The sequence below is a fragment of the Pseudomonas sp. GW821-FHT05H12 genome, assembly GCF_059419385.1.
The window spans coordinates 1-55,950 of record NZ_JBWKRS010000028.1 but is presented as its reverse complement, the minus strand read 5'-3'; the positions used below and the strand labels follow the sequence as shown (position 1 = coordinate 55,950).

Annotated in this window: 54 protein-coding genes and 1 tRNA gene (1 of these 55 only partly in view); 32 read left to right on the top strand and 23 right to left on the bottom strand. The window is 61.4% G+C overall.

The features are described from left to right. The 3 genes from araG to AC07SU_RS22290 form a co-directional block, all read left to right on the top strand. Positions 1-1,316 carry the 3' portion of an L-arabinose ABC transporter ATP-binding protein AraG gene (araG, locus tag AC07SU_RS22300; protein WP_176998018.1) on the top strand. It extends 184 nt beyond the left edge of the window, so 1,316 of the gene's 1,500 nt are visible here — the last part of the coding sequence; its start codon lies off the left edge, out of view; the stop codon is at positions 1,314-1,316. A 19-nt stretch (positions 1,317-1,335) separates the two neighbouring features. After that, positions 1,336-2,301, top strand: a complete 966-nt coding sequence (gene araH, locus AC07SU_RS22295; RefSeq protein WP_176997903.1) for an L-arabinose ABC transporter permease AraH — start codon at positions 1,336-1,338, stop codon at positions 2,299-2,301. A 181-nt stretch (positions 2,302-2,482) separates the two neighbouring features. Beyond that, positions 2,483-3,286 carry an IclR family transcriptional regulator gene (locus AC07SU_RS22290; RefSeq protein WP_176997902.1) on the top strand — a complete coding sequence of 268 codons (804 nt, stop codon included), beginning with the start codon at positions 2,483-2,485 and terminating at the stop codon, positions 3,284-3,286. Here AC07SU_RS22290 and AC07SU_RS22285 read toward each other — a convergent pair whose 3' ends face one another. Continuing rightward, positions 3,287-4,339, bottom strand: a complete 1,053-nt coding sequence (locus AC07SU_RS22285; protein ID WP_176997901.1) for an NAD(P)-dependent alcohol dehydrogenase — start codon at positions 4,337-4,339, stop codon at positions 3,287-3,289. It lies immediately after the preceding gene. 182 nt (positions 4,340-4,521) lie between these two features. On the opposite strand from AC07SU_RS22285, the gene AC07SU_RS22280 reads away from it, so the two are divergent. Further along, a complete protein-coding gene (locus AC07SU_RS22280) occupies positions 4,522-5,415 on the top strand; it encodes an AraC family transcriptional regulator (RefSeq protein WP_176997900.1) in 894 nt (297 codons plus the stop codon). 170 nt (positions 5,416-5,585) lie between these two features. Here the strand turns inward: AC07SU_RS22280 and AC07SU_RS22275 are convergent, their stop codons facing one another. Continuing rightward, the gene (locus AC07SU_RS22275; RefSeq protein ID WP_176997899.1) at positions 5,586-7,250 is read right to left on the bottom strand and encodes an electron transfer flavoprotein-ubiquinone oxidoreductase; all 1,665 of its coding nucleotides are present in this window, start codon (positions 7,248-7,250) and stop codon (positions 5,586-5,588) included. Between the two features lie 507 nt (positions 7,251-7,757). On the opposite strand from AC07SU_RS22275, the gene AC07SU_RS22270 reads away from it, so the two are divergent. From AC07SU_RS22270 to AC07SU_RS22205, 14 genes are all read left to right on the top strand, one after another. After that, the gene (locus tag AC07SU_RS22270) at positions 7,758-8,507 is read left to right on the top strand and encodes an electron transfer flavoprotein subunit beta/FixA family protein (RefSeq protein ID WP_176997898.1); all 750 of its coding nucleotides are present in this window, start codon (positions 7,758-7,760) and stop codon (positions 8,505-8,507) included. Between the two features lie 2 nt (positions 8,508-8,509). Beyond that, positions 8,510-9,439, top strand: a complete 930-nt coding sequence (locus AC07SU_RS22265; protein WP_141063507.1) for an electron transfer flavoprotein subunit alpha/FixB family protein — start codon at positions 8,510-8,512, stop codon at positions 9,437-9,439. Positions 9,440-9,610: 171 nt separating this feature from the next. Next, complete coding sequence (locus AC07SU_RS22260; RefSeq protein WP_494998251.1) at positions 9,611-10,426, top strand: substrate-binding periplasmic protein; 816 nt, start codon at positions 9,611-9,613, stop codon at positions 10,424-10,426. 9 nt (positions 10,427-10,435) lie between these two features. Beyond that, positions 10,436-10,798 carry a DUF4398 domain-containing protein gene (locus tag AC07SU_RS22255; protein ID WP_176997895.1) on the top strand — a complete coding sequence of 121 codons (363 nt, stop codon included), beginning with the start codon at positions 10,436-10,438 and terminating at the stop codon, positions 10,796-10,798. After that, entirely contained in the window at positions 10,795-11,610 is an 816-nt protein-coding gene (locus AC07SU_RS22250) for an OmpA family protein (protein ID WP_494998250.1), read from the top strand. Before AC07SU_RS22255 ends, AC07SU_RS22250 begins: the two co-directional genes overlap by 4 nt. Positions 11,611-11,860: 250 nt before the next feature. Further along, positions 11,861-13,300, top strand: coding sequence for an aminotransferase-like domain-containing protein (locus AC07SU_RS22245; protein ID WP_017138335.1), 1,440 nt, complete (start codon positions 11,861-11,863; stop codon positions 13,298-13,300). A gap of 104 nt (positions 13,301-13,404) precedes the next feature. Further along, positions 13,405-13,896 (top strand): translation initiation factor 2, encoded by a 492-nt coding sequence (locus AC07SU_RS22240; RefSeq protein ID WP_494998249.1) that lies wholly within the window; start codon positions 13,405-13,407, stop codon positions 13,894-13,896. A 162-nt stretch (positions 13,897-14,058) separates the two neighbouring features. Next, a complete protein-coding gene (locus AC07SU_RS22235; RefSeq protein ID WP_176997892.1) occupies positions 14,059-14,313 on the top strand; it encodes a YkgJ family cysteine cluster protein in 255 nt (84 codons plus the stop codon). A gap of 41 nt (positions 14,314-14,354) precedes the next feature. Continuing rightward, positions 14,355-14,960: an START domain-containing protein gene (locus tag AC07SU_RS22230; RefSeq protein WP_494998248.1), complete on the top strand. Its 606-nt coding sequence runs from the start codon at positions 14,355-14,357 to the stop codon at positions 14,958-14,960. A 103-nt stretch (positions 14,961-15,063) separates the two neighbouring features. Next, a complete protein-coding gene (locus AC07SU_RS22225) occupies positions 15,064-15,300 on the top strand; it encodes a hypothetical protein (RefSeq protein WP_176997890.1) in 237 nt (78 codons plus the stop codon). Between the two features lie 214 nt (positions 15,301-15,514). Next, positions 15,515-15,856: a ribonuclease E inhibitor RraB gene (locus AC07SU_RS22220; protein WP_003193463.1), complete on the top strand. Its 342-nt coding sequence runs from the start codon at positions 15,515-15,517 to the stop codon at positions 15,854-15,856. 447 nt (positions 15,857-16,303) lie between these two features. Further along, positions 16,304-17,713 carry a circularly permuted type 2 ATP-grasp protein gene (locus tag AC07SU_RS22215; RefSeq protein ID WP_176997889.1) on the top strand — a complete coding sequence of 470 codons (1,410 nt, stop codon included), beginning with the start codon at positions 16,304-16,306 and terminating at the stop codon, positions 17,711-17,713. 4 nt (positions 17,714-17,717) lie between these two features. Beyond that, positions 17,718-18,668: an alpha-E domain-containing protein gene (locus tag AC07SU_RS22210; protein ID WP_494998247.1), complete on the top strand. Its 951-nt coding sequence runs from the start codon at positions 17,718-17,720 to the stop codon at positions 18,666-18,668. After that, positions 18,665-19,468, top strand: a complete 804-nt coding sequence (locus tag AC07SU_RS22205) for a transglutaminase family protein (RefSeq protein ID WP_494998246.1) — start codon at positions 18,665-18,667, stop codon at positions 19,466-19,468. Before AC07SU_RS22210 ends, AC07SU_RS22205 begins: the two co-directional genes overlap by 4 nt. Before the next feature lie 151 nt (positions 19,469-19,619). Here AC07SU_RS22205 and AC07SU_RS22200 read toward each other — a convergent pair whose 3' ends face one another. Further along, a complete protein-coding gene (locus AC07SU_RS22200) occupies positions 19,620-20,426 on the bottom strand; it encodes a c-type cytochrome (RefSeq protein WP_494998245.1) in 807 nt (268 codons plus the stop codon). 648 nt (positions 20,427-21,074) lie between these two features. On the opposite strand from AC07SU_RS22200, the gene AC07SU_RS22195 reads away from it, so the two are divergent. The 3 genes from AC07SU_RS22195 (at position 21,075) to AC07SU_RS22185 (ending at position 25,384) form a co-directional block, all read left to right on the top strand. Further along, positions 21,075-22,280, top strand: a complete 1,206-nt coding sequence (locus tag AC07SU_RS22195) for an acetyl-CoA C-acetyltransferase (RefSeq protein WP_494998244.1) — start codon at positions 21,075-21,077, stop codon at positions 22,278-22,280. A gap of 16 nt (positions 22,281-22,296) precedes the next feature. After that, positions 22,297-24,444, top strand: a complete 2,148-nt coding sequence (locus tag AC07SU_RS22190) for a 3-hydroxyacyl-CoA dehydrogenase NAD-binding domain-containing protein (RefSeq protein WP_494998243.1) — start codon at positions 22,297-22,299, stop codon at positions 24,442-24,444. Between the two features lie 214 nt (positions 24,445-24,658). Next, entirely contained in the window at positions 24,659-25,384 is a 726-nt protein-coding gene (locus AC07SU_RS22185) for an amidotransferase (RefSeq protein WP_176997883.1), read from the top strand. Between the two features lie 30 nt (positions 25,385-25,414). On the opposite strand, the gene AC07SU_RS22180 is transcribed toward AC07SU_RS22185, so the two are convergent. The 3 genes from AC07SU_RS22180 to AC07SU_RS22170 all read right to left on the bottom strand — a co-directional run bounded on the left by AC07SU_RS22180 (position 25,415) and on the right by AC07SU_RS22170 (position 28,158). Continuing rightward, positions 25,415-26,386 carry a magnesium and cobalt transport protein CorA gene (locus tag AC07SU_RS22180; RefSeq protein WP_176997882.1) on the bottom strand — a complete coding sequence of 324 codons (972 nt, stop codon included), beginning with the start codon at positions 26,384-26,386 and terminating at the stop codon, positions 25,415-25,417. 121 nt (positions 26,387-26,507) lie between these two features. Continuing rightward, positions 26,508-27,251, bottom strand: a complete 744-nt coding sequence (locus AC07SU_RS22175; protein ID WP_494998242.1) for a 1-acylglycerol-3-phosphate O-acyltransferase — start codon at positions 27,249-27,251, stop codon at positions 26,508-26,510. A gap of 214 nt (positions 27,252-27,465) precedes the next feature. Beyond that, positions 27,466-28,158 (bottom strand): crotonase/enoyl-CoA hydratase family protein, encoded by a 693-nt coding sequence (locus AC07SU_RS22170; RefSeq protein WP_494998241.1) that lies wholly within the window; start codon positions 28,156-28,158, stop codon positions 27,466-27,468. A gap of 321 nt (positions 28,159-28,479) precedes the next feature. Here AC07SU_RS22170 and AC07SU_RS22165 point away from each other — a divergent pair. Next, positions 28,480-28,569, top strand: a tRNA-Ser gene (locus AC07SU_RS22165). A gap of 108 nt (positions 28,570-28,677) precedes the next feature. On the opposite strand, the gene AC07SU_RS22160 is transcribed toward AC07SU_RS22165, so the two are convergent. The 7 genes from AC07SU_RS22160 to AC07SU_RS22130 form a co-directional block, all read right to left on the bottom strand. Continuing rightward, positions 28,678-29,055 (bottom strand): c-type cytochrome, encoded by a 378-nt coding sequence (locus tag AC07SU_RS22160; RefSeq protein WP_494998267.1) that lies wholly within the window; start codon positions 29,053-29,055, stop codon positions 28,678-28,680. Between the two features lie 49 nt (positions 29,056-29,104). After that, on the bottom strand, positions 29,105-30,145 hold the full coding sequence (locus tag AC07SU_RS22155; RefSeq protein ID WP_494998240.1) for a DMT family transporter: 1,041 nt from the start codon (positions 30,143-30,145) through the stop codon (positions 29,105-29,107). A 69-nt stretch (positions 30,146-30,214) separates the two neighbouring features. Beyond that, positions 30,215-30,550: a hypothetical protein gene (locus AC07SU_RS22150; RefSeq protein WP_016973626.1), complete on the bottom strand. Its 336-nt coding sequence runs from the start codon at positions 30,548-30,550 to the stop codon at positions 30,215-30,217. Positions 30,551-30,651: 101 nt separating this feature from the next. After that, the gene (locus tag AC07SU_RS22145; protein WP_494998239.1) at positions 30,652-31,005 is read right to left on the bottom strand and encodes a gamma-glutamylcyclotransferase family protein; all 354 of its coding nucleotides are present in this window, start codon (positions 31,003-31,005) and stop codon (positions 30,652-30,654) included. Positions 31,006-31,014: 9 nt separating this feature from the next. Further along, complete coding sequence (locus AC07SU_RS22140) at positions 31,015-31,674, bottom strand: M24 family metallopeptidase (RefSeq protein WP_494998238.1); 660 nt, start codon at positions 31,672-31,674, stop codon at positions 31,015-31,017. A 356-nt stretch (positions 31,675-32,030) separates the two neighbouring features. Then, positions 32,031-32,609 (bottom strand): DUF4337 domain-containing protein, encoded by a 579-nt coding sequence (locus tag AC07SU_RS22135; protein ID WP_176996371.1) that lies wholly within the window; start codon positions 32,607-32,609, stop codon positions 32,031-32,033. A 54-nt stretch (positions 32,610-32,663) separates the two neighbouring features. Continuing rightward, the gene (locus AC07SU_RS22130) at positions 32,664-33,548 is read right to left on the bottom strand and encodes a LysR family transcriptional regulator (RefSeq protein ID WP_494998237.1); all 885 of its coding nucleotides are present in this window, start codon (positions 33,546-33,548) and stop codon (positions 32,664-32,666) included. A 97-nt stretch (positions 33,549-33,645) separates the two neighbouring features. Here AC07SU_RS22130 and AC07SU_RS22125 point away from each other — a divergent pair, with 97 nt between their 5' ends. Then, a complete protein-coding gene (locus AC07SU_RS22125; RefSeq protein WP_494998236.1) occupies positions 33,646-34,614 on the top strand; it encodes an SDR family oxidoreductase in 969 nt (322 codons plus the stop codon). Here AC07SU_RS22125 and AC07SU_RS22120 read toward each other — a convergent pair. Together AC07SU_RS22120 and AC07SU_RS22115 are read right to left on the bottom strand one after the other, a co-directional pair. Further along, positions 34,601-34,957 (bottom strand): DUF2784 domain-containing protein, encoded by a 357-nt coding sequence (locus AC07SU_RS22120; RefSeq protein WP_494998235.1) that lies wholly within the window; start codon positions 34,955-34,957, stop codon positions 34,601-34,603. The genes AC07SU_RS22125 and AC07SU_RS22120 overlap by 14 nt on opposite strands. 31 nt (positions 34,958-34,988) lie before the next feature. Further along, positions 34,989-35,885 (bottom strand): LysR family transcriptional regulator, encoded by an 897-nt coding sequence (locus AC07SU_RS22115; RefSeq protein WP_494998234.1) that lies wholly within the window; start codon positions 35,883-35,885, stop codon positions 34,989-34,991. A gap of 98 nt (positions 35,886-35,983) precedes the next feature. Between AC07SU_RS22115 and AC07SU_RS22110 the strand changes: the two genes are divergently transcribed. Together AC07SU_RS22110 and AC07SU_RS22105 are read left to right on the top strand one after the other, a co-directional pair. Further along, positions 35,984-36,832, top strand: a complete 849-nt coding sequence (locus AC07SU_RS22110; protein ID WP_176996366.1) for an oxidoreductase — start codon at positions 35,984-35,986, stop codon at positions 36,830-36,832. A gap of 105 nt (positions 36,833-36,937) precedes the next feature. Then, positions 36,938-37,624, top strand: coding sequence for an HAD-IA family hydrolase (locus AC07SU_RS22105; protein ID WP_176996365.1), 687 nt, complete (start codon positions 36,938-36,940; stop codon positions 37,622-37,624). Positions 37,625-37,820: 196 nt separating this feature from the next. Here the strand turns inward: AC07SU_RS22105 and AC07SU_RS22100 are convergent, their stop codons facing one another. After that, positions 37,821-38,567, bottom strand: coding sequence for a 3-oxoacyl-ACP reductase family protein (locus AC07SU_RS22100; protein ID WP_494998233.1), 747 nt, complete (start codon positions 38,565-38,567; stop codon positions 37,821-37,823). Between the two features lie 125 nt (positions 38,568-38,692). On the opposite strand from AC07SU_RS22100, the gene AC07SU_RS22095 reads away from it, so the two are divergent. Continuing rightward, positions 38,693-39,616 carry a LysR family transcriptional regulator gene (locus AC07SU_RS22095; protein WP_494998232.1) on the top strand — a complete coding sequence of 308 codons (924 nt, stop codon included), beginning with the start codon at positions 38,693-38,695 and terminating at the stop codon, positions 39,614-39,616. Between the two features lie 105 nt (positions 39,617-39,721). Here the strand turns inward: AC07SU_RS22095 and AC07SU_RS22090 are convergent, their stop codons facing one another. The 3 genes from AC07SU_RS22090 to AC07SU_RS22080 form a co-directional block, all read right to left on the bottom strand. After that, on the bottom strand, positions 39,722-40,450 hold the full coding sequence (locus tag AC07SU_RS22090; protein ID WP_135309449.1) for an aspartate/glutamate racemase family protein: 729 nt from the start codon (positions 40,448-40,450) through the stop codon (positions 39,722-39,724). A gap of 13 nt (positions 40,451-40,463) precedes the next feature. Then, complete coding sequence (locus AC07SU_RS22085; RefSeq protein ID WP_494998231.1) at positions 40,464-41,990, bottom strand: NCS1 family nucleobase:cation symporter-1; 1,527 nt, start codon at positions 41,988-41,990, stop codon at positions 40,464-40,466. A 498-nt stretch (positions 41,991-42,488) separates the two neighbouring features. Then, complete coding sequence (locus AC07SU_RS22080; RefSeq protein WP_176996361.1) at positions 42,489-43,223, bottom strand: phosphoadenylyl-sulfate reductase; 735 nt, start codon at positions 43,221-43,223, stop codon at positions 42,489-42,491. A 151-nt stretch (positions 43,224-43,374) separates the two neighbouring features. Here AC07SU_RS22080 and thrH point away from each other — a divergent pair, with 151 nt between their 5' ends. Then, positions 43,375-43,992 (top strand): bifunctional phosphoserine phosphatase/homoserine phosphotransferase ThrH, encoded by a 618-nt coding sequence (gene thrH / locus AC07SU_RS22075; protein WP_065929901.1) that lies wholly within the window; start codon positions 43,375-43,377, stop codon positions 43,990-43,992. Positions 43,993-44,104: 112 nt separating this feature from the next. Here the strand turns inward: thrH and pabB are convergent, their stop codons facing one another. From pabB to rloA, 4 genes are all read right to left on the bottom strand, one after another. Next, positions 44,105-45,448, bottom strand: a complete 1,344-nt coding sequence (pabB, locus tag AC07SU_RS22070) for an aminodeoxychorismate synthase component I (RefSeq protein WP_494998230.1) — start codon at positions 45,446-45,448, stop codon at positions 44,105-44,107. A gap of 220 nt (positions 45,449-45,668) precedes the next feature. After that, positions 45,669-46,655 carry an alpha-L-glutamate ligase-like protein gene (locus AC07SU_RS22065; RefSeq protein WP_494998229.1) on the bottom strand — a complete coding sequence of 329 codons (987 nt, stop codon included), beginning with the start codon at positions 46,653-46,655 and terminating at the stop codon, positions 45,669-45,671. Continuing rightward, positions 46,655-48,187: an osmotic stress tolerance membrane protein RloB gene (gene rloB, locus AC07SU_RS22060; RefSeq protein ID WP_494998228.1), complete on the bottom strand. Its 1,533-nt coding sequence runs from the start codon at positions 48,185-48,187 to the stop codon at positions 46,655-46,657. The genes AC07SU_RS22065 and rloB overlap by 1 nt, the downstream gene beginning before the upstream one ends. Positions 48,188-48,192: 5 nt before the next feature. Then, a complete protein-coding gene (gene rloA / locus AC07SU_RS22055; protein WP_176996355.1) occupies positions 48,193-48,729 on the bottom strand; it encodes a retropepsin-like aspartic peptidase RloA in 537 nt (178 codons plus the stop codon). 269 nt (positions 48,730-48,998) lie between these two features. Between rloA and AC07SU_RS22050 the strand changes: the two genes are divergently transcribed. From AC07SU_RS22050 to prpF, 5 genes are all read left to right on the top strand, one after another. Beyond that, the gene (locus tag AC07SU_RS22050) at positions 48,999-49,709 is read left to right on the top strand and encodes a GntR family transcriptional regulator (RefSeq protein WP_176996354.1); all 711 of its coding nucleotides are present in this window, start codon (positions 48,999-49,001) and stop codon (positions 49,707-49,709) included. Beyond that, entirely contained in the window at positions 49,706-50,599 is an 894-nt protein-coding gene (gene prpB / locus AC07SU_RS22045; protein WP_176996353.1) for a methylisocitrate lyase, read from the top strand. The genes AC07SU_RS22050 and prpB overlap by 4 nt, the downstream gene beginning before the upstream one ends. A 150-nt stretch (positions 50,600-50,749) precedes the next feature. Continuing rightward, positions 50,750-51,877, top strand: a complete 1,128-nt coding sequence (prpC, locus tag AC07SU_RS22040; protein ID WP_494998227.1) for a bifunctional 2-methylcitrate synthase/citrate synthase — start codon at positions 50,750-50,752, stop codon at positions 51,875-51,877. 183 nt (positions 51,878-52,060) lie between these two features. Then, entirely contained in the window at positions 52,061-54,655 is a 2,595-nt protein-coding gene (gene acnD, locus AC07SU_RS22035; RefSeq protein ID WP_176996351.1) for a Fe/S-dependent 2-methylisocitrate dehydratase AcnD, read from the top strand. A gap of 9 nt (positions 54,656-54,664) precedes the next feature. Beyond that, on the top strand, positions 54,665-55,855 hold the full coding sequence (gene prpF / locus AC07SU_RS22030; protein WP_494998226.1) for a 2-methylaconitate cis-trans isomerase PrpF: 1,191 nt from the start codon (positions 54,665-54,667) through the stop codon (positions 55,853-55,855). The last annotated feature ends 95 nt before the right edge of the window (positions 55,856-55,950 follow it).

The window sequence follows — 55,950 nt, the reverse complement described above, 5'->3', positions numbered from 1 at the left end:
TGCAGATCGGCGAGCAGACCATGGCCTTCAAGAACGCCGCCGACAGCATTGCCAGCGGCGTGGCGGTGATCCATCAGGAACTGCACCTGGTGCCGGAAATGACCGTCGCCGAAAACCTGTTCCTGGGGCACTTGCCGACGCGCTTCGGCGTGGTCAATCGCAGCCAATTGCGCAAGCAAGCGTTGGCCTGTCTCAAGGGGCTGGCCGATGAAATCGACCCAGAGGAAAAGCTCGGGCGGTTGTCCCTGGGCCAGCGCCAACTGGTGGAAATCGCCAAGGCGCTGTCCCGCGGCGCCCATGTGATTGCCTTTGATGAACCCACCAGCAGCCTGTCGGCGCGGGAGATCGACCGCTTGATGGCGATCATCACGCGCCTGCGGGACGAGGGCAAAGTGGTGCTCTACGTATCGCACCGCATGGAGGAAGTGTTCCGCATCTGCAATGCGGTCACCGTGTTCAAGGACGGCCGTTACGTGCGCACCTTTGATGACATGAGCACACTGAGCCATGACCAGTTGGTGACCTGCATGGTCGGTCGCGATATCCAGGATATCTACGACTACCGGCCTCGCGAGACGGGCGAGGTGGCGCTTCAGGTCGAGGGTTTGCTTGGGCCGGGCCTGCGTGAACCGGTGAGCCTGAAGGTACACAAGGGCGAGATTCTTGGCCTGTTCGGATTGGTCGGGGCAGGGCGCACGGAGCTGTTTCGGCTACTCAGTGGCTTGACCCGCAGCAGCGCTGGCAGCCTGGCGCTGTGTGGGCAAACACTGCAGTTGAACTCCCCTCGCGATGCGATTGCCGCCGGTGTGCTGCTGTGCCCGGAGGACCGCAAGAAGGAAGGCATTATTCCGCTGTCCAGCGTGGCGGAAAACATCAACATCAGCGCGCGCGGTGCGCACTCGGCGTTTGGCTGGCTGCTGCGCGAAGGCTGGGAGAGGGGCAACGCCGAGCAGCAGATCAAGGCGATGAAGGTCAAGACGCCGAACCCGCAGCAGAAAATCATGTACCTCTCAGGGGGCAACCAGCAGAAGGCGATTCTCGGCCGCTGGCTGTCGATGCCGATGAAAGTGCTGCTGCTGGACGAACCCACGCGGGGCATCGACATCGGCGCCAAGTCGGAGATCTACCAGATCATCCATAACCTGGCGGCCAGCGGCATTGCGGTGATCGTGGTGTCCAGCGACCTGATGGAAGTGATGGGTATCTCCGACCGCATCCTGGTGATGAGCGAAGGGGCGTTGACCGGCGAATTGACCCGCGAACAGGCGGACGAAGCACGCCTGTTGCAACTGGCTCTCCCGCGTTCGCGGGCTTGAAGAATTCGAGGGTGTAGGTATGTCACAGGTAAAAACTGCAAAGGGCTTCTGGCCGGGTTTCAACCAGCGCAAATTCCTCGACGATTGGGTGATGCTGCTCGCGGCGTTGACCATCTTTGTGCTCAGCGCGCTGTTCATCGACAACTTCCTCTCGCCGCTGAACATGCGTGGCCTGGGCCTGGCGATTTCCACCGTGGGCATTGCGGCGTGCACCATGCTGTTCTGCCTGGCGTCGGGGCATTTCGACTTGTCGGTGGGCTCGGTGATCGCCTGTGCCGGTGTGGTAGCGGGGATCGTGATCCGTGACACCGACAGCGTGGTGCTCGGTGTGTCGGCGGCGTTGGCCATGGGCCTGGTGGTGGGGCTGATCAACGGCATCGTGATCGCCAAGCTGCGCATCAATGCGTTGATCGCCACGCTGGCTACCATGCAGATCGTGCGCGGCCTGGCCTACATCTTCTCTAACGGCAAGGCCGTCGGCGTAATGGACGAAGGCTTCTTCGTGTTCGGCAACGGCCAGTTGATGGGCGTGCCGGTGCCGATCATCATCACCGTGCTGTGCTTTGTGTTCTTTGGCTGGCTGCTCAACTACACCACCTACGGGCGCAACACCATGGCCATTGGCGGCAACCAGGAAGCGGCGTTGCTGGCGGGTGTGAACGTTGATCGCACCAAGATCATCATCTTTGCCGTGCACGGTTTGATCGGCGCGTTGGCCGGGGTGATCCTTGCCTCGCGCATGACCTCGGGTCAGCCGATGATCGGCCAAGGGTTTGAGTTGACGGTGATTTCGGCCTGCGTATTGGGCGGGGTATCGCTGAGCGGCGGCATTGGCATGATCCGCCATGTGATTGCCGGGGTGCTGATTCTGGCGATCATCGAGAATGCGATGAACCTCAAGAACATCGACACCTTCTACCAGTACGTGATCCGAGGCTCCATCCTGCTATTGGCCGTCATCATCGACCGCATGAAACAACGCTGAAGCCCGAACCTGTGGAGATCAAAATGTGGGAGCTGGCTTGCCTGCGATAGGATCACCTCGGTACAGCTGATCCACCGAGGTGTCTGCATCGCAGGCAAGCCAGCTCCCACAGTGGATCTCCACTGTTTTGAGGGACGGTATTTGCCATAATGCCCCCGCTTTTTACACTTATAGGCCCGATATGCAGGAAAACCCTCAGCCCACCGTCAAAGAAACCGCCCCCACCGGCACCCAAACTCTGTTGCGTGGCCTGGGCGTGGTGCAGGCGGTGGCGGCCGGTGCGCGGGATCTGAAAGAGATCGCCCGGCGCATCGGCACCACCCGCAGCACCACCCACCGCCTGGCCAGTTGCCTGGTGGAAGAGCGCTACCTGCGCGTGGTGCCGCAAGTCGGTTACCTGCTGGGCCCCAAGCTCATCGAACTGGGTTTCCAGGCACGTGAAGAGTTGCCGCTGGTGACCTTGGCCATTCCTTATCTGGATGAGCTGTCGGCATTGACCGGCGACACCATTCACCTGGCCATTCGTGAATACGACGACGTGCTGTACCTGCACAAGAACCCGGGGCGCAATGGCCCGGAAATGCGCTCGCGGGTCGGCCATCGCATGCCGTTGGCGCGTACCGGTATTGGCAAGGCGTTGCTGCTGGATGACCCGGTGCAGGAATGGCAGCGCCTGTACGAAGTGAGCCAGCCGGTTGCCGGTAAACACCAGCCGTGGCCGCAGCACCCGGAACAGTCCTGGGCGCAGTTCGAGCAGCGCATGCACGAGTACGTGGTGGGGGGCTTTGCGTTCGATCTGGAAGACAACGAACCGTCGATCCGTTGCGTGGCGGCACCGGTGCGCGATGCCAGCCGGCGAATCGTCGCCGGCATCAGCATCGCCAGTACCGTGCCCTACATGCCGCTGGAGAAAATGGCCGAGCTGATCCCTGTGGTCAAACAGGTCGCAGCGCGGCTGTCAGCGGAGTTGGGCGCGAAGGCCTGATCAGGCCTTCAGGGTCGCCATGTCGATGACAAAGCGGTACTTCACGTCGCCGGCGATCATGCGCGCGTAAGCCTCGTTGATCTGGCGGATGTCGAGCATTTCGATGTCGCAGGTGATGTTGTGCTCGGCGCAGAAATCCAGGACTTCCTGGGTTTCGGCAATGCCGCCGATCAGCGAGCCGGCCAGCACTTTACGGCCCAATACCAGCTTGGCGGCGTTGACCGGTGGGTCGACCGGTTCGATCAGGCCGACCAGGATATGCACGCCGTCAAAGCGCAGGGTGTCGAGGTAGGGGTTCAGGTCGTGCTGCACCGGGATGGTGTCCAGCAGGAAGTCGAACTGCCCGGCAGCGGCCTGCATCTGTGCGTCGTCGGTGGACACGATCACGTGGTCGGCACCCTGGCGACGACCTTCTTCCGCCTTGCTGGCCGAGCGGGTGAACAGCGTGACTTCCGCGCCCATCGCCTTGGCGAACTTGATGCCCATGTGGCCCAAACCGCCCATGCCCAGCACGCCGACTTTGTCGCCGGCCTTCACGCCGTAATGCTTGAGCGGCGAGTAGGTGGTGATGCCGGCGCAGAGGATCGGCGCGGCGCTGGCCAGGTCGAGCGTGGCCGGGATCTTCACCACAAAGTGCTCGCTGACTACGATACTGTCGGAGTAGCCGCCCATGGTGTTGCTGCCGTCTACACGGTCCGGGGTGGCGTAGGTCATGGTCGGACCTTCGAGGCAGTATTGCTCAAGGTCCGCGTGGCAAGCGTCGCAGTGACGGCACGAGTCGACCATGCAGCCGACGCCGACCAGGTCACCGACTTTGTGCGCGGTGACGCTGGCGCCGACGGCGGTGACTTTGCCGACAATTTCGTGGCCGGGCATCAGCGGGTACACGGCGATGCCCCATTCGTTGCGAGCCTGGTGGATGTCGGAGTGGCACACGCCGCAGTAGAGAATCTCGATGGCCACGTCATCGGCGCGCGGGCTGCGGCGCTCGAACGACATGGGGGCCAGGGGCGTGGTAGGCGACTGGGCGGCATAACCGATAGCGGTGTACATGGAGGCAACCTCGCAAAAGCAATCACAGGTGAGGCGGCGCATTTTCCGCGCAGGGTCGGTGGGCGGCCATGGCGATTGCTCCGAACCTCATGCCTATTCGTCCGGGAGTGCCGGGTGTTTGGATCCATGTGCCTTCAGACCTGCGATGATGTTCTCATCCCTTTTTCGCGAAGTTTTTTGCCATGTTGTTGACCCGCCATCTCGATGCCAACGCCACCCTGGTTGCCTTGATCGAGGGGCTTACGCCCTGCGACGGTTTCTCCCCGACGAACCTGCCCGGCGTGCAGGTGTTGCGCGCCAGTTGCGACGTGGCGCGCGGGCCGCAGATCTATGAGCCGAGCCTGATGTTCGTGGCCCAGGGCAGCAAAGTCGCGTACCTGGGCCCGCGTACGCTGGAGTACGGCGCCGGGCATTACCTGATCCAGGCGATGCCGGTGCCGTTCGAGTGCGAGACCTTTGCCATGGCGCCCGATGCGCCGCTGTTTGGCGTGACGGTGGGGATCGACCGCGTGGTGCTGGGTGAATTGGTTATGGCCATGGGCATTCAGGCCGGGCCGCCACCGACGGCGCAGACCCTGGAGTCGATGAGTTCGGTGGTGCTCGATGATGCGATGCGCGGTTGCGTCGAGCGGCTGTTGCAGTGCCTGCACGATCCGCTGGAAAGTCGGATCATGGGCCCGGCGCGGGTGCGCGAATTATTGTTCACCGCATTGCGCGGGCCACAGGCAGATGTGCTGCGCGCGTTGGTGGAACAGCAGGGACAGTTTTCGCGGATTGCCACGTCGTTGAGTCACCTGCACGCCCATTACGACGAGCCGCTGAACATCGAGACCTTGGCCGGGTATGCACACATGAGTGCGTCGACCTTTCACGAGCATTTCAAGCGCTGCACGATGTTGTCGCCGGTGCAGTACCTCAAGCGTTTGCGGCTGCTCAAGGCTCAGCAATTGCTGCTGGTGGAGGGCATGGGCGTGGCGCAGGCGGCGCATCGCGTGGGGTATCAGAGCACGTCGCAGTTCAGCCGCGAGTACAAACGCTACTTCGAGCGCAGCCCGGGTGAAGAGCGCGCTGCCTAAATCTTATTGATTCAACCCGGTCAATGTGGGAGCTGGCTTGCCTGCGATAGCGGTCTGTCAGTGCCTTATGTATAGCTGGCCCACCGCTATCGCAGGCAAGCCAGCTCCCACAACTGACCGCGCTGTGTCAGCTGTAAAAAAAGGCTCCCATTTGGGAGCCTTTTTTTGGCTTACATATTCGGGTAAGTCGGCCCGCCCGCGCCTTCCGGCGTGACCCACGTGATGTTCTGCGAAGGGTCCTTGATGTCACAGGTCTTGCAGTGCACGCAGTTCTGGGCGTTGATCTGGAAGCGCTTCTCGCCGTCTTCCTTGGTGATCACCTCATACACGCCAGCCGGGCAGTAGCGCTGCGCCGGTTCATCGTAGAGCGGCAGGTTGGTGCCGAGTGGGATGCTCGGGTCCTTGAGCTTCAAGTGGCACGGTTGCTCTTCTTCATGGTTGGTGCTGGAGAGGAACACCGAGCTCAACTTGTCGAAGCTCAGCTTGCCGTCGGGTTTGGGGTAGTCGATCTTCTTGCTGTCCTTGGCCAGCTTGAGGCAGGCGTAGTCCGGCTTGGTGTCGTGCAGGGTGAACGGCATCTTGCCGCCCAGGATGTTCTGGTCGAACCAGTTGAAACCTGCGCCGAGGATCGGGCCGAACTTGTGCATCGCCGGGCCGAAGTTGCGGCTGGCGAACAGTTCTTCGTAGAGCCAGCTGTTCTTGAAGCTGTCGACGTAAGCGGTCAGTTCATCACCGCCTTCGGATTCGGCGAACAGGCGGTCGGCCACGGCGTCGGCGGCGAGCATGCCGGACTTCATCGCGGTGTGGCTGCCCTTGATCTTGGCGAAGTTCAGGGTGCCGAGGTCGCAACCGATCAGCGCGCCACCTTTGAAAACCATCTTCGGCAACGAGTTCAGGCCGCCTTTGCAGATGGCACGGGCACCGTAGCTGATGCGCTTGCCGCCTTCGAGGTACTGGGCCAGCACCGGGTGGTGCTTGAGGCGCTGGAACTCATCGAACGGCGACAGGAAGGTGTTGCTGTAGGACAGGTCGACGATCAGGCCGACGACCACCTGGTTGTTTTCCAGGTGGTAGAGGAACGAGCCACCGGTGTTCTCGGCGCTCATGATGTCCAGTGGCCAACCGGCGGTGTGCACCACCAGGCCTGGCTGGTGCTTGGCCGGGTCGATTTCCCAGATTTCTTTCAGGCCGATGCCGTAGTGCTGGGCGTCGGCGTCGCTGTCCAGGTTGAAGCGCTGGATCAGTTGCTTGCCGATGTGGCCGCGGCAGCCTTCGGCGAACAGCGTGTACTTGCCACGCAGTTCCATGCCGGGGGTGTAGACGCCTTCTTTCGGGTTGCCTTCACGGTCGACGCCGAGGTCGCCGGTGATGATCCCGCGTACCACGCCGTTTTCGTCGAACAGTGCTTCCTGGGCGGCGAAGCCTGGGTAGACTTCCACGCCCAGGTTCTCGGCCTGCTGGGCCAGCCAGCGGCACAGGTTGCCCAGGGAGATGATGTAGTTGCCTTCGTTGTGCATGGTCTTGGGCACAAAGAAGTCAGGGACCTTGGTGGAGGCTTCGGGGCTGCGCAGTACATAGATGTCATCGCGCACCACCGGGGTGTTGAGCGGGGCGCCGAGTTCTTTCCAGTCCGGGAACAGTTCGTTCAGGGCGCGTGGTTCGAACACGGCACCGGAGAGGATATGGGCGCCGACTTCGGAGCCTTTCTCGACCACGCAGACGCTGATTTCCTTACCGGCTTCGGCGGCCTTCTGCTTCAGTCGGCAGGCGGCAGACAGTCCCGCCGGGCCAGCGCCGACGATGACCACGTCGAATTCCATGTATTCGCGTTCCACAGGCTATCTCCTACTCAAGGCTCAACAGGCTTTTTTTTCTAATGGGTGGAGGTTCGGTGTCGTCTTGCAGCAACGGCAGGACCCACCTTTCTCTCTAGGTGGCGCATTATATCTACACCACTGGCAGCGTCCAATACAAACGTTTGTTTGAATTGCTCGCAGGCTAGGTAAATCAAAGAGACGCGGCTTATGACGGGCTATTTTGCCGTATTGACCAGAATAGGCGTTCCGGTCAATATACGGTCGGTTTTGCGCTTACCGTAGGCAGACTGCAGGTTTCAAGAGCACGTCCAAAAGCAAGAAAGGTGGCGCGCGTCCAAGCAATGGCGCGCAGTTTACACGCTGCGATAAAGAATGACCTCTCAGTCACTGCTGACGAACGGTCATCACTTCCCGTGAGCAAGGTCATCCGCCGACGTTTTTGGAGGTGCCCTTGTGTGCCGATGAGCATCAACCGCCAGGTTCGCCTAGGCGACTTTCTTTTCACCGGAGAGTAACGAGGAATCCATGAAGGTTCTTGTAGCTGTCAAACGCGTTGTCGATTACAACGTGAAAGTTCGCGTCAAGGCGGACAATTCCGGCGTCGACCTTGCTAACGTCAAGATGTCGATGAACCCTTTCTGCGAAATCGCTGTGGAAGAAGCCGTCCGCCTGAAAGAGAAAGGCGTGGCGACTGAAATCGTCGTGGTTTCCATCGGCCCGACCACTGCCCAAGAGCAGCTGCGTACCGCCCTGGCACTGGGCGCCGACCGCGCCATCCTGGTTGAGTCCGCTGAAGAGCTGACCTCCCTGGCCGTTGCCAAGCTGCTCAAAGCCGTTGTCGACAAGGAGCAGCCTCAGCTGGTGATCCTCGGCAAACAGGCTATCGACAGCGACAACAACCAGACTGGCCAGATGCTGGCTGCCCTGACCGGTTACGGCCAAGGCACCTTCGCTTCCAAAGTTGAAGTAAATGGCGACAGCGTCGCAGTGACCCGTGAAATCGACGGCGGCGCACAAACCGTTTCGTTGAAACTGCCGGCCATCGTCACCACCGACCTGCGTTTGAACGAGCCGCGCTACGCGTCCCTGCCAAACATCATGAAAGCCAAGAAGAAGCCGCTTGAGTCGGTGACTCCAGACGCTTTGGGCGTTTCCACCGCCTCCACCAACAAGACCGTCAAGGTTGAAGCACCGGCTGCGCGCAGCGCGGGCATCAAGGTCAAGTCGGTTGCAGAACTGGTCGAGAAACTGAAAAACGAAGCGAAGGTAATCTAACCATGACTATCTTGGTAATCGCAGAACACGATAACAAGGTGCTGGCCCCGGCCACCCTGAACACCGTGGCCGCTGCCGCTAAAATCGGTGGCGACATTCACGTGCTGGTAGCAGGCCAAGGCGCTGGCGCCGTGGCTGAAGCCGCTGCGAAAATCGCAGGCGTGAGCAAAGTCCTGAACGCTGACAATGCGGCCTACGCGCATCAGCTGCCGGAAAACGTGGCCCCGCTGGTTGCAGAGCTGGGCGCTGGCTACAGCCACATCCTGGCTGCCGCTACCTCCAACGGCAAAAACATCCTGCCACGCGTTGCCGCGCAACTGGACGTTGACCAGATCTCCGAGATCATCTCGGTTGAAAGCGCTGACACCTTCAAGCGCCCGATCTACGCCGGTAACGCCATTGCCACCGTGCAATCGACCGCTGCCATCAAAGTGATCACCGTGCGTGCCACCGGTTTCGACCCGGTTGCTGCAGAAGGGGGGTCGGCTGCCGTTGAAGCTGTTGCCGCTGCCCACGACGCTGGCACTTCCAGCTTTGTTGGCGAAGAGCTGGCCAAGTCGGACCGTCCTGAGCTGACCGCTGCCAAGATCGTCGTTTCCGGCGGCCGTGGCATGCAGAACGGTGACAACTTCAAGCACCTGTACGCCCTGGCCGACAAGCTGGGCGCTGCGGTCGGCGCTTCCCGCGCGGCCGTCGACGCAGGTTTCGTACCCAACGACATGCAGGTCGGCCAGACCGGCAAGATCGTCGCGCCACAGCTGTACATCGCCGTCGGTATCTCCGGCGCGATCCAGCACTTGGCCGGTATGAAAGACTCCAAAGTGATCGTCGCGATCAACAAGGACGAAGAAGCACCGATCTTCCAGGTGGCCGATTACGGCCTGGTGGCGGACTTGTTCGAAGCCGTACCTGAATTGGAGAAGCTGGTCTAATCCAGCCGCTTCACTTATAAAGAGCCCGGTCTTATGACCGGGCTTTTTTTTGCCTTTGTAGGAGCCGGCTTGCCGGCGATGGCGTCCTTGAAATGTTCGGTGATTTCAACGGCCTCATCGCCGGCAAGCCGGCTCCTACAAGGGATGCGTTTGTCATTGGGAGGAGGTGTCATGGAATTGCGTCGTTGGGTGGGGCTGCTTGGCCTGTCACTGCTGCCGGGCCTGGCGCTGGCCGCCGGCAAATGCGAGCGCCTGGTGATCACCGGCAGCCCGGATGCGCCACCGCTGCTGTGGCGTGACCCGCAAGACCCGACGCACCTGATCGGCGCCACCGCCGATGTGTTGCAACAGGTGGGCAAGGACCTCGGCCTGAAAATCGACCTGCTCTACGGCGGCAAGCGCTCCCTGGCACTGGAGGAAGTGCGCAGCGGGCGCATGGACATCCTGGCTGATGCGCCGCTGAACCTGGGCGAGCTGGAAACCCTCGACTACATCCACCCGGCGCTGGTGCAGATCGATTACCTGGTGTGGACCCGCAAGGACTCGCCGCTGGTGTATGCCTCGGCCGCGGACCTGCATGGCCACAAGGGCGCAGTGTCAGAGCGGGCGCGCTTGAGTGCCGACTTCGAGACGTTTGCCGGCCAGCAACTCAGCTTGCAGCGTTTGCCCACCCTGACCCCGGCGTTTCAGAAGCTGCTGCTCGGTGAGGTGGACTATGTGCTGGCCGGACGTTATTCCGGCATGGCCATGGCCCAGACCCTGGGCATGAGCAATGACTTGGTCGCCCGCGAAGTACCCATCGACCAGCCGGGCCTGTACCTGGCGATTTCCCACAACTCGGCCTGCAATGATCCGTGGCTGCGCGGACAGTTGGCCAAAAAGATGACAGAATTGCCCGCTTCCGGTGTGGCGCAAGCGGCGTTGCAGCGCAATCTGGAGCGTTGGAAAGCGCAATTGCAGCAACCTGTCGGCACCCCAGCAAAGTAAGGATTTTCAGTGACTCTTCGACCTCTTTTCGCGGCCCTCGCCGTTGTCGCTCTGGCGGGATGTGCAGCCGATCCTGCGCCGAATGAACAAATACGCCTCACCCAGCAGGCCCTGGAACAAGCCAGCGCGGTGGGCGCCAGCACCGATGAATCGCCTGAACTGAAACTGGCTGAAGACAAATTCGCCCGGGCCAAGGCCGACATGGCCGACCAGTCCTACAAACACGCGCGCATGCGTGCCGAACAGGCCGAGCTGGACGCACGCCTGGCCGAAGCCCAGGTGCTGACCCGCAAGAGCCAGGAACAGCTGAACGTGCTCAACACGCGGATCACCCGCCTGCGCAAGCAATTGCAGTTGGGAGAAGCCCAATGAGCCCGTTGATCCGTGGTTTGAGCTGTGTGTTGCTGCTGGGCAGCGCGGCGTTGGGCGGTTGTGCCAGCCAGCCCAACAGCGAGCAGGCCTTGCAACTGGCCAGCAATGACTTCCAGAAGGTCAAGGAAGATGCCAACGTGCTGCGCTTTGCGCCCAAGGACATTATCCGTGCCGGCGAGTCCCTGGCCCGCGCCGACCGTTTGTCCAGCTACTGGGGCAGCGGCGCCGACGTGGTGCATTACGCCTACCTGAGCCAGCGCTACAGTGCCATCGCCCGTGAACACACCGAACAGGCGCTCAACGCCGAGCGCGGCGTCAAGCTAGAACTGGAGCGCCAGCGCCTGCAACTGGCCCTGCGTGAAAACAAGCTGGCCAGCGTGCAGCAGCAAGGCAAGTGGCTTGAGCAGCAAATCGCCAGCCTGACCACCACCCAGACCGATCGAGGTTTGGTGATGACCTTGGGCGATGTGCTGTTCGACACCGGTGAAGCCGAGCTGGAAAACTCGGCCAACCGCACCGTGCTGAAAATCGTGCAGTTCCTGCAACTGAACCCCAAGCGCACAGTGCGCATCGAGGGTTACACCGACAACACCGGCGGCGAGCAGGAAAACCTGAAACTGTCCCGCGACCGTGCGCAATCGGTGGCCGATGTGTTGATGGACCTGGGCATTGATGAGCAACGCATCGAAGTCCAGGGGTATGGCGATCAGTACCCGGTGGAGGCCAACGCTTCCGAGCGGGGCAGGGCGCAGAACCGCCGGGTCGAGATCGTCTTCTCTGATGAAAAAGGCCAACTCGGCGCCGCCCGCTAACGCCTGGCACCGATCAAAATGTGGGAGCTGGCTTGCCTGCGAAGGCGGTGTATCAGTCAATATTTCATTGGTTGACACACCGTCTTCGCAGGCAAGCCAGCTCCCACCGTTGTTTGGTGTACACCCTTACAGTTTTTACTGTCACTCCCGCCCGCGCTCGACTATTGTGGCAACTGTCCCCGTACACTTCTAAACTGTGCCGGTATGTTTCACACAAAAATAAAATATCCGTGAAATCGAGTGCTGCGTCATGACCAATCTGTTGCTTTACCAACGTATCGCCCAGCAACTGGCTGAGGATATCCGGCGCGGTGTCTATCAACCGGGGGAGCGCGTGCCTTCGGTGCGCAAGATGAGCTCCCAGCTCAATGTGAGCCATGCGACGGTATTGCAGGCCTACGCCAACCTGGAAGACCAGGGGCTGATCCGGGCGCGGCCGCAATCGGGCTACTACGTGCACCAGACCCCCGCGCTGACGGCCCCTACGCCGGACATCGCACGGGTCGAGCGCCCAGGGTTGGTCACCCGCAGCAGCATCATCCAGCAGGTCTTGGTCGAGTCGCGCCGCGAAGGGGTGTTCCCGCTGGGCGCGGCCGTGCCGAGTGTCGACTACCTGCCCGTACGGGCACTGCACCAGCAGTTGGCCAAGGTCACGCGTTTCCAGAGCCCGCGGGCGTTCAGCTACATGTTCAGCCCTGGCTTCGAGCCGTTGCGCCGCCAGGTGGCGATTCGCATGCGCGACGCCGGCGTGGTGGTGGACCCTTCCGAAGTGGTGATTACCCACGGCTGTGTCGACGCGTTGCAGATGTCGTTGCGTGTGCTCACACGCCCTGGCGACCTGATCGCCGCTGAGTCACCGACCTACTACGGTTTGCTGCAACTGGCCGACCTGTTGGGCCTCAAGGTCATCGAGATCCCCAGCGACCCCGCCACCGGCATGAGCCTGGAAGCCCTGCAATTGGCGGCCAACCAATGGTCGATCAAGGCCCTGGTGCTGACCACGCGCTTGAGCAACCCGCTCGGCGCGACCATGCCCGAGGAGCGCCAGAAGCAACTGCTGCGCCTGGCGTCGGACTTTGATATCCAGATCGTCGAGGATGATATCTACGGCGAGCTGATGTTCGAACTCGGCCGCACCAAGGCGCTTAAAGCCTATGACCGCCTGGACCGGGTGATCTACTGTTCGAGTTTTTCCAAGACCTTGTCGCCGGGTGTGCGTATCGGCTGGATGATCGCCGGTAAGTACCAGCAGGAAATCCAGCGTTTGCAGATGTTCAGCACCCACTCGGCGTGCAGCGTGACCCAGATGGGCGTCGCGGCCTACCTGGAAAACGGTGGCTATGACCGGCACCTGCGCTACATCCGCCAGGAATACCGCAAGAACCTCAGCGCATTTCAGCTGGCGGTGCAGCAGTATTTCCCGGAAGGCACGCAAATGACTCGTCCGACGGGGGGCTTTATCTTGTGGGTCAGTTTGCCGGGCCGGGTCAATACTCAGGAACTGCACGTGCGCGCCCTGCAGCAGGGCATCAGCATTGCGCCCGGGGTGATATTCAGTAATACGGAACAGTTCAACCACTGTATTCGCCTCAACTGCGGCACCCCGTGGAACCGCGAGGCAGAGCGCGCGCTGATGACCCTGGGGATGCTCGCCAGCCAGTTGTGCCAGGAAACCGCAGCGGGTTTTTGAGGCGTGCATTGGGGACAGTACCGATCGCTGGCAGATCAGCACGCTTGTCATGCCGCGCACAACAAGCGAGCATATGGCCCTCTGCCGTTAATGCTGTTGGCGATATGACCTCTATTTTTCGCGCTGCTGTGGTGATTGGCCTGCTAAGCCTGTGCAACGTCGGCACGGTGCTGGCGGCAACCCCCGTGACAGACAGCAAGCCCGCCGCCAGCAGCCAGCAGAAGACCCCCGCGAAGAAACCGGCCCCGGCTAAAAAAGCCCCGGCCGCCAAGAAAAAGGCGGCGGCGGTCAAAAAGCGTGCACCGATCGCCAGCAAGTCCAAATCGGCCCATGAAGTCGCCCAGACCCAACTGCCACCGGCACAGTTGGACCTTTCCCTGCCGTCGGACATGGTCCGGCACTTGCAGCCGATTGGCACCATGCCCAAGCCCAAGAGTGTGCCGTTGTTGCCGCCGATGTTCGGTGAGAAGCCGTCGGACAACAGCGCGTTCCAGATCAACGGCCGCCTGCTCAGCAACGAGATGAAGCTGCAACTGCGTAACGAAGAGCGGCGTGAAGTGGAAGGCGCCGCGCTGGATTTCGAATTCAAGCAGTAAACTTTTCCCCCGAAGGTGACCCCGACCTTCGACCATCTGTCGCAGACTGGTCAGTCACTTTTGTTTTGTGCGAAAAACCCCTGTTAGACCATTTTAAAACGGCTGTTTTAGGGCGTACTCTAGCCCGGCCATCCACATTGAGTCGTCGAGGACCTGCTGGTCATGAAATGCCGTGAAGGCTGTGGCGCTTGCTGCATCGCCCCCTCCATCAGTTCACCGCTGCCGGGAATGCCTCAGGGCAAACCTGCGGGGGAGCGTTGCCTGCACTTGTCGGTCGAACAGCTATGCCTGCTGTTCGGCCAGCCGGAGCGCCCTGCGGTGTGCAGTGATTTCAAGGCAGATCCTGAGGTGTGTGGCACCGACCAGGCCGATGCAATCCGGTTGATCGGCTGGTGGGAGCAGATGACGGCGGCTTGATGGGCTTTACTATCGGAACTTCAACAATAAGGAATACAACAATGGGTTCGCTGAAACGAATGGCTGTGTTGTGCGGTTTTACGGTGTTGTTTGCTGCCACTGCCCAGGCTGAGGATTGGCAAGTCGCCAAGGACGAAGACGGTATCAAAGTGTCTTTGAGCGAAATTGCCGGCTCCAAGTACAAGGCCTATCGCGGTGTGACCGTGATCAAGGCTCCGGTGGCAAAAATCGTAGCGCTGCAGGAAGACGCCGTCGGCGCTTGCACCTGGATCCACGAGTGCAAATCGCAGAAATTGCTGAAAACCGAAGGTGACAAGAGCTGGACCTACACCCAGTTCAAGGCACCGTTCCCGGTGACCGACCGCGATTCCATCCTCGAAATCACCACCAGCAAGGCGGCTGACGGTACCGTGACCCGCAAGCTGCTGGAAGTGCCGACCTACCAGCCTGAAGTCAAAGGCTACGTGCGTGTGGCCCAGGTGGATGGCTACTGGAAGCTGGTGCCAAAAGGCGACAGCCAGACCGAAGTCACTTACCAGGTGCACACCGAGCCAGGTGGTAGCGTGCCGTCGTGGTTGGCCAACAAGTTCGTGGTGGACGCGCCGTTCAACACCTTGAAAGCCCTCAAGGAACGCGCCGAGAAGTAAGCGCTATCGGTCCGGTGCCTCCGGCCTTGGGTGGAACGTTTGGCGAACCCCCAAGGTCCAGATAGATGTGAGCCCACACGCGGGCTTTATCGAGGAGGCACCGATGCAAACGTGGCAAATTACCTTCGTTGATGACCACGGCGTTAAAGCTGTGGAGCAGTTCACCTGCGAACAAAAGCCCAGCCTCGAAGACGCTGCGCACATGATTCGCAACAAGCTGGTGCCCGTTGCGGCCGAGCTTGACCTCAATGACCTGGAGGGCCGCAAGCCCGAGCCGACGGTCAAGATCCTCAAAGACCAGAACAGTATCCAGATCCTCGACATCTCGCCTGCCGCCTGAACATTCCCTGACTGCCATTAAAGCGCCTCTGGTGGAGGTGATAGCTTCGCGCTACTCTGCAATCGAGATCAGCGAATGATTCGCTAAGGTCTGGTCTTGTCAGCTACATGCTTGTTTTCCCTCGGTGTTGTTATTTGCCGTAGCACCCGCGCCGTTAGGGCGCGGGCTTCGGGAAGCACGGAAAGTCTATCCATCAATTTGAGGAGCACTTTTCATGAGCACAGCCTATCAAGAAGACATCAGCACCAACGTTCTGCGCCGCATGAAAGAAGGCGGCTTCGACTTCTCACGTTTCCACCCCATCGAGTTCTACGCCATTTTCCCGGATGAGGAACGGGCGCGCAGGGCGGCGGGTCGGTTTCGCGGGGAATCCCTGAATGCCCAGGTCAGTGCGCGCGACGACGGCGCCTGGTACCTGGAACTGAGCAAAATCATGTTCGCGACCTACGACGGCATAGGAGACTTCGAGCAAGACTTTGAAGCGGTGGTCGAGCCGCTGGGCGGGATCATCGAAGGCTGGGGCGTCAAGCAGGAGGTGCGTGGGTTACCCATGTAGCAGTATGAGAAACACAGCGTATCGGCTGACCTTAGGGTCGGCCGTTTTTGTTTATACCTCCCCGATATGACTGCCCCCAACAATTTCGCGGCGCAAAAAAAAGCCACCCTAAGAAGGGTGGCCTAAAGGGAAGACCGGAGGAGCCGGTCGGTACACGAAGTACCACGGTACCGATTGCGCAAGGGTTGAAGCTGTAGGACGAGTCCTGTTCAGCAGATGGTGGTGATTATCCGCACGCTTCACCGGGCAGTGAAATCAACTCTGACTATGCTGTTGATAGCCAAAGCCCGCATTGCGATGAAGCGTGCGTCATGGCGCCGGGCATTCTGCGCACCAGGACGGTGCGACGCGTGCCTCGCATTAATTCAACTCACTGATTTTAAAGTGTTTATGCCGCTGGCACGGGCCTTGCGATGGTTCTTGCGTCCGGGTGACAAGGAGTACGGCATGATCCGCACTTATTACGACGAAATGTACGATGGGGCAGGGCAGGTTCGCCCCCATTACCGCGAGTTCGCCCGATGGTTGGCCGAAACCCCGGCTGAATTGCTGGCCCAGCGCCGGCGCGAAGCCGATTTGCTGTTTCACCGCGCCGGAATCACCTTCACCCTCTACGGGGACGAGCAGGGCACCGAGCGCCTGATTCCCTTCGACACCATCCCGCGCAGCATTCCGGCCAGTGAATGGCGGGTTGTCGAGCGTGGCTGCATTCAACGGGTCAAGGCGCTGAACATGTTTCTTGCCGACCTGTACCACGAACAACGCATCATCAAGGCCGGCATCATTCCCGCCGAACAGGTGCTGGCCAACGAGCAATACCAGTTGGCGATGCAAGGCCTGGACTTGCACCGTGATCTGTATTCCCACATTTCCGGGGTCGATCTCGTACGTGATGGCGACGGCACTTACTACGTGCTGGAAGACAACCTGCGCACCCCCAGCGGCGTGAGCTACATGCTCGAAGACCGCAAGATGATGATGCGCCTGTTCCCCGAACTGTTCGCTGCCCAGCGCATCGCGCCCATCGACCATTACCCCAACCTGCTGCTCGACACACTGAAAAGCTCAAGCCCCCTGGACAACCCCAGCGTGGTGGTGCTGACCCCGGGCCGCTTCAACAGCGCGTTCTTCGAGCATGCCTTCCTCGCCCGGGAAATGGGCGTGGAACTGGTGGAAGGCGCCGACCTGTTCGTGCGCGATGACCGCGTGTTCATGCGCACCACTGACGGCCCCAAGGCGGTGGATGTGATTTACCGTCGCCTCGACGACGCGTTCCTCGACCCGCTGGCCTTCAACCCGGAGTCGATGCTGGGCGTGCCCGGCCTGCTCGCTGCGTATCGCTCGGGCAACGTGGTGCTGGCCAATGCCATTGGCACCGGGGTGGCGGATGACAAGTCGGTGTACCCCTTCGTCACCGAGATGATCCGGTTTTACCTGGACGAAGAGCCCATCTTGAAGAACGTTCCTACCTTCCAATGCCGCAAGCCTGACGAACTGTCCCACGTGCTGGCCAACCTGCCGAACCTGGTGGTGAAGGAAACCCAGGGCTCCGGTGGCTACGGCATGCTGGTGGGCCCGGCGTCCACGGCGGCGGAGATCGAAGCCTTCCGTGCGCGTATCAAGGCCAAGCCCCATGCCTATATCGCCCAGCCCACCTTGTGCTTGTCCACGTGCCCGACCTTCGTCGAAAACGGCATTGCGCCGCGCCACATCGACCTGCGCCCGTTCGTCTTGTCCGGCAAGGAAACCCGCGTGGTGCCGGGCGGCCTGACCCGCGTGGCCTTGCGCGAAGGCTCGCTGGTGGTCAACTCGTCCCAGGGCGGCGGCACCAAAGACACCTGGGTGGTGGAGGACTGATGCCATGTTGAGTAGAACTGCCTCCGACCTGTACTGGATGTCGCGCTACCTGGAGCGTGCGGAAAACCTCGCGCGCATGCTCGATGTCAGCTATTCCCTGTCGTTGATGCCCCAGGACGGGCACGGCGACGGCCTGCACGAATTGGCCATGCCCTTGCTGATCACCGGCACGCTGGATGATTACCGCGAACGCCATGGCGAACTGCATGCCGAACACCTGCTGCACTTTTTTGCGATGGATGCGGCCAACCCCGCCAGCATCTACAGCTGTCTCGGGGCTGCGCGGGCCAGCGCTCATGCGGTGCGTGGGAGAATCACCGCCGACATGTGGGAAAACATCAACGCCACCTGGCTGGATATTCGCGATATCGCCCAGCAGGGCCTCAGCCGCTACGGCATGAGCCGCTTCTGCGAGTGGGTCAAGGAGCGTTCGCACCTGTTTCGCGGTGCCACCTACGGCACCATCATGCGCAACGATGCCTTCCGTTTTATTCGCCTGGGCACCTTTATTGAACGAGCCGACAACACCTTGCGTCTATTGGATGCGCGCTACGAAATGGCCGGCGACCAGGCAGCCGCAGTCACTGACGGCACCGCCCACGCCTACTACCAGTGGAGTGCATTGTTGCGGGCGTTGTCGTCGTTCGAGGCGTACACCGAGATCTACCGTGATGCACCCGGTGCCCGCCAAGTCGCCGAATTGTTGCTGTTGCGCGCCGATGTGCCCCGTTCGCTGCGTGCCTGCAGTGAGGAGATCGATCAGATCCTCGCCAGCCTGCCCGGCCTCAATGGTCGGCCGGCTCAACGTTTGGCGGCCGAGATGGACGCGCGCTTGCGCTTCACGGCCATCGACGAAATCCTCGAGGAAGGCCTGCACGCCTGGCTGACCGACTTTATCCCTTTGGTGCGCCAGTTGGGCGACGCCATCTACAGTTCCTACCTGGAGGCCGCATGAGACTCTCCATCAGCCACGAAACCACCTACCACTACGAGGACCAGGTGCGTGCGAGCATCCAGTACCTGCGCCTCACGCCCCACGACAGCGAGCGTCAGCACGTGCTCAGCTGGCAGCTCGACCTGCCGCGCCCCGTGCGCGCCCAGGTGGACCCGTTCGGCAATATCCTGCATGTGCTGACCCTGGACGAACCCCACGACGCCATCATCATTGGCGCTCGGGGCCAGGTCGACATCGACGAGTTGCGCGAGGCCGAACACGAGAGCCAATCGGCTTTCCCGTTCTTGCGCAGCACACGCCTGACCGAACCCGATGACGCCCTGCGCCGGTTTGCCGAGCAGCACTGTCATCAGCGTCGTGACCGCACGGCACTGATCGACTTGATGCATGGGCTCAACCAGGCGATGGTTTACACGCCGGGCGCTACTGAAGTCGACACCAGCGCCGGTCAGGCCTTTGCGGGAGGGGCGGGGGTGTGCCAGGACCACGCCCATGCATTCCTGGCCTGCGCCCGCAGCCTGGGGATTCCAGCGCGGTATGTGTCGGGGTATTTGTACAGCGAAGACAGCGCGCACCTGGCCAGCCACGCCTGGGCCGAAGCCTGGCTGGATGACGCCTGGTACAGCTTCGACGTGACCAATCAACTGGCCCGCCCGGAACGGCATTTGAAGCTGGCCGTGGGCCTGGATTACCTCGACGCCTGCCCGGTACGCGGCATGCGCCGTGGCGGCGGGCATGAGCAGATGCATGCCAAGGTATTTGTGGCGCCAACGCCGGTCATTTCAGTCCAGCAGCAATAGGCGACGTAGATCTAATGTGAGCTGGGTTGTGTGGGAGCCGGGCTTGCCCGCGATACAGACGCCTCGGTACAACAGATGCACCGAGGTGATGCCATCGCAGGCAAGCCAGCTTCCACACAAGCCAGCGCCCACAATTGATGTGTGCTTGGGCTCAGGGTTGCTGCTTGCGGCCAGCCATATGCTTCAAATACCCCACCAACAAATCCAGCTCATTGTCTGGCAGCACGCTGGACGCGAACGCCGGCATCTTCGCCTGCGGCCAATGCCGCAGGCTCTGCGGGTCGCGGATATACCGCTTGAGGAAGTCGCCGCCGAAATACTCGGTGGGGTTGTAGGGGATGTTCAGGTCCGGCCCCACCTGCGCGTCGCCTGCGCCATTGAGGCGGTGGCAAGCCAGGCAGTTTTTCTGGAACAGCGCAAAGCCTTGATTGATCGGATCATTGGCGGCCAGCTTTGGGTCCGGCAGCAGCGCGGGAAAGCGCTCGGCAACCGTCTTCAACTGCTTGATCCCGGAGATCTGGAACGGCCATTGCTCGGGGCTGATATGGCCGGCCTGCGGGTCGGTCCACACCAGGTAAAACGGCCCGGCGCTGGGTTTGCCGTCGGCCAGCGCAGGCCACGGGTGGGCCGGGTCTTCTACCGCCAGCCAGGCGCGGGCGCCGCTTTTTTGCAGCAGTGGCGCGGCAGCGAGTTCGGCGGCGAACCCATCCAGGGCAACAGCTTGCAGGTGGTTCTGGGGCTCAAGACCCGGCAGCAGCACCGCCAACGGCACCGCGCGATAGGTCATGTCGCGCTTGTAGGAAACGTCATCCGCGACCTGCACTGTCTGCGCGTCGGGCAGCTTGAGCAGGTCGGCGGTTTGCCAGGTCTTGGTGGTGTGGTCCAGCTCGATGGTCAATTGCGCAGCTGAAACCGGCAAGGCCAGCAGCAAGGCGAGAGCGGCAAGGGTGGTTTTCAAGAGAGAGCCCGGTGTGAAGTGGCGGTGGGGCTCACGATACCGGAAATCTGCGCGCAAAAAGACAGCCCCTGCAACGGGACCGCTATGCGCAATGTCCCGGCAGGTGCTGCCAAAAGCTGCAGTCCTGGTGCTGTGTGTGCACGGAATGTAGGGATCGGTGTATCACCCAATAACCTTGGTTAAGTTGGGCAAGATCAGAATCAGTGTGGTGGCGAACAGAATAAGTCCCGCCTGACGAACTTTCGTATGCTTGAACATGGCTGACTGCCTTTTGTTGTTATTCCTGAGCGTCAAATGCGTGCCGGTTTATTTCAGTATCGCGATGTGACGTTGCACTTTTCTTACAGCTGCTCCAGCAAAACCCGGCAGCAGCTCCTTACAGATTCAACCTTAGAGCCCTCGTTCTGCGTGGCTTAGATCCATTTCATATCAGCTAATCAGCATTTGCGCTAAAAACGGAATGAGGCCTATCGCCATCTTGGCGCCAGACCCTTGGCTAGACAGCTAAAACGATTAATCAAGCAATTACCGCCGCAGCCTACCGTTCGTCCGAGCGTGGGGGTCAAAAGCAATGAGCGCATCCGTCATTGAAACTGTGTCAATCGGGCCTAAGGTAGGGGCACACATGCACAGCGGTTAGAGGACGTCATGACCCAAGCTTTGATCTTTGATGCGATACGCACGCCCCGTGGCAAAGGCAAGGCGGACGGTGCCCTGCACAGCGTCAAGCCGGTGAACCTGGTGGCCGGCCTGCTCACCGCGCTGGCCCAACGCAGTGACCTAGACACGCGCCAAGTGGATGACATTGTCCTGGGCTGCGTCACCCCGGTGGGCGACCAGGGTGCCGACATCGCCAAGACCGCCGCACTGGTGGCGGACTGGGACATCAGTGTCGCCGGGGTGCAAATCAACCGTTTCTGCGCGTCGGGCCTGGAGGCGGTCAACCTGGGCGCCATGAAGGTGCGCTCCGGCTTTGAAGATCTGGTGGTGGTGGGCGGCGTCGAGTCCATGTCCCGCGTGCCCATGGGCAGCGACGGCGGCGCCTGGGTGCTCGACCCGCACACCAATATGCACAGCCACTTCACGCCCCAGGGCATCGGCGCCGACCTGATCGCCACCTTGGAAGGCTTCACGCGCCAGGACGTGGATACCTTTGCCCTACAGTCCCAGCAGAAAGCCGCCAGGGCGCGTGCAGACGGTTCTTTCAACAAATCGCTGATCGCGGTGCAGGACCAGAACGGCATCGTGCTGCTGGACCATGACGAATTCATCCGCGGCGACTCCACCCTCGAAGGCCTGGGCAAACTCAAGCCCAGCTTTGAAATGATGGGGCAGATGGGCTTCGACGCCACCGCATTGCGGGTCTACAGCCATGTGGAGCGCATCCACCATGTGCACACGCCGGGCAACAGCTCCGGCATTGTCGATGGCGCCGCGCTGATGCTGATCGGCTCCGAAGCGAAAGGCCGCGAACTGGGCCTGCAACCGCGGGCGCGCATTGTTGCCACGGCGGTCACCAGCACCGACCCGACCATCATGCTCACCGGCCCGGCGCCCGCCACCCGCAAAGCCCTGGCCAAGGCCGGTTTGCGGGTCGAGGACATCGACCTGTTCGAAGTCAACGAAGCGTTCGCCTCGGTGGTGCTCAAGTTCATCAAGGATATGGGCATTGACGCTGCGCGAGTCAACGTCAACGGTGGCTCCATCGCCATGGGCCACCCGTTGGGCGCCACCGGCTGCGCGATCCTCGGCACCTTGCTCGACGAGCTGGAAGCCCGCCAGCAGCGCTACGGCCTGGCCACCCTGTGTGTCGGCGGTGGCATGGGCATCGCCACCATCATCGAACGGCTCTGAGCCCAAGGAACCTGTTATGACCCAAGCCATTCGTTACGAAAAAGGCCAGGACCAGATCGTGGTGCTGACCCTCGACATGCCCGGCCAGAGCGCCAACACCATGAACGGCGTTTACCGCGAGGCCATGGCGGCCACGCTCACGCGTCTGGAGGCGGAAAAGGACGGTATTGCCGGTGTGATCATCACCTCGGCCAAAAAGACGTTTTTTGCCGGTGGCGACCTCAATGAGTTGATCAAGGTCGACAAGGCCCACGCCAAGGAATTCTACGATGGTGTGCTGGAGCTGAAGGCGCAGTTGCGCCGCCTGGAAACCCTCGGCAAACCGGTAGTGGCCGCGATCAATGGCGCCGCACTGGGTGGCGGCTGGGAGATCTGCCTGGCCTGCCATTACCGGGTCGCGCTGGATGCCACATCCACACAGCTGGGGTTGCCGGAAGTCACCTTGGGCCTGTTGCCGGGCGGCGGTGGGGTAGTGCGTATGGTGCGCCTGCTGGGGCTGGAAAAAGCCTTGCCGTATTTGTTGGAAGGCAAAAAAGTGCGGCCCCAACAAGCGCTGCAAGCTGGCTTGATTCAAGAATTGGCAGCCGATCGTGATGAGTTGCTGGCCAAGTCCCGGGCGTGGATTCTCGCGAACCCGGAGGCGAAACAGCCGTGGGACGGCAAGGGCTATCAACTGCCGGGCGGGACGCCGTCCAACCCGAAAGTCGCGCAGATGCTGGCCATCGCGCCGTCGATTTTGCGCAGCAAGACCCAGGGCTGTTTCCCCGCGCCGGAGAAAATCCTCTGTGCCGCCGTGGAGGGGGCCCAAGTGGATTTCGACACGGCGCACCTGATCGAAACCCGCTACTTCACCGAGCTGGTCACCGGGCAAGTGGCGAAGAACATGATCGGCACCTTCTGGTTCCAGCTCAACGAAATCAACGCCGGCAGCTCGCGGCCCAGAGGTGTTGCGCCCTATGTCACGCGCAAAGTCGGCGTGCTCGGTGCCGGAATGATGGGCGCGGGCATTGCCTACGTTAGCGCCAGTGCCGGCGTCGACGTGGTGCTCAAGGACATCAACCTGGCCGCCGCTGAAAAGGGTAAGGCGCACTCGGCGGCGCTGCTCGACAAGAAGGTCAGCCGTGGGCAAATGACCGCCGAGCAGCGGGAAATCATCCTGGCGCGGATTCTTCCCACTGCCGCCGACGCCGACCTGGCCGGTTGCGACCTGATCATCGAAGCGGTGTTTGAAGACCGTGAACTCAAGGCAAAAGTCTCGGCTGCCGCCCAAAGCGTGGTTGGCGCTGATGCCGTGATCGCCTCCAATACCTCCACGTTACCCATCAGCGGCTTGGCCAAGGCCGTGCCGGATCAAGCCAAGTTCATCGGCCTGCATTTCTTCAGCCCGGTCGACAAGATGCCGCTGGTGGAAATCATCAAGGGCGCCCAGACCAGCGACGAAACCCTGGCCCGAGGTTTTGATTTCGTCCTGCAAATCAAGAAAACCCCGATCGTGGTCAATGACAGCCGGGGTTTCTTCACCTCAAGGGTGTTCGGCACCTTCACCAACGAAGGCATTGCCATGCTCGGCGAGGGCGTGGCCGCGCCGATGATCGAGACCGAAGCGCGCAAGGCCGGCATGCCGGTGGGACCGCTGGCCGTCTCGGATGAAGTGTCCCTCAGCCTGATGAGCCATATAAGGCAGCAAACCGCCAAGGACCTGCAGGCGGAAGGCAAGGCAATGCCGGCACACCCGGCGACGGCGGTGATCGACCTGTTGGTCAATGAATACAAGCGCTTGGGCAAGGCGGCGGGTGGCGGGTTTTATGAGTACCCCAATGGCGGGCAGAAGCACCTGTGGCCGGAGCTGAAAAGCCGCTTTGAACGCGCCGACCAGCAGATCTCGCCGCAGGATGTGCGCGACCGTTTGCTGTTTATCCAGGCCATTGAAACCGTGCGTTGTGTTGAGGAGGGCGTGTTGATGTCCACGGCCGATGCCAACGTCGGTTCGATCTTCGGTATCGGTTTTGCTGCGTGGAGTGGCGGCGCGTTGCAGTTCATAAACCAATACGGGCTGAACGATTTCATCGCCCGTGCGCGTTACCTGGCCGAGCAATATGGCGAACGGTTCAACCCCCCGGCCTTGCTACTTGAAAAAGCTGCCCAGGGCCAGATATTCACCTGACCGAAACGCCATGGCGTGAGCACTACATAACCCCTGTGGGAGCGGGCTTGCCCGCGAAAGCGGTGTATCAGCCAACCTGTTTGTCGGCTGAAATGTCGCCATCGCGGGCAAGCCCGCTCCTACAGGTCGTCGCTTGGCGGACTTGCCTTGAAGGGGTGTTTCAAGGCAGGCTCTGGGGTGTGCATTATTCCCATCACAGTGTCAGGTATTTTTTATGTCGCTACGCGTCTGTATCCTGGAAACCGATATCCTGCGTCCAGGTTTGATCGATCAGTACCAAGGGTACGGGCAGATGTTCAAGCGCCTGTTTTCCAAGCAACCGATTGCTGCTGACTTTGTTGTCTACAACGTGGTGCAGGGCGAATACCCGTCGGACGATGAAGTGTTCGATGCCTACCTGGTGACCGGCAGCAAGGCCGATTCTTTCGGCACCGACCCGTGGATCCAGACCCTCAAGACTTACCTGCTCGAGCGCTATGCGCGTGGCGACAAGCTGCTGGGGATTTGCTTCGGTCATCAACTGTTGGCGCTGTTGCTGGGCGGCAAGACCGAGCGCGCCAGCAAAGGCTGGGGCATGGGCATCCATGATTACAAACTGAACGCCAAGGCCCCGTGGATGAGCCCGGTGGTGGAAGAACTGACCCTGCTGATCAGCCACCAGGACCAGGTCACCACGCTGCCGGACAACGCCACGGTGATCGCTTCCAGCGATTTCTGCCCGTACGCTGCCTACCACATCGAAGACCAGGTGCTGTGCTTCCAGGGCCACCCGGAGTTCATCCACGACTATTCCCGCGAACTGCTGGAAATACTTCAGACAACCCTGGGTGAGAAGGTCTACACCCACGGCGTCGCCAGCCTGGAACGTGACCACCACGGCGCAACCGTGGCGGAGTGGATGATGCGCTTCGTGGCCCACAAACCCGAAGCCACAGCTTAAGCGCGATGGCGGTCGTGCGTCGGCAACGTTTTACAACCACCCCGACCGCTTGAAACTGGCCCACAAGCCCGTACAGCCCACCGCAATAAACCCGAGCACCGCAAAATAGCCGTAGTGCCATTGCAGCTCGGGCATGTTCTGGAAATTCATCCCATAAATCCCCGCCACTGCCGTGGGGAACGCGAGGATCGCCGCCCACGCGGCGAACTTGCGCTGCACCACGCTCTGGCGCGAAGCCTCCAGCAGCACACCGATCTCGATGGTCTGGCTGGCGATGTCACGCAGGGTGGTGAGGTCTTCCATCTGGCGTGTCACGTGGATCTGCACATCACGGAAGTACGGGCGCATGTTCTTGTCGATGAACGGGAAGCTCAGCTTCTGCAATTCCTGGCTGATCTCCACCATCGGCGCCACATAACGCTTGAGCCGCAACACGTCGCGGCGCAGGCCGTGGAGGTTCTGGATATCGTTTTCGTTGAGCGAGTTGCACAGCACGTTGCGCTCCAGCTCGTCGATCTCGGCGTGGATTGCCTCGCTCACCGGCTGGTAGTTTTCGGTGACGAAATCCAGCAGTGCATACAGTACGAAATCTTCCCCATGTTCCAGCAGCAGCGGTCGCGCTTCACAACGCTGGCGCACGTAGCCGTAGGACGCCGAGTGGCCGTTGCGTGCGGTGATGATGTAGCCGTTGCCGGCAAAGATATGGGTTTCGATAAACACCAGCTTGCCGTTCTCGCGCACCGGTGAGTAGGTGACGATGAACAGCGCATCACCGAAGGTTTCCAGCTTCGGCCGGCTGTGTTTTTCCAGGGCATCTTCGATGGCCAGTTCATGCAGGTTGAACTGGCGTTGCAGGTTGGCCAGCTCCTGGGCGTTGGGTTCTTCCAGGCCGATCCATACAAAGTGGTCGGGTTTGGCGGCCCAGGCCGCGCCTTCGTCCAGGGTGATATCAGTGACTTTCTTACCGGCGCTGTAGACGGCGGCCGCAACAACTCTACCCATGGTGCAGATCGCTTCTTATTAGGGGGACAGGTGTCTGGCAGCTTAGCCCGAAGCGAGTTCAATTGTTACAACCTGTAGTGAGCGAGCTTGCTCGCGCCGGCCCACTTATCTCCCTCCAATCTCAAACAACCCGCGCCTCACAACTCTCCCGCGCAACACTCGCATCCATCTGCGCAATACATTCCGCCATCTGCACCTGACACGCCTGCAGCAGAGCGGGAATGTCATCCGACGTCATCCCGTTGGTAGGAATCGGCGGCAAAGAACGTATGAGCACATCACCACTGTTCCAGCGATTGAGCTGCATGTGATTCACATAGTTGCTCACGCACACCTGCACGATGGGCACACCGGCCGCAATCGCCATATGAAACGCGCCTTTCTTGAACGGCAGCAGGCCCTTGCCCAGGTTGCGCGTGCCTTCGGCAAACACCCAGATCGAGGTGTCTTCATGCTGCAAGGTGTGAGTGGTGGTGAGCATCGCGCGGCGCGCCTTGTGCGCATTGCCGCGGTCGATCAGCACATTGCCCGCCAGCCAGAACAATTGGCCGAACAGCGGCACCCATTTCAGGCTTTTCTTGGCAATGCATACGGTGCGGTGGGGCACCACGGTGCCGAACACAAACAGGTCATAGTTGGACTGATGGTTGGCGATGACGACGCACGTGCCGGGCTTGTTGCGCAGCGAATCCACATCGGCCTTTACGTTCAGCCCGAGTATCCACATGGCCGGCAACGCATACAGGCGCGCGCACAGGCGGCTGTTATCCGGGTTGAACGGCCGGCACACGCCCAGCAGCACGCCCAACACGCCCGCCACCATAAAGTGCAAGCCCATCAACAACATACGTAACAGAAAAAGCATCGACACGGCCCATCGGGACAAAAGGTGGCGCAGTGTACGGATGTGCACTGTATTCGGCAATTGCCCCTACAGACGTAGGAGATAGGCGATGTTTGAGCACATGTTTCAACATGTGCCGATATGGCCCGGCTAGAGCGGCTAAGGAAGGATCAGGTTTATTTGTAAGAAAAAGCCCGACGCAGGGCCGGGCTTTTGCTGTGATTGCAGTAGGGGCTTAGCTCAGGATGTGGCCCTGGTCCTGAATGATCGCGTCATCCAGTGCGTCCAACAGCGCTTTGCGTACTTTCAGCTTGGTGTGCTTGTGGGCGTTCATGTTGATCTTCTTCAACTGCCGCGCGGCTTCCAGGGCGGCTGCGTGCAGCTCCTCGGGGGCGACCACCTTATCGAGGAAGCCGGCGCCCACGGCACCTTGCGGGTCAAACATCTCGGCATTGATCACCGAGCGCTGGAACGCCGCCTTGCTCAGGCGATCCCGCGCCAGCTCGATCCCTGCGTGGTGCATGGTCATGCCGATCGCCACTTCATTCAGGCCAATGCTGAACGGGCCTTCCACACCGATCCGATAATCCGCCGACAACAGCAGGAACGCCCCCTTGGCTACCGCATGCCCAGTGCACGCCACGATCACCGGGAACGGGTGCGACAACAAGCGACGTGCCAGCGTCGAGCCGGAGGTCACCAGGCCGATGGCTTCTTTAGGGCCGGCGGTCATCACTTTCAAATCATACCCACCGGACAGAATGCCCGGCGTGCCGGTGATCACCACCACCGCGCGGTCTTTCTCCGCTTGGTCCAGCGCTTCATTGAACGCACTGACCACCGCCGGAGAAATGGCATTCACCTTGCCGTTGCTCAAGGTCAGGGTCGCGATACCGTCTTCGAGGTGGTAAGCAATCAACTCACTCATGACGCGGTTCCTTGTAGGACTTGTTATAGAGACATAGGCGCAGACGTTACCCACCACGCCTGCCCGGGTAAAGCGCCGTGACTGACTACCCAGTCAGACTTTTCCCGCCTGCTCGCTGCCAGACAGCCTAGGGCAGGGCCCAACAGCCGCCCCAGACGCGTGCCACACAAGCCTGAGAATGGCAGAATCACCGCCACTTGCCGGGCGTACGCCGGCATAACCTGCTAACCGCATGAAAATTCTGAAAAAAACCTTTGCCATCAGAAAGGCTTTCGACTACATTAGCGCGCCTCGACAGACTGAACTGGTTTGACGAGATACGGTGAAGTGTCCGAGTGGCTTAAGGAGCACGCCTGGAAAGTGTGTATACAAGAAATTGTATCGAGAGTTCGAATCTCTCCTTCACCGCCACATTAAGTAAACACGAACCCCCGATTTTCCTTGAGAAGATCGGGGGTTTGTGGTTTCTGGCGTCCGGAATGCCTCCCCCCATATCAACGCCATTCCCCTATCCAGCAGTCACCGACTCCTGGAAATCCCCCCCACCATATACTCATTCAAATCCCGAAAATCCTTAACCGTCCACGCGAACGGCGCCACCTTCACCCCATTCTCCCGCAACGTCCTCGGAATCAAGTCCCCATTGGGACGAAGTATCACCGACGAAACAATCACCCCCGGGTAGTCATTCAGCCGCTGCTTGAACGCAGGCGTCGTCAGGTTTGGCGTCGGTGGGTTGCTCTTATTGGCCAGCGGCCCTGTGCCCTTGATATCGGCACCGTGGCACATGGCGCAGCGCTGCAGGTAGATCGTCTTGCCATTCAGGTTGTCTGCAAAGGACAGTGAAGGTTGGGCCAGTGACATAAGCCCCAACGAAGCGGCGAACAGTATTTTCATTGTTATAAGGTCTTGTGAATAAGCCGAAGTTGAATCGAGAAAAAGCGCCTCAATGCCGATGCCGATGATGCACATCCGGAAAATGCGCATGACTGTGCCGCAACGGGCTGTGCACGTGCACATGGCTGTGGGGCTGCGCCGGGTCCCATTCAAACCCGTGTTCATGTTGATGATGTTCGTCATGCACATGCCGATGGCCATGTTCCGTAGCGTCGTGTTGGTGTTCATGGGCATGTCGCTCGGTCAGGTGCAGCCACACCCCCACGGCCATCAGTGCCGATGCAATCCAGAACGCCACGGAAACCGACTCACCCAACACTAGCAAGGCCACCGCAGCGCCGAGAAAAGGGGCGGTGGAGAAGTAGGCGCCGGTGCGCGCGCTGCCCAGCCCGCGCAGTGCCAATACGAACATGACCAGGCTGATGCCGTACCCCAGAAAGCCCACCAGCAGGAGCGGCAGCAGTTGCGCCGTCACCGGTATTTGCGCGCCGAGGTAGTGCGCCAGGCTGGTGTTCACCAGCCCTGCGATCAGGCCTTTGGCGCCGGCAATAAACAGGGCGTCTGACGCCGAGACCTTGCGCGTCAGGTTGTTATCGATGCCCCAGCACAGGCAGGCCAGGGCCACGGCAAACGGGCCGGTCCAGTCATGGCTGTTGCCGCCGCCGTCGGACCAGGACAGCACCACGCCGCCCAATATGATGGCGAGCATGCCAAGCACGATGCGGCGGTCGGCGTTTTCCTTGAAGACCAGCCAGGCGATGACGGCGGTGAGTACCGATTCAAGGTTGAGCATCAGGGAGGCGGTGGCGCCTGCGGTACGGGTGAGGCCGACCATCAGCGCGACGGGCCCGAGGATGCCGCCGAAGGCAATGGCGCCGAGTAGCCAGGGCCATTCGGAGGGCGTCAGTCCGGTGGGTTTCCAGCCGCGATCCCGCAGGAGGCGTACGCCGGTGAGCCCGATGCCGCTGCCCAGGTAGAGCAGGCCGGCCAAGAGTATGGGGGAGAGGCCCAGGCCAAGGCTTTTGGCCAGTGGGGTGCTGGCGCCGAACAGAGCGGCGGCTGCGAGGGCGTAAACGATGCTGAGGTTCATGGGCCATCCTCGAGAGTCATAGCCCATGATACGTCGCTTGCCGGGGTTAAAACCCTGGCGGCGGTCTATTTATTGCGCGGTTTTCAGTTTGATCACATCACCGGAAATCTTGGTGGTGTAACCGCTGAGTACCCAGGCCCAGAACCAGTTTTCCTGCACTTGGGTGTTGATCAGCGCATCGCCGCCCTTGGCCTTGATGGCGGCGTCTTGAGCGCGCACGAAACGGCTGTTCTGGCCGATCGGGATGATGCCGAACAGCATGATACCGGTGGCGCTTGCTTCACTGTGGCCCAGAACGGTGTATTGGTTGCTGTCGTACTGCGGGGACTTGATGGCGGTGCCGGTGCAGCCAGCGAGGGCAAAACCAAGAACGGCGGCTGCAGCGACTTTACTGATGTACTTCACGGGTAACTCCATGGGCAAAAAATCGAGATCCAATTCTCGAAAGCGCGCCACTTTAATCGCCGAAGTGGCAGATTGAAATCATTGCCCCGAAAGTTTCATCTTCACGCCTTCACGTACACCCAGGCCGTGAGCCCCGATGCCAACGGCACGGCCACGCGCTTGTAGTCCGATACTTCATAGGCATCGGCTGCCGCCAACTCTTGGGCGGTGATCTGAAACACCATGCCTTCGACGCTGGCGCCTTGCTCGTGGGTGGGTGCCACGATCGGGTGGTGAGTCTTGCCACTGGTGGCCAACACGGCGGGGTCGGTGATTTCTACCCAGCTTTGTGCGTAGCCCAGCATCGCGTCTTGCTGCCCGGCCAGTTCGCGCCCGAAGTTGGCGAGTTGTACGGCCTTGTCCTGCAAGGTGCCGTAGGAAAACAGCAGTTCGGGGTAGGCGGTGGAGCGTTCCATTTCTATTCCTTAAGCGAGGAGGTCTTCGTAAAAAGCGCCGTAAGGCTTGCTCGGGTGGGCGATCTGGATTTCCAGGATCCACAGCCCTGCATTCGGGTAGTACTCGAAATCACCGAGGTCGCCGCCACGGTGGATCGCATGGGGGAAGTCGCTGACGCGGTGGCCCTTGATGTCCAGGTTCAGTTGCCAACCCATGGCCTGGGCTTGCTCTTGGGCGTAGCGGTAGAGTTCCAGGCCGACCACTTGCTGGTTTTTCCAGCGCGATTGCACGCGGTCGAACAGGGTCTTGGCGGCGCTGGCGCAGGCGATCATTTCCGGGTCGTTGCCGGTGGTGAAGGTTGCGCCGGCATCGCCTTCGTGGCCTTGCCACACGGCACCCATGTCGATGAAGAAGATATCGTTGTCGCCCAGCACCGGGTCACCTTCGGAGCGCTGGTTGAAGGCCTTGAGGGTGTTGGCGCCGAAACGCACCAGCAACGGGTGCCAGATGCGTTGCATGTCGAGCTCGGCGAGCACCTGCTTGCCCAGCTCGCGGGCTTCGGATTCGAGCATACCCGGGCGGATGCGTTGGGCGAGGTGGTCGATGGCTTTCCAGGTCATGGCCTGGGCGAAGCGCATGGAGTCGATACTGTAGGCGGCGCCCACGGCTTCTTTGGGTTGTGCAGTCACCGATGGTTCCTCGCGTTGGGCTGGGTTTTTCGTTATTCATTTTACTATATAGCGATGTAAGAAAGAGCCCAACTCCTGAACGCGAAAACGCACCTGTAGGAGCCGGCTTGCCGGCGATTACGGTGGGTCAGGCAACATCCCTGTTTGCGGTACCGTCGCTATCGCCGGCAAGCCGGCTCCTACATAGCGATGTAAGAAAGAGCCCAACTCCTGAGCGCGAAAACGCACCTGTAGGAGCCGGCTTGCCGGCGATTACGGTGGGTCAGGCAACATCTATGTTTGCTGTGCCGCCGCTATCGCCGGCAAGCCGGCTCCTACAGTTACGTGGGGAAACGTGCAGCAGAACGTGGGTTGGGTTAGATGTGCAACCAGGCCAGGCTGCCCAGGACGACTGCCACACCGGCGGCGGTGTAGGACATTCGTTTTAGCCACTCTCGTCTGGTCAGCAACGTAATCGCCGCCAGCGAAATCGCGATCTGGATCGCGGTCATCGCCTGGGCCCAACGGTGATGCTGGTGCAGGGCCTCTTCGGACTTCTGGTCCCATTCCTTCGACGTGGCTTCCAGCTTCTCGGCCTGTTTGCGCACGTCTTCCTTCTGGCCTTTGTAGCGCTCGATCTCATCCTTGTAATGCGCGGCATCCACGCCCGGGATGTGGGTGGCGAGTTCCGCCAGGTTCTGCCGGCTGGATTTGGCCTGGTAGTAATTCCACTGGTTGGCGGCTTCGGTCTTGATGATGGCGGCGTTGTTCTTGTCCATCGCCGCTTCGCTTTCGGTGGAGCCGGCCTGATAGCTGAGCATGGCGCCGAGGGTGGCCATCAAGGCGGTCATCACCGCAATGCGGCTGGCGAAATTGTCCCCTCGGCCGTGGGCATGTTCGGTGGTGTGTTCGATGTGTTTTTCGTGGGGGCTGGGGACTTCGAAGGCTTCGGACATGGGGGCGTCTACGAACGGATTGAGGGAGACTGATTCTTTACCAGTGAAGCTGTCTCAATCCTGTACGTAACGCTGCAAACCCTCCACCAGCGCATCGAACATCACCCGGCAGCGAGGGCTGTTGCGCAGGTCTTCGTGCATGGTCACCCAGGTGTCCAGCTTGATCGAGAACCCCGGCGCCAGCACCCGGCGCAGGCGCGGGTCGCGCTTGGCCAACAGCACCTGGCAGCCGCCGATACCGGCACCGGCGCGGATCAGCGCCAGTTGCGCCAGGTCGCTGTCACTGCTCAGGGCAAAGGCACTGCGTTCGAAGCCTTTGATCGCCAGGCTGCGGATAAAGGCGTTCTCCTGGTCGAAGCCGATCACCGAGTGATGGGCCAGGTCCTGCATCTGCTGGGGCGTGCCGTGTTGTTCCAGGTAATCATCGCGGGCATGCAGGCCCACTTCGATCAGGCCTACGCGCCTTGCCAGCAATTGTTCCTGGCTCGGTCGGACCATGCGCACGGCGATATCGGCTTCCAGTTGCAACAGGTCGCTCAGGCGATTGGTCAGGGTCAACTCGACCTTGAGGTGAGGGTGGTGTTGGCGCAATTGGCTGAGGATCGGCGGCAGCACTTCCACGCCGACCACTTCACTGGCCGACACCCGCACCACGCCGCGTACGTCGTCGCCCTGGGCCGAGGCCGCCCGTTCCAGGGCAGCGGCGGTGCGAGCCATGGTTTCGGCGTGGCCGCGCAGGGTGTGTGCCATCGCCGTCGGCAACAAACCGGTGGGCGAGCGGGTGAACAGCACCACGCCCAATGCCGATTCCAGCGCGGCAATATGCCGACCGACCGTGGGCTGCGTGATGCCGAGCAGCCGTGCGGCCCCCGACAACGATCCTTCCTGGAGTACGCCGAGGAACGACCGGTAAAGCTCCCATCCGATATTCAATGCCATGCATAAATGTATAGCGACTCAGCAATCTTCGGCAATTTATCTATAGCCGGGGCACGCACACACTGGCGCCAACAATAGACAAAGGTGGGAGGCGGTGATGAGCAAAGTGCTGGTATTGGGCGCAACAGGTGGAGTTGGCGGTGAAGTCGCGCGGCAGTTGAAAGCGGCAGGTTGGGACGTGTGTGCGTTGGCCCGTGACGTAGAAAAGGCATGCAGCCAGAATGCGGCATTCACCTGGCTCAAGGGCGATGCGCTGAACCGTGATGAGGTGCTGGCCGCTGCCCGTGGTTGCGAGGTGATCGTTCACGCAGTGAACCCACCGGGTTATCGCAACTGGGCAGAACTCGTACTGCCGATGATCGACAACACCATCGCCGCCGCCATCGCCGAAGGCGCAACCATCGTGTTGCCCGGCACGGTCTACAACTACGGGCCGGATGCCTTTCCCGTGTTGCACGAAGACTCGCCCCAGCACCCGCAAACGCGCAAGGGCGCGATCCGTGTGCAATTGGAGCAACGCCTGCAAGAGGCCTCTGGTCATGGCGCTCGCGTCTTGATCCTGCGCGCCGGGGACTTTTTTGGTGGCCGCGCCGCGAACAGCTGGTTTTCCCAGGGCCTGGTCAAGCCCGGCAAGCCGGTGCACACCATCAGCTATCCGGGCGCCCCGGGCCTGCTCCATCAATGGGCGTACCTGCCGGACGTGGCACGCACGATAGTCGAGTTGCTGGCCCGCCGTGCCAGCCTCGCTGCCTTTGCGCGTTTTCATATGGCCGGGCATACCGACACCGACGGCACGCAGATGACGCGGACCATCCAGCGCGTGGTGTTGCGCAGGACAGGCCAGCAGCCCCGCGTAGGCAGTTTCCCTTGGTGGCTGTTGAAGCTGGCGGCGCCCTTTGTGGTGACCTTCCGCGAACTGCAGGAGATGCGTTACCTGTGGCGCACCCCGCTGCGCATGGACAACACATGCCTCGTCGAGGTGCTTGGCAAAGAACCGCACACCCCGTTGGAGCAGGCAGTCGAGGCCACCTTGAGCGGCCTGGGCTGCTTGCCTAAGGCCGTCTGATCAGGCGCACATACACCGCGACGTTGATCAGCAACACCACGGCCCCGAGCACCAGCTGAATGTTCGGGGTCAGCCCGGCCGGGTAGATCATCGCGAGGATGTAGTGCTCGATAAAGCCGCCGCCATAACCGTCCTGGCCGGCCAGGTGGCGAAACAGGTTTTCCCAACGGGTGAGCGGGCAGGGCAGGTGGAACACTTCCACGGCCACGCCCCAGGCAGCGGCGGGCAGGTGCAGCCACATCACGGGCCGCCATTTGAGGGCCAGCAGCCCGCCAAACAGCACGAACAGGATGAAGCACAGGTGGAACAGCACCAGACCGTCGGCGGCTAATCGATAGAGCATGTCGGGGCTCGCTGTTGAGGTCGGCCGGGCATCAGGCGTTGAGTTCTTGTTGCAGGTAGTCGATGAACACGCGCAGTTTTTTCGGCGTGTTGCTGCGATTGAAGTAATACAGGTACAGCGCGCTGTGGGTGATCCAGTCGCCCAGGACTTCCACCAGCTCACCGGATTGCAGGTAGGGCTCGACACTGGAACGCGCTACATAGGCAAAACCGAAGCCATCCAGTGCGCCACGGATCATCAGCTCGATGTCGTTGGTGGCCAGCCGGCCCTTCACCGTCACGCGCAGCGGCTTGCCGTCCTTTTCAAAATCCCAGCGGTGCAGCAGGCCGGTTTGGGCGCTGCGATAGTTCACGCATTCATGTTCAAGCAAATCATGCGGGTGGGTGGGGACTGTGCGGCCTTGCAAATAGCCCGGGGTGGCGACGATCACAAAGCGCAATTGCCGGGCCACGGGGATCACCACCATGTCCTCGGCCAGCACGTGGTCGTAGCGGATACCCGCATCAAACCCTTGGGCGACGATGTCCACCAAAGCGTTATCCACGGCCACTTCCAGGTTGATCCCCGGGTGTTTGCGCAAGAACCCTTGCAGCAGCGGCTGCAACACCATGCGGCTGGCGGTGGAGGGCACGTTCAGGCGCAAGGTGCCGCTGGCCTCGACGGTGGCGGCGGCGACGCTGTGCAAGCTGGTGTGCAGTTCTTCGAGCAGCGGGGTGATGCGTTCAACCAGTTGCGCACCGGCTTCGGTGAGGCTGACGCTGCGGGTGGTGCGGTTGAGCAGGCGCACGCCCAGCTGTTTTTCCAGGGCGCCGACCCGCTGGCTCACGGTGGAAACCGACAGGCTCACGGCATCGGCCGCCTGCGTGAAACTCTTGGCGTGGGCGACCTGCAGGAACAGGCGCAATTGCTGGAAATCCGGCGTGTCCATTGTGTGGTTTTTCCGAAAGGGGCTTTTGGATTATGCATCTTTTTCACATTAACGCCCGCGCGCATACTTTTTTCACACCCCACGAGGAAAGCCCCTTCATGACCCATTCCACCGCAAAACCTGTCTGGTTTATCACCGGTTGTTCAACCGGTTTCGGGCGCCAGTTGGCCCTGCACACCCTCAGCCTCGGCTACCCGACGGTGGTCACCGCACGTAACCCGCAACAGGTGCAGGACATCGTGGCCGGCCATGAACACAACGCCTTGGTATTGGCGCTGGACGTGACCGACCAGGCCCAGGTCGACGCGGCAGTGCAGGCGGCTCAAGCGCATTTCGGGCACATCGATGTGCTGGTCAACAACGCCGGTATTGGTTACTTCGGCGCGTTGGAGGAAAGTGACCTGGCTGAAGTGCGCCGCATGTTCGACATCAACTTCTGGGGCCTCAGCGCCATGACCCGTGCCGTGTTGCCCGGCATGCGGGCTCGGCGCTCGGGCAGCGTGGTGAATATCTCCTCGGTGGGCGGGATTGCGGCGTTCCCGTCCCTGAGTTTCTACAATGCCACCAAGTTCGCGGTGGAAGGGTTGTCTGAAGCCCTGGCAGGGGAAGTCGCGCCGCTGGGGATCAAGGTGTTACTGGTAGAGCCGGGGCCATTCCGCACCGACTGGGCCGGGCGCTCGGCCAATGAGGCCGCTCACACCATCGACGACTACCGCGACACGGCGGCGGCGCGGGCCAGTCGCGTACGCAGTTACAGCGGAAAACAGCCCGGCGACCCGGTGCGCGCCGCAATCGCCATCGTCAAGGCGGTGGAAGCCGAACAACCGCCGTTGCGCTTGCTGCTGGGCAAGGCCGCGCTGGGGTTTGCACGCACCAAGGTCGAGGCATTGAGCGCTGACTTCGACGCGTGGGCTGAGGTGACTGAGGGGGCGGATTTCCCCGAGTAAGGTCTTGGGAAACAGCACATCGATGGTCACAACGGTTGCTTGCAAGAGAGCCGGGCCGTTATTGTGCTGAATCCTTTTAGTCCTTCCCCCCAAGGATCTGTTGTGATGAACGCACCGCGTACCGCCGGCCCGATCAAGGCCGTGATTTTCGATATGGACGGTTTGTTGCTGGACACAGAAGGCATCTACACCGAAGTCACGCAGATCATCGCCGAACGCTACGGCCGTACCTATGACTGGGGGATCAAGCAGCACATCATCGGGCGTGGCGCCCAGGACCTGGCCGACTACGTGGTCAAGGCCCTGGACCTGCCGATCACCCCGGCTGAGTTCCTGACCATCCGCGAACCGCTGATGAGCGAACGTTTCCCCAAGGCCTTGGGCATGCCCGGCGCTGAAGCGTTGGTGCGGCACTTGAAGGCGCACAACATTCCGATTGCCGTGGGCACCAGTTCGTCGCGCAATTCATTCGGCCACAAGACCACCTTGCACCGCGAGTGGTTTGGCCTGTTCGACACCATCGTCACCGCTGACGACCCGGAAGTCGGCGCGGCCAAACCCGCTCCGGACATCTTCCTCACCGCCGCCCGCCGCCTGGGCGTTGCGCCCGAGGACTGCCTGGTGTTCGAAGACTCGCCGTTCGGCGTCACCGCCGCCAAGGCCGCCCACATGACCGCCATCGCCGTGCCCGATGAAGCCATGGCCGACAGCAAGTACCACCACGCCGACCAGATCATCCGCAAACTCGCCGACTTCGACCTGGCGGCCTACGGCTTGCCACCGCTTCATTGATACCCTAAAACCGTAGGAGCCCGGCTTGCCGGCGATAACGTCCTTAATACCGGCATCGCCGGCAAGCCGGGCTCCTACAAGGGCCATGCGCTGGTCGTAAAAAATGTGGGAGCTGGCTTGCCTGCGATAGCGATCTTGAGGGCGCCATCGCAGGCAAGCCAGCTCCCACATTGGGTTTTGCAGTGTTCCTGAAGTATTAGGCGCTGAAGCCGCCATCAATGGTCAGGCTGGCACCGGTGATGTAGCCGGCCTCCGGCCCTGCCAGGTAGGCCACAAAGCTGGCAATCTCCTCCACATGCCCATACCGCCCGACCGCCATCAACCCAATCAAACTCTCGGCAAAATCACTGTCCGCCGGGTTCATGTCGGTGTCCACCGGCCCAGGCTGCACGTTGTTGATGGTAATGCCCCGTGGCCCCAGGTCCCGCGCCAGGCCCTTGGTCAATCCCACCAGCGCGGCCTTGCTCATCGCATACGGGCCGCCACCGCCAAAGGGCATGCGCTCGGCGTTGGTGCTGCCGATGTTGATTACGCGGCCTCCGTCACCCATGTGCCTGGCCGCTTCCTGAGTAGCGATGAACACGCTGCGCACGTTGATCGCCAGGGTCTGGTCGAAGTCTTCCAGCTTGAAGTCTTCCAGCGGCGCGATGGCCAGCACACCGGCGTTGTTCACCAGGATGTCCAGGCGACCAAAGGCTTCGACGGTTTTGTTGACGGCGTTGCGAATCGCCTCGGCATCGGCGCTGTCGGCACGAATCGCCAGGGCTTTACCGCCTTCGCTGATCACGCTGTTCTGCAATTCCTCGGCCTTGGCGGCCGAGCTGACGTAGGTAAAAGCAACCGCTGCACCTTGCGCGGCGAGGCGCTTGACGATGGCGGCGCCGATGCCGCGGGAACCGCCTTGAATCAAGGCGACTTTGCCGCTGAGGTTATGTGTGGTCATGTCGATCTCCTAGCTGTTCAAGGCGGAATGCCTTGTTGATGGCGCCGAGTATCAACCTCACCCCGGTACACCGGTAGACCGCGATTGCTATAGTCTGTGTAAACCAAAAGTTTAGAGTGGGCGTTATGGAGAGCTTTGGCAGTATCGAATGCTTTGTGCGCAGTGCCGAAGGCGGCAGCTTCGCCGAAGCAGCCCGGCACCTGAGCCTCACCCCGGCAGCGGTGGGCAAGAGTGTCGCCAAGCTTGAGGCGCGCCTGGGTGTGCGGCTGTTCCAGCGTAGTACACGGCGCCTGACCCTGACCGAAGCTGGCAAACTGTTTCTGGAAGAAGTCAGCGGCAGCCTCACCACCATCCAGAATGCCGTGGCCAACCTGGCCAGCGCCGAAGGTCGGCCGGTGGGGACGCTCAAGGTCAGCATGGGCACGGTGTTCGGCAACCGTTACGTGGTGCCGCTGCTGGGTGAGTTCATGGGACGGTTTCCGGACATCAGCCCGGACTGGCATTTCGATAACCGCCAGGTGGATCTGATTGGCCAGGGTTTCGACGCCGCCATTGGCGGAGGCTTTGAATTACCCCAGGGGGTGGTGGCGCGCAAACTCACTCCGGCGCACCGGGTGTTGGTGGCCGCGTCGAGCTATTTGGCAAAACGCCCGCCAGTCAACACACCGGAAGATCTCGCGCACTGCGCGGGCATCCTGATCCGTTCACCGCAGACCGGGCGCATCCGCACGTGGCAACTGACCGGCCGTGATCGCGAACAGCGCCCGCTGGTGCTCAAGCCCGGCATGACCATGAGCGACTCCGAAGCCGCCTGCTGCGCCAGCGCCCAGGGTTTGGGCATCGCGCTGGTGAGCATGCCCATGGCGGTGCCGTTTCTCGACAGCGGCGCGGTGGTGCGGGTGTTGCCCGACTGGTATGTCGACGATGGCAACATTTCCATTTACTACGCCGAACACAAACTGCTGCCCGGCAAGACCCGGGCGTTTGTGGACTTCATCATCGAGCAATTTGCCGAGCAGCAGTTGGGTCAGCGATTCAGCGCGGTTTGATCATGGCCGTAGACCGCGGTGCGGCCATCGCAGGCAAGCCAGCTCCCACAGGGAAATGCGATCCCCTGTGGGAGACGGGCTTGCCCGCGATGCAGGCGACTCGGTCTACCGCCCGAACTGACCCGGCCAGCCAATGACTTTCTTCGGCCTCGGCGTCGCATAGGTGCGGATCTTCGACGTCGACAACCCCAGCCGCACCAACGATTCGGCAATGGTCACCGCCGCCGTCACCCCATCCACCACCGGTACGCCGGTGCGCTGGCGAATCTGTTCATCCAGCCCGGCCATGCCGCCGCACCCCAGGCAGATCACCTCGGCCTTGTCCTCGCTGATGGCCAGCTCCGCCTGGCGCACGATGGCTTCCATGGCGGCCAACGGGTCTTCTTCCAGCTCCAACACCGCCATGCCACTGGCCCGTACCGAAGCGCAGCGCTGGTAGAGCCCAGCCAGTTTCAGGCGGTCTTCGATCAACGGCACGGTGCGGTCCAGGGTGGTGACCACGGAGTAGGCGTGTCCCAGGAACATCGCCGTGCTGGCGGCGGCTTCGGTGATGTCCACCACCGGCACGTTCAGCAACTCCTGCAGGCCTTCGCGGCCGTGCTCGCCGTAGCCGGCCTGGATCACCGCGTCAAACGGCTGGTCGTAGGCCATCACCCGGTCCATCACGGCGATGGCCGCCAGGTAACTTTCAAAATTGCCCTCCACCGATTCCGCGCCGAAGTAGGGGGTAAGCCCGACGATCTCGGTCCCCGGCGCAGCCACGGCCCGCGCTTGCTGGGCGATGGTGTCGGTGATGGATTCGGTGGTGTTGACGTTGACCACGAGGATACGCATGGAAAATCCTTGATTAGTGACTGACGTTATCGACTGCAATGCTCTCGCCGCTGACATCGGCGTAGTACGGCTGGCGCTTGGCGATCAGCAGGTACAACAGCCCTGCAATACCGGCGCCAAACATCCAGGAAAACGGTGCGACGCTGGCAAAGCCCGGCAACAGCGCCAGCAGAATGGCGATCACCGCCGCTGGAATGAAGGCTGCCACCGCACGCAGGTTGATCCCACGACTGTAGAAATAGTCGCCATGGGGGTCTTCGCTATACAGCTGCAGCACGTTCACCCGGCTTTTACGGATCAGCCAGTAGTCGACCATGATCACCCCGTACAACGGCCCCAGCAGTGCGCCCAGGCCGGAGAGGAAATACACGATCACCAGCGGGCTGTTGTAGAGGTTCCACGGCAGGATCAGCACTGCCAGGGTCGCGCTGATCAACCCGGCGCGGCGGAAGTTCAGGTACTTGGGCGCCAGGTTGCTCAGCACAAAGGCCGGGGCGACGAAGTTGGCCATGATGTTTACCGCCACGGTGACGATCAAAAAGGCCAGGCAGCCGAGCACGAGGAAGAAGGTATTGGGGATGGCCGCGATGATTTCAGTCGGGCTTTCGATCACCCGGCCATTGAGCTGGAACTGCCCGCCACACAGCAGCACGGTGATGGCGGCAAACACCAGGATATTCACCGGCAGGCCCCAGAAGTTGCCGACCTGGATGGTCTTGCGGCACGGCGAGGAGCGGGCGAAGTCGCAGAAATTGAGGATCAGCGTGCCGTAGATGGTCAGCCACAGTGCACCACCGGCGAAGATGTTGCGCCACATCTCGCCGCCGCTCAGCGGTTCGCGAACCGACCAGGCAATGTTGCCCCCCACCTGGAAGTACATCCAACCGGCCAGTGAAGCCACCGTCACCAGAATCACCGGCCCGGCGAAGGCTTCATAACGGCGCACCATTTCCATGCCGTAGGCCAGGATCGCCAACTGCACGAACCAGATCGTCACGAAACACGCCCAACCCAAGGTCGACAGGCCCAGGATCGAGTTGTGGTCATAGTCGGCAAACCCGGGGTGAATCGCCGACAGCAATACGCGGAAAACTACCGAAGCCAGGTAGGTCTGGATACCGAACCAGGCAATCGCGATCACCGCACGAATCAACGCCGGAATCTGCGCGCCATGAATACCGAAACTGATCCGGCTGATCACCGGAAACGGCACGCCGGTCTTTTGCCCCATATACCCGGACAAGTTCATGAAGAAATACACCAGCGCCGCGCCGATGCCTAAAGACAACAGAATCTGCCAACCGCCCAGGCCCAATGCATATAAGCCAATGGCGAAGGAATAGTTGGCAATGTTGTGCACGTCATTGGTCCACAACGCGAAGATGCTGTAGCGCCCCCAACGCCGGCCTTCCACTTTGGTGGGCGCCAGGTCCTTGTTGTGCAGGCGTGGGCTGAGCACCAGCGGGCCGGGGCTGATGGCCTCGGGGTTCAGGGCGGAGGAGGGCAGATCCAGTGCGAGGTTCGATAGGCTTGTACGCATTCCGGCAAGCTCCAGCGCATCTGCAGGCGAGCCGCGGATGGCAAAGTGTATGTATGTTTTGTATTTATTGTATACAAAGCGCATTTCACCTTAAGCCACATGCGTGCCAGTTTTCGATCTATGAAAATATCGGTTAATTTCGTTTTTGTAGGTGTGTTTAATAACAGGCTGAATTAGAAGAAATATAAATTGACCGATTGAACAGGTATTTATTTTTCAGCGGGAAGATGACGGTTTACACGAGGAGATATAGACGGGAGAAGGTGTTACGTAATGGTGCGGTCGAATATAAATTGCACACATAAATGGCACCGATGGTTACATCTATGTGTACATTCTTAATGCCCAACACAAAACAAATGTGGGAGCTGGCTTGTGTGGGAGCTGGCTTGCCTGCGATAGCATCACCCCGGTATCACTGATACACCGAGGTGCCTGCATCGCGGGCAAGCCCAGCTCCCACACAAGCCTGCTCCCACATTGTTTACCGCATCAGCTTCAAGCCTTGCTGATGATATTTCCCGCATGCAACCCACACTCTTTCTGCGTGGCTTCCTCCCACCACCAGCGGCCTTCGCGCTCGTGCTGGTTGGGCAGTACCGGGCGGGTGCACGGTTCGCAGCCGATGCTGATGAAGCCGCGCTCATGCAGGCTGTTGTACGGCAGCTCCAGCATGCGGATGTAACCCCAGATCTCCTCGCTGGTCATCTGCGCCAGCGGGTTGAACTTGTACAGGGTGCGTTCCGGAGTCGAGAAGGCCGTGTCGATTTCCAGCGCCGCTACCTGGCTGCGGGTGCCGGGGCTCTGGTCGCGGCGCTGGCCGGTGGCCCAGGCGCGAACGCCCGAGAGCTTGCGGCGCAGCGGCTCGATCTTGCGCACGCCGCAGCATTCGCCATGGCCGTCCTTGTAGAAGCTGAACAGGCCTTTCTCTTTGACGAAGGGCTCCAGCTTGCTCTGGTCCGGCGAGATCAGCTCGATGTCGATCTTGTAGAAGTCGCGCACCTGCTCGATGAACCGGTAGGTTTCCGGGTGCAGGCGGCCGGTGTCGAGGCTGAACACCTTGACGTTCTTGTTCAGCTTCCAGGCCATGTCCACCAGCACCACGTCCTCGGCACCGCTGAAGGAAATCCACAGGTCATCGCCGAACTGGCTGAACGCCAGCTTGAGGATGTCCTGGGCAGATTTGTTGGCATAGGTCGCGGCGAGTTCAGCGACGTCGAAGGCTTGGTTCATCAGGACGGTTCCTACAGGTCAGTGGCGCTGAGCGCTCTATAGGGGAGCGATGGTATCAAAATCCGCCCTGCGTTGCGGCGGCGAGCTTGAATCGCTAGAGTTCGGCAGTCCTTTTGCTCGCTCAACTAACAACATCCAATGGGAGTGTCTTGTGGAAATTGCCTGTCTCGACCTGGAAGGGGTGCTGGTTCCGGAAATCTGGATCGCCTTCGCCGAAAAAACCGGTATTGAATCCCTGCGGGCCACCACCCGTGACATTCCCGACTACGACGTGTTGATGAAGCAACGCCTGCGCATCCTCGACGAACATGGCCTGAAACTCGCCGATATCCAGGAAGTGATCGCCACCCTCAAGCCCCTGGACGGCGCCATCGAGTTCGTCAACTGGCTGCGCGAACGCTTCCAGGTGGTGATCCTGTCTGACACCTTCTACGAGTTCTCCCAGCCGCTGATGCGCCAGCTGGGCTTCCCGACCTTGCTGTGCCATCGCTTGATCACGGATGAAAACGACAGGGTGGTGAGCTACCAACTGCGCCAGAAAGACCCCAAGCGTCAGTCGGTGCTGGCCTTCAAGACCCTCTACTACCGTGTGATCGCGGCCGGTGACTCCTACAACGACACCACCATGCTTGGCGAGGCCGACCGTGGGATCCTGTTCCACGCGCCCGAGAACGTGATCCGCGAATTCCCGCAGTTCCCGGCGGTGCACACGTTTGAGGACTTGAAGAAAGAATTCATCAAGGCCTCGAATCGGCAGTTGAGCCTGTAATTTTTTGGTGGGGCTGGTGGCCTCATCGCAGGCAAGCCAGCCCCCACACTTGAATGGGTTCACACACCAAAATGTGGGAGCGGGCTTGCCCGCGAAGAGGCCAGCCCAGTCACTACAAACCTTCCAGCGTCTCCAACAACACCCGCACCTTCGTCAGCGACTCCTGATACTCCGCCTCCCACTCCGAGTCGGCCACGATCCCGCCGCCGCCCCAGCAGCACACCTGGCCATCCTTGACCAGCAAGCTACGGATGGCGATGGAGCTGTCCATCTCGCCGCGCACGTCCAGGTACACCAGCGAGCCGCAGTACAGGCCGCGTCGGGTGGGTTCCAGTTCGTCGATGATCTGCATGGCGCGGATCTTCGGCGCGCCGGTAATGGAGCCGCCGGGAAAGCTGCCGGCGATCAGGTCGAGGGCGTCCTTGTCGTCGGCCAGGGTGCCGACAACGCTGCTCACCAGGTGGTGCACGTTGGGGTAGCTTTCCAGGCTGAACAGCTCCGGCACGCTCACCGAGCCGGTGCGGCAGGTGCGGCCGAGGTCGTTGCGCAGCAGGTCGACGATCATCAGGTTTTCGGCGCGGTCCTTGGGGCTGGCCAGCAGTTCGGCGGCGTTGGCGGCGTCCTCTTCGGGCGTCAGGCCACGAGGGCGGGTGCCTTTGATGGGGCGGGTTTCAACGCGGCGTTCGCTGATGTGCACGAAGCGCTCGGGGGACAGGCTCAGTACCGCGCCGTCATCGGGCAGGCTCTGGAACCCGGAAAACGGGGTGGGGCAGGCCTCACGCAGGGCGCAGTAGGCCACCCACGGGTCACCGGCGCACGGCGCGCGAAAACGCTGGGCAAAGTTGACCTGGTAGCAATCGCCGGCCTGGATGTAATCCTGAATGCGCACGATGGCCTGGCGGTAGGTCTCGGCGCTGAGGTCTGGCGCCATGGGGCCCTGCAACTGGAAGCTGGCGCTCGACTCAGTGGCAGGCGTGCTGAACAGTGCAATCAGGCGTTGCCGTTCGCCCTCGGCCAGGGTGGGGTGAAACACCAACTGGCTGGTCTGGGCCTGGTGATCACTGATCAGTGCCCAGGCATACAGCCCGAAGCGTGCGTCCGGCAGGTGCAGGTCGTCGGCGGCCAGAGTGGGCATGTGTTCCAGGTGCCGGCCAAAGTCGTAGCTCAGGTAGCCGATCAAGCCGCCGGCAAACGGCAGTTCATAGCCGGCAGGCAAGGCCGCGTCACCCAGCAGCGTGAGGTTTGCCCGCAAGCGTTGCAGGAAACCACTGCCGCTTTCGTCAGGCGACACCGTCAAGGTTGCGTTCGGCCAGGCGCTGAGCACGTCATAACGCCCGCGTTCGGCGGCCGGGCGGCCGCTGTCGAGCAGCACCGCGCCAGGGGCGTGACGGATCGCCGTGAAGTACGCGGCGGGGTTGGCCCGGTAGGGCAGCGGGTGTACGGAACAGGTCGACATGCGGGGTGGATCAGCTAATGGCGCGGGGGAGGGGATTGTAGTCCCCTGTCGGTTCTGGTCCTAGAGGGGATGTCGGGGATAAGCAGATTGAGGCCTTATCCTGAGTATAGGGTTGCCTGTCAGGACGCTATCGCCGGCAAGCCGGCTCCTACAATGGAATGCGGTCAATCCAATGGAATGCGGTCAACCTGTGGGAGCTGGCTTGCCTGCGATGAGGCCGTCAGCCTTCCACCGCTGGAATGTGCCCAAACATTTCCTGCACAAACTTCACCCGCTCTTCCGGGGTTTCCGTCACCCCCGCAGCCTTCAATTCTTCCAATCGCGCTTCCACCGCGTGGGTGCGCAAGGTCAGGCCGCAGTCGTTGGCAATCTGGATATTCAGCCCGGGCCGCGCATTCAGCTCGAGGATCAGCGGGCCTTTTTCCTGGTCCAGCACCATGTCCACGCCGATATAGCCCAGCCCGCACAACTCGTAGCAACCCGCCGCGAGCTTCATGAAACCGTCCCAGTTGGGCAGTTGCACGCCATCCACCGCGTTGGTGGTGTCGGGGTGTTTGGTGATGATGTTGTTCAGCCAGGTGCCGCGCAGGGTCAGGCCGGTGGCCAGGTCTACGCCCACGCCAATGGCGCCCTGGTGCAGGTTGGCCTTGCCGCCCGACTGGCGCGTCGGCAAGCGCAGCATGGCCATCACCGGGTAGCCCATCAGCACGATGATGCGGATGTCCGGCACGCCTTCGTAGCTGATGCTCTTGAAGATCTGGTCGGGCACCACACGGTATTCGATCAGGGCGCGGTCACGGTGGCCGCCCAGGGAATACAGGCCGGTGAGGATGCTGGAGATCTGATGCTCGATCTCTTCATGGCTGATGATCTTGCCCGACACCGTGCGATAGCGCCCCTCGAAACGGTCCGCTACCACCAGGATGCCGTCACCGCCGGCGCCCTGGGCCGGCTTGATCACGAAGTCGCTGCGCCCACCGATGATGTCGTCGAGCTTGTCGATTTCCTTCTCGGTGCTGATCACCCCGTACATTTCCGGTACGTGGATGCCGGCCGCCATCGCCCGTTCCTTGGTGATGATCTTGTCATCCACGATCGGGTAGAGGCTGCGCTTGTTGTACTTGAGCACGTAGTCGGCGTTACGCCGGTTGATGCCCATGATCCCCCGCGCTTCCAGGGCCTTCCAGGTCTTCCAGAAGCCGAACATTACTGGTCAGCCTTCAAGAAGGCCTTGAAACGCACCAGCTCGGTCAGGCGGTAGCCGCGATAGCGCCCCATGGCCAGCATGAAGCCCACCAGGATCAGCAGGATCGCCGGGAAGGTGAACACGAAGTAGATCAGCTCCGGCACGCTCATGATGATGTGCGCCAGCGACGCCGCGAACAGCGTGCCAATTGCCACTTTCAGCGCATGGTTGGCGCCGCGTTCTTCCCAGGTGATCGACAGGCGTTCGATGGTCATGGTCAAGATCACCATCGGGAACAGCGCCACCGACAACCCGCGCTCCAGGCCCAGCTTGTGGCTGAACAGGCTGATGGCCGCGATCAGCACCACCACGAAGGTCAGCACCACCGACAACCTCGGCAGCATCTGCAATTTCAAGTGTTCCAGGTAGGAGCGCAGCAACAACCCCAGCGCCGTGATGATCGTAAACAGCACAATCCCGAAGCCCAGCTGCGTTTCGCGGAACGCCAGGGCGATCAGCACCGGGGTAAACGTGCCCAGGGTCTGCAGGCCGATCAGGTTGCGCAGGATCAGGATCACCAGCACGCCAATCGGGATCATCACCATGATCATGAACGTCTGCTGGGTCTGCAGCGGCAGGCCGTACAGCGAGTATTCGAGGAAGTTGGCGTCGGTGTTCTCGTCGGTCAGCTTGGCCAGGCGGATGGCGTTCATCTCGCTGTTGTTCAGGCTGAAGGTCACCATGGCCTTTTTGCCGCCATCCACCGTGATCAGGTTTTCATCGCCGGTCCACCACAGCAGGCGGTCGGCCGGCAGGCCTTGCTCGCCGGTTTCCGGGTTGAAGTACAGCCAGTCATTGCCGTTGAAGCTGCGCAGCCACAGTTCCGGGGTTTGCGGCTGGTCAGCGACGAGGCGGATGGTGTGAACTTTTTCCACCGGTACGTGGGCGATGGACAGCAGCAACTCGACGATCTTGGCCTTGTGCGGCGTGGACGGGTCGCCCGCCAGCAGCAGCTTCACGTTGTCGTCGTTGAGGTTGTTGGTGCGCTTGATGGCTTCGCTGATAAAGGTCTCGACGTCGGCCGAGTGCTGGCGGATCGGCGCCAGCAGGGCTTCGGCGGCGATCTTCTCGGGGCCTTCCACGGCGATGCTGTCGCGGAAGGTCGGGCCTTTGACCTTGATCTTTTCACCGCTGTAGCGCTTGGTCAGCACCAGGCGGTAATACAGGGTCTGGTTGCCCTTGGCGCGGCGTGCCGACCAGGTGACCTTGCGGTTGCCGTCAGTGCGGTTGACGCTCACGCCGTAGTTGTTGGAGATGAAGCTCTCGTTGAGGCTGACGAAGTCGCGGCTCAGGGGCGGCACGAACATCTGGATCTTCACCGGGTCTTTCGGGTTGGCGACGAACTCGACCTTGGCGTCGATGTTCCACAAGTCGTCAGTGGCGTCCTCGGTAACGGGGATCCCCAGCACGAAGATCTGATAGGCGGTGACCGAAATACCCAGCACCACCAGGATGGTGATCAGGATTTTCAGGTGCAGGGTCAGAGAGCGCATTCGGTTTACTCGGCGGTATGAGCGTCGGCGGCGCAGGCAGGTTTGCCTGCTGCGTATTTAAGACTGGGGTCGACCAGCGCATCAAAGCGTTTGAGCGCTTCGGAGCCGATCAGCAGCGGGTATTGGAATGCGCTACGGTCAGTCAAGTTCACTTCGATGCTGCGTAAAGCGGTGCCCATGCAGATATCCAGCGCAATCACGGGGCGGGCGGTGTAGTTCTTGTCCTCATCGGGGTCGTAGTCACCGGCGCGGCGCTTGATCTTGCTGACACGGGCCAGGGGGCGTTCGATGGGGTGGGAATGGGCGGTGTCGATGGCCAGGTAGAAGCGCACCCAGGATTCACCGTTGCGCTTGAAACGCTTGATGTCACGGGCACTCAGCGAGGCGGTCTTGGCGCCGGTATCGAGTTTGGCCGCCACTTCCAGGTCGATGCCCGCCAGTTGGGCGTATTCGTTCAGGCCGTACACAGTCTTCTCGGCGGCAAGGCCAAGGCTCGGGAGGGCCAGCAGGCAGAACAATAGAAGGAGGGGCTTGAGTGTCATAAATCCTGAGGCAGTGCAGTGCAATGTTCAATTCATGGCGACTGGCATTGCTGCGCAATCTCGGGTGCGCCGTTTCATCCAATGATGTCAGGCAAAAGCGGCCGCATTCTAACATGATGCTTTTTTGGCGCCAGCGCTGGCAGGCGGCCATGCCCCGATAAAGTGCAGCAGGGGTTATTAGACGATTGTCGACAATGTGTATTTATTCTTTGACTCGCAACCGCTTATTGGCTAGTTTTTGCGGAATTGCTTTTGAAGGTGTCGACAATATGCTGGATCAATCGGAAGCCTTGGTGGCTACGACGGACGAGTCCCAGACCATGTCCGAGAACGTCTTCCGCCGTATCCAGGCCGCCATCGTCAAGGGCGAGATCGCCCCCGGCAGCAAGATCTCCGAGCCAGAACTGGCGCGCACCTACGGCATCAGCCGTGGCCCGCTGCGCGAGGCGATCCACCGCCTGGAAGGCCAGCGCCTGCTGGTACGCGTCCCCCATGTTGGCGCGCGGGTGGTGTCACTCAGCCATGCCGAGCTGATCGAACTCTACGAAATTCGCGAATCCCTCGAAGGCATGGCCTGCCGCCTGGCGGCCGAGCGCATGACCGACGCCGAAATCGAAGAATTGCGCCAGGTGTTGCACACCCATGAGCGTGACGAAGCGTTCCAAGCCGGCCTCGGTTACTACCAGCAGGAAGGCGACTTCGACTTTCATTACCGGATCATCCAGGGCGCAGGTAACCGTACCCTCACCCAAATGCTCTGCGGCGAGCTGTACCAGTTGGTGCGCATGTACCGCATCCAGTTCTCCGCCACCCCCAATCGTCCACGCCAGGCCTTTGCCGAGCACCACCGCATACTGGACGCGATCGCCGATCGCGACGGTGAACTGGCCGAACTGCTGATGCGCCGTCATATCGGCGCGTCCAAACGCAACATTGCCCGTCATTTCCCCGGCGGCGCCCCTGAAAGAGGTGAGTCATGAGTTCCTACAATAAAAGCACACCCGGCCAGCGTTTCCGTGATGCGGTCGCCAGCGAGCACCCTTTGCAGGTGGTCGGCGCGATCAATGCCAACCATGCGCTGCTGGCCAAGCGTGCCGGGTTCAAGGCGATCTACCTGTCGGGTGGCGGGGTAGCGGCGGGTTCCCTCGGGGTGCCGGACCTGGGCATCACCGGCCTGGATGACGTGCTGACCGACGTGCGCCGCATCACCGATGTGTGCGACCTGCCGCTGCTGGTGGACGTGGACACCGGTTTCGGTTCCTCGGCCTTCAACGTGGCACGCACCGTCAAGTCGATGATCAAGTTCGGCGCGGCCGCCATCCATATAGAAGACCAGGTAGGCGCCAAGCGTTGCGGCCATCGCCCGAATAAAGAAATCGTGTCCCAGCAGGAAATGGTCGACCGCATCAAGGCCGCCGTGGATGCGCGCACCGACGACAGCTTCGTGATCATGGCGCGCACCGACGCCCTGGCCGTGGAAGGTTTGGAATCGGCCCTGGAACGTGCCGCCGCCTGCATTGAGGCCGGCGCCGACATGGTGTTCCCGGAAGCCATCACTGAACTGGAGATGTACAAGCTGTTTGCCTCCCGTGTGAAAGCGCCGATCCTGGCCAACATCACCGAGTTCGGCGCGACGCCGCTGTACACCACCGAACAGTTGAAATCTGCCGATGTTTCCATCGTGCTGTACCCGCTCTCGGCCTTCCGCGCCATGAACAAGGCGGCCGAGAATGTCTACACCGCGATCCGTCGCGATGGCACCCAACAGAACGTGATCGACACCATGCAGACCCGCATGGAGCTTTACGATCGCATTGACTACCACACCTTCGAGCAAAAGCTCGACGCGTTGTTTGCCGCCAAGAAATAAACGCCTTACCCATAACTGTAGGAGCCGGCTTGCCGGCGATTGGCCCTTGAGGGCTGCGCCAGTTTCGAAGGCGCCATCGCCGGCAAGCCGGCTCCTACAGGGCCGCGATTAACCAAGGCCTCCCTATAAATACAAAATTGGAGAAGAACCATGGCTGAAGCAAAAGTACTGAGTGGCGCCGGCCTGCGTGGCCAGGTCGCCGGGCAGACCGCACTGTCCACCGTGGGCCAGGCCGGTGCCGGCTTGACCTATCGCGGCTACGACGTGCGCGAACTGGCCGCCGATGCGCAATTTGAAGAAGTCGCCTACCTGCTCTTGTACGGCGAGCTGCCGACCCAAGCCGAATTGGCCGCCTACAGCGCCAAGCTGAGCAAACTGCGCGACCTGCCCCAAGCGCTGAAGGAAGTGCTGGAACGCATTCCTGCCGACGCCCACCCGATGGACGTGATGCGCACCGGTTGCTCGTTCCTGGGCAATATCGAGCCCGAGAAAGACTTCAGCGTGCAGCGCGATGTCACCGACCGTCTGCTCGCCGCCTTCCCAGCGATCATGTGCTACTGGTACCGCTTCAGCCACGACGGCAAGCGCATCGACTGCGTGACCGACGAGCCCAGCATTGGCGGCCACTTCCTGCACCTGTTGCACGGCAAGAAACCAAGCGAGCTGCACGTAAAAGTGATGAACGTCTCGCTGATCCTCTACGCCGAGCACGAATTCAACGCCTCCACCTTCACCGCCCGCGTGTGTGCGTCGACCCTGTCCGACCTGTATTCCTGCGTGACCGCCGCCATCGGCTCCCTGCGCGGCCCGCTGCACGGCGGTGCCAACGAAGCGGCGATGGAGATGATCGAGCGTTTCGGTTCGGCTGAAGAAGCCGTCGAAGGCACTCTCGGCATGCTGGCGCGCAAAGACAAGATCATGGGCTTTGGCCACGCGATCTACAAAGACAGCGACCCGCGTAACGAGGTGATCAAGGGCTGGTCGAAAAAGCTCGCTGATGAAGTGGGCGATAAGGTGCTGTTCCCGGTCTCCGAAGCCATCGACAAGACCATGTGGGAGCAGAAGAAGTTGTTCCCCAACGCCGACTTCTATCATGCCTCGGCGTACCACTTCATGGGCATCCCGACCAAGCTGTTCACGCCGATCTTCGTGTGCTCGCGCCTGACCGGCTGGGCCGCGCACGTGTTCGAGCAGCGCGCCAACAACCGCATCATCCGTCCAAGCGCCGAATACATCGGCGTAGAACAGCGCAAGTTCGTGCCAATCGAACGTCGCTGAGTGGGATGAGCTGAGCACACGGGCAAATGTGCTTTTCTGTGGGAGCTGGCTTGCCTGCGATGGGATCAACTCGGTGTACCTGTCACACCGCAGTGATGCCATCGCAGGCAAGCCAGCTCCCACAGAAAGCAAAGCCAGTGTCGACAGTTCTCCTTTTGTAACTACCGTGACCGAGTCCTGACGATGAACACTGAATTTCGCAAACCGCTCCCCGGCAGCCGCCTGGATTTCTTCGACGCCCGTGCGGCAGTCGAGGCCATCACCCCCGGCGCCTACGCCACCTTGCCCTACACCTCCCGCGTACTCGCCGAAAACCTGGTGCGTCGCTGCGACCCGGCCACCCTCAACGCGTCCCTGAGCCAACTGATCGAGCGCAAGCGCGACCTCGACTTCCCCTGGTTCCCGGCGCGCGTGGTGTGCCACGACATCCTCGGCCAGACCGCCCTGGTCGACCTTGCCGGCCTGCGTGATGCGATCGCCCAGCAAGGCGGTGACCCGGCGCAGGTCAACCCGGTGGTGCCAACTCAACTGATCGTCGACCACTCCCTGGCCGTCGAGGCCGGTGGTTTCGACCCGGACGCGTTCGAGAAAAACCGCGCCATCGAAGACCGTCGCAACGAAGACCGTTTTCACTTTATCGAGTGGACCAAAAAGGCCTTCAAGAACGTCGACGTGATCCCGCCGGGCAACGGCATCATGCACCAGATCAACCTGGAGAAAATGTCGCCGGTGATCCAGGTGCGTGACGGTGTGGCCTTCCCCGACACCTGCGTCGGCACCGACAGCCATACCCCGCACGTCGATGCGCTGGGCGTGATCGCCATTGGTGTCGGAGGCCTTGAGGCCGAGAGCGTGATGCTCGGCCGCGCCTCATGGATGCGCCTGCCAGAAAGTGTTGGCGTGGAACTCACCGGCAAGCTGTTGCCGGGCATCACCGCCACCGACATGGTGCTGGCGCTGACCGAGTTCCTGCGCAAACAGAAAGTGGTTGGCGCCTGGCTGGAATTCTTCGGTGAAGGCGCCTCGGCACTCACCCTGGGCGACCGTGCAACCATCTCCAACATGGCCCCGGAATACGGCGCCACGGCGGCGATGTTCTACATCGACCAGCAGACCATCGCCTACCTCAAGCTCACCGGCCGCGAAGACGAACAAGTCACCCTGGTCGAGCAATACGCCCGCCACACCGGCCTGTGGGCCGATGACCTCAAAGGTGCGCGATACGAACGCGGCCTCACCTTCGACCTGTCCAGCGTCGTGCGCAACATGGCCGGCCCGAGCAACCCGCACGCCCGCGTCGCCACCAGTGACCTGGCGTCCAAAGGCATCAGCGGCCAGTGGGACGAAGTGCCCGGCCAGATGCCTGACGGCGCGGTGATCATCGCGGCCATCACCAGTTGCACCAACACCAGCAACCCGCGCAACGTGATCGCCGCAGGCCTGCTCGCGCGCAATGCCAACAAGCTCGGGCTGACCCGTAAGCCGTGGGTCAAATCGTCCCTGGCCCCGGGTTCGAAAACCGTGGCCATGTACCTCGAAGAAGCCGGCCTGGGCCACGAGCTGGAAAAACTCGGCTTCGGCGTGGTGGCCTTTGCCTGCACCACCTGCAACGGCATGTCCGGCGCGCTGGACCCGGTGATCCAGCAGGAGATCATCGACCGCGACCTGTACGCCACCGCCGTGCTGTCCGGCAACCGCAACTTCGACGGGCGTATTCACCCGTATGCCAAGCAGGCCTTCCTGGCGTCGCCGCCACTGGTGGTGGCCTATGCGATTGCTGGCACCATCCGTTTCGACATCGAAAAAGACGTGCTGGGCCTGGACGCCAACGGCAAGGAAATCCGCCTGCAGGATATCTGGCCGAGCGACGAAGAAATCGATGCGGTGGTCAAGGCGTCGGTCAAGCCGGAGCAGTTCCGCAAGGTCTACATCCCGATGTTTGCCATCCACGAAGACACGGGCCCCAAAGTTGCGCCGCTGTATGACTGGCGCCCGCAAAGCACCTATATCCGTCGCCCGCCGTACTGGGAAGGCGCACTGGCCGGTGCGCGGCCGCTCAAGGGCATGCGCCCGCTGGCGGTGCTGCCGGACAACATCACCACGGATCACCTGTCGCCGTCCAACGCGATCATGCTCGACAGCGCCGCCGGCGAATACCTGGCGAAAATGGGCCTGCCGGAGGTCGACTTCAACTCCTACGCTACCCACCGTGGCGATCACCTGACCGCGCAGCGCGCCACCTTTGCCAACCCGAAACTGTTCAACGAAATGGTGCAGGAAAACGGCAAGGTCAAGCAGGGCTCCCTGGCGCGTATCGAGCCTGAAGGCCAGGTGACGCGGATGTGGGAAGCCATCGAAACCTACATGGAGCGCAAGCAGCCGCTGATCATCATTGCCGGCGCCGACTACGGCCAGGGTTCGTCCCGCGACTGGGCGGCGAAGGGCGTGCGCCTGGCCGGTGTGGAAGCGATTGCCGCCGAAGGTTTCGAGCGCATCCACCGCACCAACCTGGTGGGCATGGGCGTGTTGCCGCTGGAGTTCCTGCCGGGCACCGACCGCCACACCTTGAAGATCGACGGCAGCGAAACCTATGACGTGGTCGGCGCGCGTACCCCGCGTGCGCAGCTGACCCTGGTGATCAATCGCAAGAATGGCGAACGTGTCGAAGTGCCGGTGACCTGCCGCCTGGACACCGCCGAAGAAGTGTCGATCTACGAGGCGGGCGGCGTGTTGCAACGTTTTGCCCAGGACTTCCTGGAATCGGCGGCAACGGCCTGAGGGGACACCATGGCACACGTAGCGCAAATCAAGATCCCCGCCACCTACATGCGTGGCGGCACCAGCAAGGGCGTGTTCTTCAGCCTCACGGACCTGCCCGAATCGGCGCAAGTACCGGGTGCTGCCCGTGACGCCTTGCTGTTGCGGGTGATTGGCAGCCCCGACCCCTACGACAAGCAGATCGACGGCATGGGCGGCGCCACCTCGAGCACCAGCAAGACGGTGATCCTGGCCAAGAGCACCCGTGCCGACCACGACGTGGATTACCTGTTCGGCCAGGTCTCCATCGACAAGCCGTTCGTGGACTGGAGCGGCAACTGCGGCAACCTGTCGGCGGCGGTCGGTTCGTTCGCCATCAGCGCCGGCCTGGTCGACCCTGCCCGCGTGCCCTACAACGGCGTGGCCGTGGTGCGCGTGTGGCAGGCCAATATCGGCAAGACCATCATCGCCCACGTGCCGATCACTGAGGGCGCGGTGCAGGAGACCGGCGATTTCGAACTGGATGGCGTGACCTTCCCGGCCGCCGAGGTGCAGCTGGAGTTCATGGACCCGGCAGCGGAAGAAGAGGGCGGCGGTGGCTCGATGTTCCCCACCGGCAACCTGGTGGACGACCTCGAAGTGCCCGGTGTGGGCACCTTCAAGGCCACGCTGATCAACGCGGGCATCCCGACCATCTTCATCAACGCCGAAGACCTCGGCTACACCGGCACCGAGCTGCAGGGCGCGATCAACAGCGACCCCAAGGCCCTGGCGATGTTCGAAACCGTGCGGGCCTACGGCGCGCTGCGCATGGGCCTGATCCAGCAACTGGACGAAGCTGCCCAGCGCCAGCACACGCCGAAGGTGGCGTTTGTGGCTAAGCCTTTGGATTACGTGGCGTCCAGCGGTAAAGCGATCAAGGCGGGGGATGTCGACCTGCTGGTACGCGCGTTGTCCATGGGCAAGTTGCACCACGCCATGATGGGCACGGCGGCCGTGGCGATTGGCACGGCGGCGGCGATTTCCGGCACCTTGGTCAACTTGGCGGCCGGTGGCGTGGAGCGCAACGCGGTGCGCTTCGGGCACCCGTCCGGCACCTTGCGCGTCGGCGCCGAAGCCAGCCAGGTCGACGGTGAATGGGTGGTGAAGAAAGCCATCATGAGCCGCAGTGCCCGCGTGCTGATGGAAGGCTTCGTGCGCGTGCCCGGCGACGCCTTCTAATGCGTTACACCGATCCAAACCTGTAGGAGCAGGGGGGGGGGGGGGGGGGGGGGGGGGGGGGGGGGGGGGGGGGGGGGGGGGGGGGGGGGGGGGGG

Excerpts from the sequence above, each read along its gene's own strand:
- araH (WP_176997903.1), top strand. The coding sequence starts at position 1,336 with ATGTCACAGGTAAAAACTGCAAAGGGCTTCTGGCCGGGTTTCAACCAG.
- AC07SU_RS22290 (WP_176997902.1), top strand. The coding sequence starts at position 2,483 with ATGCAGGAAAACCCTCAGCCCACCGTCAAAGAAACCGCCCCCACCGGC.
- AC07SU_RS22285 (WP_176997901.1), bottom strand. The coding sequence starts at position 4,339 with ATGTACACCGCTATCGGTTATGCCGCCCAGTCGCCTACCACGCCCCTG.
- AC07SU_RS22280 (WP_176997900.1), top strand. The coding sequence starts at position 4,522 with ATGTTGTTGACCCGCCATCTCGATGCCAACGCCACCCTGGTTGCCTTG.
- AC07SU_RS22270 (WP_176997898.1), top strand. The coding sequence starts at position 7,758 with ATGAAGGTTCTTGTAGCTGTCAAACGCGTTGTCGATTACAACGTGAAA.
- AC07SU_RS22265 (WP_141063507.1), top strand. The coding sequence starts at position 8,510 with ATGACTATCTTGGTAATCGCAGAACACGATAACAAGGTGCTGGCCCCG.
- AC07SU_RS22260 (WP_494998251.1), top strand. The coding sequence starts at position 9,611 with ATGGAATTGCGTCGTTGGGTGGGGCTGCTTGGCCTGTCACTGCTGCCG.
- AC07SU_RS22250 (WP_494998250.1), top strand. The coding sequence starts at position 10,795 with ATGAGCCCGTTGATCCGTGGTTTGAGCTGTGTGTTGCTGCTGGGCAGC.
- AC07SU_RS22245 (WP_017138335.1), top strand. The coding sequence starts at position 11,861 with ATGACCAATCTGTTGCTTTACCAACGTATCGCCCAGCAACTGGCTGAG.
- AC07SU_RS22240 (WP_494998249.1), top strand. The coding sequence starts at position 13,405 with ATGACCTCTATTTTTCGCGCTGCTGTGGTGATTGGCCTGCTAAGCCTG.
- AC07SU_RS22235 (WP_176997892.1), top strand. The coding sequence starts at position 14,059 with ATGAAATGCCGTGAAGGCTGTGGCGCTTGCTGCATCGCCCCCTCCATC.
- AC07SU_RS22230 (WP_494998248.1), top strand. The coding sequence starts at position 14,355 with ATGGGTTCGCTGAAACGAATGGCTGTGTTGTGCGGTTTTACGGTGTTG.
- AC07SU_RS22225 (WP_176997890.1), top strand. The coding sequence starts at position 15,064 with ATGCAAACGTGGCAAATTACCTTCGTTGATGACCACGGCGTTAAAGCT.
- AC07SU_RS22220 (WP_003193463.1), top strand. The coding sequence starts at position 15,515 with ATGAGCACAGCCTATCAAGAAGACATCAGCACCAACGTTCTGCGCCGC.
- AC07SU_RS22215 (WP_176997889.1), top strand. The coding sequence starts at position 16,304 with ATGATCCGCACTTATTACGACGAAATGTACGATGGGGCAGGGCAGGTT.
- AC07SU_RS22210 (WP_494998247.1), top strand. The coding sequence starts at position 17,718 with ATGTTGAGTAGAACTGCCTCCGACCTGTACTGGATGTCGCGCTACCTG.
- AC07SU_RS22205 (WP_494998246.1), top strand. The coding sequence starts at position 18,665 with ATGAGACTCTCCATCAGCCACGAAACCACCTACCACTACGAGGACCAG.
- AC07SU_RS22195 (WP_494998244.1), top strand. The coding sequence starts at position 21,075 with ATGACCCAAGCTTTGATCTTTGATGCGATACGCACGCCCCGTGGCAAA.
- AC07SU_RS22190 (WP_494998243.1), top strand. The coding sequence starts at position 22,297 with ATGACCCAAGCCATTCGTTACGAAAAAGGCCAGGACCAGATCGTGGTG.
- AC07SU_RS22185 (WP_176997883.1), top strand. The coding sequence starts at position 24,659 with ATGTCGCTACGCGTCTGTATCCTGGAAACCGATATCCTGCGTCCAGGT.
- AC07SU_RS22180 (WP_176997882.1), bottom strand. The coding sequence starts at position 26,386 with ATGGGTAGAGTTGTTGCGGCCGCCGTCTACAGCGCCGGTAAGAAAGTC.
- AC07SU_RS22175 (WP_494998242.1), bottom strand. The coding sequence starts at position 27,251 with ATGCTTTTTCTGTTACGTATGTTGTTGATGGGCTTGCACTTTATGGTG.
- AC07SU_RS22170 (WP_494998241.1), bottom strand. The coding sequence starts at position 28,158 with ATGAGTGAGTTGATTGCTTACCACCTCGAAGACGGTATCGCGACCCTG.
- AC07SU_RS22160 (WP_494998267.1), bottom strand. The coding sequence starts at position 29,055 with ATGAAAATACTGTTCGCCGCTTCGTTGGGGCTTATGTCACTGGCCCAA.
- AC07SU_RS22155 (WP_494998240.1), bottom strand. The coding sequence starts at position 30,145 with ATGAACCTCAGCATCGTTTACGCCCTCGCAGCCGCCGCTCTGTTCGGC.
- AC07SU_RS22145 (WP_494998239.1), bottom strand. The coding sequence starts at position 31,005 with ATGGAACGCTCCACCGCCTACCCCGAACTGCTGTTTTCCTACGGCACC.
- AC07SU_RS22135 (WP_176996371.1), bottom strand. The coding sequence starts at position 32,609 with ATGTCCGAAGCCTTCGAAGTCCCCAGCCCCCACGAAAAACACATCGAA.
- AC07SU_RS22130 (WP_494998237.1), bottom strand. The coding sequence starts at position 33,548 with ATGGCATTGAATATCGGATGGGAGCTTTACCGGTCGTTCCTCGGCGTA.
- AC07SU_RS22125 (WP_494998236.1), top strand. The coding sequence starts at position 33,646 with ATGAGCAAAGTGCTGGTATTGGGCGCAACAGGTGGAGTTGGCGGTGAA.
- AC07SU_RS22120 (WP_494998235.1), bottom strand. The coding sequence starts at position 34,957 with ATGCTCTATCGATTAGCCGCCGACGGTCTGGTGCTGTTCCACCTGTGC.
- AC07SU_RS22115 (WP_494998234.1), bottom strand. The coding sequence starts at position 35,885 with ATGGACACGCCGGATTTCCAGCAATTGCGCCTGTTCCTGCAGGTCGCC.
- AC07SU_RS22110 (WP_176996366.1), top strand. The coding sequence starts at position 35,984 with ATGACCCATTCCACCGCAAAACCTGTCTGGTTTATCACCGGTTGTTCA.
- AC07SU_RS22105 (WP_176996365.1), top strand. The coding sequence starts at position 36,938 with ATGAACGCACCGCGTACCGCCGGCCCGATCAAGGCCGTGATTTTCGAT.
- AC07SU_RS22100 (WP_494998233.1), bottom strand. The coding sequence starts at position 38,567 with ATGACCACACATAACCTCAGCGGCAAAGTCGCCTTGATTCAAGGCGGT.
- AC07SU_RS22095 (WP_494998232.1), top strand. The coding sequence starts at position 38,693 with ATGGAGAGCTTTGGCAGTATCGAATGCTTTGTGCGCAGTGCCGAAGGC.
- AC07SU_RS22090 (WP_135309449.1), bottom strand. The coding sequence starts at position 40,450 with ATGCGTATCCTCGTGGTCAACGTCAACACCACCGAATCCATCACCGAC.
- AC07SU_RS22085 (WP_494998231.1), bottom strand. The coding sequence starts at position 41,990 with ATGCGTACAAGCCTATCGAACCTCGCACTGGATCTGCCCTCCTCCGCC.
- AC07SU_RS22080 (WP_176996361.1), bottom strand. The coding sequence starts at position 43,223 with ATGAACCAAGCCTTCGACGTCGCTGAACTCGCCGCGACCTATGCCAAC.
- pabB (WP_494998230.1), bottom strand. The coding sequence starts at position 45,448 with ATGTCGACCTGTTCCGTACACCCGCTGCCCTACCGGGCCAACCCCGCC.
- AC07SU_RS22065 (WP_494998229.1), bottom strand. The coding sequence starts at position 46,655 with ATGTTCGGCTTCTGGAAGACCTGGAAGGCCCTGGAAGCGCGGGGGATC.
- rloB (WP_494998228.1), bottom strand. The coding sequence starts at position 48,187 with ATGCGCTCTCTGACCCTGCACCTGAAAATCCTGATCACCATCCTGGTG.
- rloA (WP_176996355.1), bottom strand. The coding sequence starts at position 48,729 with ATGACACTCAAGCCCCTCCTTCTATTGTTCTGCCTGCTGGCCCTCCCG.
- AC07SU_RS22050 (WP_176996354.1), top strand. The coding sequence starts at position 48,999 with ATGCTGGATCAATCGGAAGCCTTGGTGGCTACGACGGACGAGTCCCAG.
- prpB (WP_176996353.1), top strand. The coding sequence starts at position 49,706 with ATGAGTTCCTACAATAAAAGCACACCCGGCCAGCGTTTCCGTGATGCG.
- prpC (WP_494998227.1), top strand. The coding sequence starts at position 50,750 with ATGGCTGAAGCAAAAGTACTGAGTGGCGCCGGCCTGCGTGGCCAGGTC.
- acnD (WP_176996351.1), top strand. The coding sequence starts at position 52,061 with ATGAACACTGAATTTCGCAAACCGCTCCCCGGCAGCCGCCTGGATTTC.
- prpF (WP_494998226.1), top strand. The coding sequence starts at position 54,665 with ATGGCACACGTAGCGCAAATCAAGATCCCCGCCACCTACATGCGTGGC.